Below are 57,671 nucleotides of genomic sequence, written 5' to 3'. Positions count from 1 at the left end.
GGTCTGCAGTCCTACCGCGGCGACATGATCAACTCGCTCGTCGCCGACGAGAGCGTTCGTGGCCACGATCCGTCGCGACTGGTGCGCGCCTACGCCAATGCAAGCGCAGCGATGAATCTGGTCCGTGCACTGACCGGTGCCGGCATGGCGGATCTGCACAAGGTGCACGACTGGAACCGCGAGTTCGTCGCCCAGTCGCCCGCCGGTGCCCGTTACGAGGCGCTCGCGGGGGAGATCGATCGCGGACTGCGCTTCATGGATGCCTGCGGAGTCTCGGACCCCAACCTGCACACCGCGCAGATATTCGCCAGCCACGAAGCACTCGTCCTCGACTACGAGCGTGCGATGCTGCGGCTGGACAACACCGACGATCACCCCAAGCTGTACGACCTGTCCGCGCACTTCCTGTGGATCGGCGACCGCACCCGCCAGCTCGACGGGGCGCACATCGCGCTGGCCGAGCTGATCTCCAACCCGATCGGCCTCAAGATCGGGCCCACGACCACGCCCGAGATGGCCGTCGAGTACGTCGAGCGGCTCGACCCGACCAACAAGCCGGGACGTCTGACCCTGATCTCACGCATGGGCAACGGCAAGGTGCGCGACATCCTGCCCGCCATCATCGAGAAGGTGCAGGCCACCGGCCACCAGGTCATCTGGCAGTGCGATCCGATGCACGGCAACACCCACGAGGCCTCGACCGGCTACAAGACGCGGCACTTCGACCGCATCGTGGACGAGGTGCAGGGCTTCTTCGAGGTGCACAACGGCCTCGGAACGCATCCGGGCGGAATTCACGTCGAACTGACCGGCGACGACGTCACCGAGTGCCTCGGCGGCGCTCAGGACATCTCCGATCTCGACCTCGCCGGTCGCTACGAGACCGCCTGCGACCCGCGTCTGAACACACAGCAGAGCATCGAACTGGCATTCCTCGTCGCCGAGATGCTCCGCGACTGATCAGGGCAGCGAGACGACCATGACCTCGGAGCCCGGTTCCACCCGAGAACCGGCTCCGGGGCTCTGGGTGATGACAAGAGACCCGTCGGTGTCCACCACCTGACGGACGTCGATGGGCAGACCCAACGCCTCGAGCGTGCTCCGGGCCGAGCCGACCGACCGACCCAGTAGCGAGGGCACGGTGACGGCGTTGGACACCTCGAGCACCGCGGTGGACCCGGATCGCACCGTCGCACCGGCTTCCGGCGTGGTTGCGATCGCCTTGCCGCCATCGGTGTCCTCGTCGAACGTCTCCTGTACCTCGCCGACGGTGATGCCCACCGATTCCAGCGTCGTTCGGGCCTGGTCGACGCTCTGCCCGCGTACGTCGGGCACCTCGACCGGCGGCGCTCCCTTGCTGCGCAACACCGTGACCGCGGTTCCGGTGGACAGCACGGTGCCGGGCGCTGGGTCCAGTGCTGCGACCCCGCCGATCGGAGCGGACGTGCTGAAGGCCTCGCCGCCGTCGACGGGTGTGAACGTTCGGTCTCTCAGTTGCTGTTCCATGTCTGCGACGGATGCGTCCGCGTCGATGGAGGGAACGGTGGGGCGACCCAGAGACACCAGCAGATACACCGTGTCGCCCTTGGCGATTCGTGATCCGCCGGTGGGATCGGTGCCGATGAGAAGGTCGGTGTCCACCGAGTCGGAATAGGTACCGCGCACCGCGGCCTCGAGTCCGGCGGCCTCGACGGCGCTGGTGGCACCGGTGGTGTCGAGCCCGTCGACCAACGGGACGGCGGTGTAACGACCGGACCCCATCCACCATCCGCCCAAGCCGACGAGTACCGCAAGCAGTGCGACGACGAGCAACCAGACGACGATCGCCCGGCGCGAGCGTCGGCGATCGGCGTCGAAGTCGGGGAACTCGTACTGCCGTCTGCCGGTCGGGGGAGGCCCGGCGGGCGGCCCATCGGAGTTGTCCGAGCCGTGGTCGACGTCTCGGGATGTGGGCGAGGTGACGACACGAGTGTGCTGCACCCCGTGTTGTGGGGGCGGCGGGGAATCCTGGGCCACTGGGGTGTGTGCGGTCGGCGGGCGGTTGCCTGCGACCGTCGTCGGTGCTCCGGCCGCTGCCGAGCTGAGGTGTTCGGCCGAGCGCTTGGGTGCGGGCACTCGGTACTCGGGTAGCGCGAGCGCCGACGCGGCGGCGCGGACTGCACGGGCCATGTCGTCGGCGTTGCGGTATCGGTGTTCGGGGGCGCGGACGGTGGCGCGCTGGACCACCTCGTCGAACTGTGGGGGAACGCCGGCGATGAGGGTGGAGGGGAGCGGTACGTCGTTGTCGATCCGCTGGTAGGCGATGGACAGCGAGGTGTCTCCGGTGAACGGTGTGCGTCCGGTCAGCAGCTCGAACAACACGACGCCGACGCCGTAGACGTCGCTGCTCGCGGACGCGGAGCCGGTGGTGACCTGCTCGGGAGACAGGTACGCGGCGGTGCCCAGAATCACACTGCTCGACGTCACGGTGGAGGCCGCGATAGCTCGGACGAGTCCGAAGTCGGCGATCTTCACGTCGCCGTCGTCGCTGATCAGGATGTTCTCGGGCTTGATGTCGCGGTGCACCAGACCGGCTCGGTGGGCGACTGCGAGCGCATCGAGAACCGGCCGGATGACGGCCGCTGCGGCGTGCGGCGGCATCGGTCCCCGCTCGCGCAGCAGCTCACGCAGAGTTCCGCCCTCGACGAGTTCCATGACCAGGAAGGCGTGTTCGCCGTCGCGGCCGTGATCGTGGACGGCGACGAGGCCGGGGTGGCTGAGTCTGGCCACGGCCCGAGCCTCGAACTCGAAGCGCTGGACGAACTGCGGGTCCTCGGCGAACTTCGGGTCCATGATCTTCACTGCGACGGGGCGGTCGAGCCTGGTGTCGAGTCCGCGGTAGACCGTCGACATACCGCCGCGCGCGATCGGTGCGTCTATTCGGTATCGACGATCGAGCATCGAACCCGGTATCACCGAACCTCCCCTCGTCGTCCACTCGTGTTCCGGCTTTCGGTGCCGGATGCTGAATTCGATCGTATCGGTGCCGGGGATGCCGACCGACGATCATGGCTCGTGTCCACGGTCCTGCCGAGCCGGACGTGACGTTTTTGAAGTCTGGACGCCGGACCCGTTAACGTTACCTGCGTGAGTGCCATTCCCTATGCCGACGACGTGCTCGATCCGTCGGTGTCTTTGCTGCAGTTCGCCGATGTCGCGAAGATCCTCGACGTTCCCAAGACCCGCGTCGAACAGCTCATCCGCGACCGCCAGTTGCTCGCTCTCAAGCGTTCGCGCGTGCCCGGTGTGCCGGAGCAGTTCCTCGACACGACCAAGGGCACCATCGTCAAGGGTCTGCCCGGTCTGCTGGCCGTGCTGCACGACGGCGGGTACGAGGACGAGGAAATCCTGCGGTGGCTGTTCACCGAGGACGAGAGCCTGCCCGGTGCGCCCGTCGCCGCTCTGCACGGTGACCTGATGCGCGAAGTGATCAGGCGCGCACAGGCGATGGCCTTCTAGCGAACCGTCGCGCGCTTGAAGCCGGTGACGGCGAACTGCGGAAGCGCGACGCGCGCTCGGGTCCACTGCGGCACCGTCGCACGTTGGGAGAGCACGCGGTAGCCCTGCGACTCGACCTCGGTGAGTATGCGGCCGTACAGGATCGACGCGGTGCGCATCGACGGTCGCACGCGCGGATCCAGCATCTCGATACCCGCGTCGGACGTCCGATAGATCGAGCGGGTGACGGCGATCAGGTGCGCGAGCGCTCTGGTGACCCTGGCGTCGACATTCCCGGTGGTGCGGCACCACCGCAGGAGTTCTTCGTCGACGCCGAACGCCGCCAGTTCGTCGGTGGGTAGGTAGATGCGGTCGCGATCGAGGTCCTCGCCCATGTCGCGGATGAAGTTGGTCAGCTGGAATGCCTCGCCCAACGCTGCGGCGGGGGGCTCGGCCTCCGCCCGCTCGACGACGGTTCCCAGGATCGGCAACATCTGCAGCCCGATGACCGCAGCGGAGCCGTACATGTATTCGCGCAACTGCTCCATCGTGCGGTAACGCGAGACGAACATCGGACTACCCGGAATGTCCATGCGCATCGAGTGCATGAACGCGAAGAAGTAGTCGTGTGGAATGTCGTAGCGCTTCACGGTGTCGCACAGTGCGCTCAATACCTGATCGGACACGCTGTCGGACAACGGCTTTCCGGCCAAGGCGTCGCGCACCCGGGATTCGATCACGTCGAGTTCGACGATGCGACGGGCATTGAGTTCGTCGGAGCCGACGGCGATGTCGGTGCCCTCGAGGTCGACGATGTCGTCGACCATCCTGGCGAACCCGTAGAGCGCGTGGACACCCGCGCGCTTGTCGGTAGGAAGCAGCCGAGTGGCGAGGAAGTACGTTTTGCCGTGTTGGGCGTTGAGTTCGCGACAGACTCGATACGCCTCGTGCAGCGTCGGATCTATACCGTCCAGTTCTCTCATCAGCGGGCCCTCATGACGTGGATTCGTCTCCGGTCGGTTCCGTAGCGGGTGTCTTGGGAGCGTTCGGCACGGCTCGGTGTTCCCTGGACCGGTCCGATCGTAAACGCAGCGGATCCACCCGCGTCAGGGCAAGTGCGGCCACGACTGCCGCGAAGACCGCCAGCGCGACGTGTCCGAATGTATAGAGGCCGATCGAACCGTCGGGTTGAAAGACGAGCATGAGCCACGTCGACAGACCCGTCAGGATCATCAGCGTCGTGCGCGAGAGCGCAAATCCGGCAGCGATCGCGAGCGGCCACGAGTAGTACCAGGGCAGGGCCGCGGGGGAGAGGACGACGGTGGCGACCAGAGCGATGAGGATGCCCTTGACGGCATCGCGTTCGGACCTGCGGCCCAACCACCAGGCCGCGGCGAGAATGACCACCAGCGCGATGGCGCACAGCAGGCGGGTGACATCGAGAACCGGTCCGAGGCGCAGGTCGAGGAACCACGATGTGCTCACGGTCACCAGGTGCGCCAGAATCGTAGGAAGCGAGAGCCAGTTGATGATCTTGGCCGAACCGGAAAGCGCGGTCAGCCAACCGATTCCTACCCCGGCGATGACCGATGCGACAGCGAAGACGGCGACGAAGACGGCGGCTCCGATTCCCGCGGTCTTGGTGAACGCCAGGATCGGCGACATCGGTGTTCGGTTCTCCGCCCGCGCCTTCTCGCGCAGATGGAGCATCCAGATCCACACCAGGAAGGGCAGAGCCAGGCCTGCGGTGGCCTTGATCGCAACCGCGATCGCCACCAGTGCGATGCCGCCTACGTGGTGACGTTCGAGGGTCAGCACGATGCCCGCAGTCATCAGACCCACCATGAGCAACTCGTTGTGCACGCCGCCGATCAGGTGAATCAACACCAGGGGGTTGAGGACGGCGAGCCAGACCGCGGTGGTTGCGCGACCGCCGAGGTGCTTCGCGAGCCGTGGGACCGCCCACATCATCAGCGCCAGACCGGGCAGCATGGTCAGGCGCAGCAACATCGTTCCGGCAATGACGTTGTCGTCGGTCAGGCTGGTGATGCCGCGAGCGAGCAACAGGAACAGCGGGCCGTACGGCGCTGTCGTGGTGGTCCACACGTTACTGACGTTGTCGAGCAGAACCCCCGGATTGGCAACGGGCCCAACTGCGTACGGATCGAATCCGTCTCGGAGCAGCGCGCCCTGCGCCAGGTAGGAGTAGGCATCGCGGCTGAACATCGGCACCGACAGCAGCAGCGGCGCGGTCCATGCCGGAACGATCCAGCGCAGTTCTCCGACGGTGGTGCGACCGTGCAGAGTCGCTCGCCCCAACCGGACCCATGCGGTGATCATGAGCAGTACGCCGACCCAGACGATGATGGTCGAGAGCACGAACCCGTGACCGAATCGCAGCCACGACAGGTGCATGTCCTCGAGGAGCGGATCGCGTCGCCGCACGCTGCCCGCACCGAAACCGCCGAACACGATGCAGACGGCCCCGACGACACCGAGGATTGCCGCTTTGCCTTCGGGGCTGCGCAGGAAGTTTCCTGTTGCGGTCAGTCTCGACTGTCTCCGCGGAGGCGAGGATGCACTGCCGCCGTCCGACGATCGATCCTCGGAGGTGGAGTGCGACGAGATCGAAGACATTGCCGCCTGCTCCTCCTCTGCAACGAGTTGTGGTTCGAGATGTACGCGCCGGCCGATGCGTTCTCGCCGGTCACCGAACGATCATGGTCGCAGCAATGGGCGCGACCGGCAAACGGTCGCGCTCAGCTTAGTTGGTCGACGCAGTGAATCGAGCGAACCTACCGCCCGCGGCGTCCCGTAACCCGCTCGGCGGCGAGTTTTCCCGACACCAGAACCGTGGGAACGCCCACACCCGGCGTCGTGCCCGAGCCGGCGAGAACCACGTTGTCGAGCCCGGCGACCATGTTCTTGCGTCGGAACGGCCCGGTCTGCCGAAATACGTGCGCCGACGAGAACGGCGAACCCGAGAGCATGCCCTTCTGCGCCCATGTCTCGGGAGTGTCGATGTGGTCGAGCGTGAAACCGTCGAGGAGGCCCTTGTACCCCCGGCCTTCCATGGTCGTCAGGATCTCGCGGAGGTACGGCTGCGCCAACTCGCCCCATTTCAGCGGCGCGCTGTCGAGGTTGGGGCACGGTGCGAGGATCGACACCGGCTCGCAGCGGACACCGTCGCGCTCCACCTCGAGATTCGGATCGCTCACCGACGGCCGGGTGACGAGCAGGGACGGATCGGCCATCAAGGATCCCTTGCCCGATCGTGCGGTGATCCGACGGAAGGTCTCGGCCCATTCGTCGCCGAAGTCGATGGTGTGGTGCGCGCGGGCGGGCCAGGTGGCCGTCTGCTCGACGGGGACGGTTCCGTGCGCGACGACCGCCGACGGCGATACCACGCCGTACCCGTTCCGTCGGCCCTTCTTCGACACCGAGGCCCGATCCAGGAGCCGATCGACCACGGGCAGGTCGGCGGTGAGGACGAGTGCGTCGCAGGCGATTCGCTTGCCTGCAGCGGTCACCACCGAGTCGGCCCGGCCCCGGTCGACGGTGATGTCGACGATCTCGGTACCGAGTTCGAGCGTTCCGCCCGCGGTGACGAACGCGTCGGCCATGGCCCGTGCGATGGCCGCCATGCCGCCTTCGGGAAAGAACACCCCGAGTGAGGTGTCCATGTGCGCGATGGCCCCGTAGACCGCCAGAGCTTTCTGCGGTGCCATGCCCGCATAGAGCGCCTGGAAAGTGAACACGCGTCGTAGACGGGTGTCCTTCAGAAACTTGTCGACTCGTGGGCCGAGGCGGCCGAAGCCGCCCAGCTTCGTCAGCGTCGCCGTGTCGGAGATCGCGGCTTTCGATCCCACGAGATCGAGCGGCGAATCGAAGTTCGAGTCGATGAACCGGTCGAACTCGGCGTCGAAGATATCGGCGAGCCAACGCCGCAGATCGCGGTACCCCCGCGCCTCGGCGGGCCCGCAGGTGCGTTCGACCTCGGCTGCCATCGCCTCGGGATCGGCGTAGACGTCGATCGACGTGCCGTCGGCGTACCGCGTGTGGTACGACGGCGACAGTGGGGACAGCCGAATCGGCGGCGTCGTCGACTCGAAGTCGGCCCCGACGGCAGCCAAAGCCTCGAGCACCAGATTCGGCATCGTCAACACGCTCGCGCCGTTGTCGATGTCGTACAGGTGCGATCCGTCGCTGTCCGATACCGGGTATACCCCGACGCGGCCGCCCACGGTCTCGTCCCGCTCGACGATCGTGACTTTCTTTCCTGCGCCCAGCAGATGCAGGCCGGCTGCCAGGCCGGCCAATCCGGAGCCCACCACGACGACGATGTCGGTGGGGCCTGAGACCGTGCGAATGGATGACATGGCGCTCTCTTTCAGTACTGCCGCTGGATCGCGGCGGTTGCCATGGCGCGCAGATGCGCGGCCGCTACCGGTTCGATCGAACTGTTGTCGAGGGCCGCGACGGCCCGGGTGCCGAGCTCGTCTATCTGCTTCTCGACCGCCTCCACGGCGCCGAGTTCGACGAGAATCGAACGAATGTCGGCGACTTCGTCCGAGTCGAGTTCGGTACCGAGGCTGGCTCTGATCGTGGCCGCACGGTCGGGCCGAGTCTCGTCGGCCTTCTGCAGCGCCAGCGCGATGAGCACGGTGCGCTTGCCCTCGGTGATGTCGTCCCCGGACGGTTTACCGGTCACCTCGGGATCGCCGAACACCCCGAGCAGGTCGTCGCGTAGCTGGAACGCGATACCGATATCTGCACCGAAGCTGCGGTAGGCAGCGATGAGGTTCTCGTCGGCGTCCGCGAGAGCTGCCCCGAGGTGCAGTGGTCGCTCCACGGTGTACGCGGCCGTCTTGTAGCGGTTGACGCGCATCGCCGCTGCCACACTCTCGTCCGTGCCTGCTTCGGCCTCGATATCGAGAAGCTGGCCGCCGAGCACCTCTGTGCGCATCGCCGACCACACCGGCTGAACTCGCCGAGCCGCGTCCGCGTCGACGCCCGACTCGCGCAGCAGATCGTCGGCCCAGCACAGGGCCAGATCGCCGACCAGTATCGCGGCCGATTCACCGAAGTGGTCCGAGGAGCCGGACCAGCCGGCATCGCGGTGTCGCCGAGCGAAATCGACATGCACGGTCGGGAACCCGCGACGAGTGCTGGACGAGTCGATGATGTCGTCGTGGATCAGGGCGCAGGCCTGGATCAGTTCGAGGGCCGAACATGCCCGCAGTACCGCGTCCGCGCGTGGACCGGTGCTGTCGCCGCCGGCACCGAGCCACGCGGTCCACGCGAATGCAGGCCGCATGCGTTTTCCGCCGCGCAGCACGAACGCCTCGAGATCGGCCACCGCAGCGGGGTAACCACCGCCGACAGCGTCGACGACGGGTCGGCGAGTGGCGAAGAACTCGGCGAGCGTCGCGTCGACGGCCGTGCGCAGTCCTTTCGGATCCGTCGCGGCGGCGTGTGTGTCGACGATGGGCGAGGACAAGTCTCCGGACAGGACGATCCTCCAAGGGTTGCTGTGGGTTACGTCGGTATCGATCCCCACAGTAATGGGCCTCGAAACCCGGCACCGATGTCCGGCGTGAGATCGACGTCGGGGAGGCCCGACGGGGCTGCGGCGGCGGCCACCTATGATCTTCGGGTGAGCGAAGAATCCGTCAGGGGGCGGTCGAGTCGAGGATTCGTGACGAGAACGCCGTCCATCGTCGATCGACTGCGAACGGAACCCGACGCCAGGATCCCGTTCTCGGTGGAGTTCTCGCCGCCGCGCGATGCCGACGCCGAGGCCAGATTGTGGCGAGCGGTTCGCGAGTTCGAACAACTCCAGCCCGCATTCGTGTCGATGACCTACGGCGCAGGTGGTTCCACTCGCGATCGGACGGTGCGAGTCACCGGTCAGATAGCCGAGGAGACCACTCTGCTTCCTGTGGCGCATCTCACCGCGGTGTCGCACAGTATCGACGAGCTGCGGTCGATGGTCGGGTCCTATGCGGACCGTGGCATCACCAACATCCTCGTCCTGCGCGGAGACCCGCCGGGAGACCCGCTCGGCGACTGGGAGAAGCATCCCGACGGAGTCGAGTACGCGGAGGAACTCGTCCGGATGGTGCGCGATCTCGGCGACTTCCACGTCGGGGTCGCGTCGTTCCCCGAAGGACACCACCGCGCCGACGACCTGGAGCAGGACACCCGGTGCCTGGTCGGCAAGCTACGGGCGGGTGCGGAGTACTCCATCACACAGATGTTCTTCGATGTGGACGACTATCTGCGACTGCGCGACCGAGTGTGCGCGTACGACGCCGAGCAGGGTGCCAAGCCGATCATTCCCGAGATCATGCCCATCACCTCGCTTCGGTCGGTTCGCCGGATGCTCGAGCTCTCGGGGACGACGCTGCCGACGTACCTGGACGAGAAGTTCACCCGCGCTGCCGGATCCGGCCCGGAGGAGGACCGCGCCGCCGTTCGTGAGGTGGGCATCGAACTCGCCACGAACATCGGTGAGCGCCTGATCGCCGAGGGTGCGCCCGGACTGCACTTCATCACGCTGAACTTCGCACGCGCGACGCGTGAGGTGTTGAGCAACCTGGGGCTCGCGGCCGCACGAGTCTGAGACGGGTCAGGGTTGCCGTGCGGGCATCGGGCGCGACTTCCACGTGAGGGAGCCGCGACGCCTGCGCACGTGGGACTCCGCGACGAGTCCGACGAACGCCAGGATCGAGACCGGATGCACCGCAGCGTCGAGTGCGTCGCGGAACCCGAATCGCGATCCCACCTCGCGACGCCGCGCGGCCATCCGAGACACAGCGCCCGCGAGGTAGCCGGCCGAACCGAGTCGACGCGTCGAACCCGAGGCCGTGATCGCCGCGATCGGCGGCAGCACGTACACGACGGACAGCGCCAGAGCCGCCGCAGTCGAACCCACCGGTCCACCGAACTCGTTCCACAACCACCTGCTGTAGCCGGACCGCAACTCCGCACCCGAGCGATACATCCGACACCGCACGAATTCCGCGCCCGACGCCACGGCCGTCGAGAATCCTCGCCGCCGAAGAGCACGTGCCAGGTCCAGGTCCTCGGTTGCGCTGGCCGCGACGCAACCGTGGCCTCCGATGGAGCGATACGCGGCGGCGTCGAACGCCATGAACTGGCCGCAGGCGACCGCCATCGACGGGGCGAGCGTGGCGTTGCCCAGTAGCACGGGAAGTGTGGACATCCACGACCATGAGAGCAACGGCTGGACGAGTCGCTCGGCCGCACTCTCTGCGAGCTGCTCGGGCCATGGGCACAGCAGGGCAGCACCGCGCCGCCGTAGCAGCCTGGTGGAGGCGGCGACGGCCTCCGGCTCCAGTCGAACATCGGCGTCGACGAACACGATCATCGACGCCAGCGGGTGGTCCTCGGCAGCCAGTCGCGCGAGCTCGGCGCACGCTGCAGCCTTGCCGGTCCAGCCGTTCGGGGGAGCCGCCGTCGAGGTCACGATGCGAACCCGTGGATCACCGTTCGCGGCCGCGCGAGCAGCGGATGCCGTTCCGTCGGTCGAGTCGTCGTCGAGGACGATGATCCGCAGATCGGTGCACGATCGCTGACGCCTGAGGTCGCCTATCAGCGCAGGCAGAGTCTCGACTTCGTTGCGGGCGGGAATGCAGACGACGACGCGTTCGGTGACACGGTGATGCGGAGCGCGCAGACTCGGCATCGACCACGAGTTGAGCAGCGACAGCGCAGCCGACGCCGTGGCGAGCACGGTTGCGGTCGCCGTGGTTCGCGCGAGCAGACGTTCTTTCACACAGACGTTCTGTCGGTCGAGTTCCCGGATTCGGTGCGCCGCGTTGCGCGGTTGCGGAGCGGCGGGTTGCGAGACACCCACGCCATGGCACCCACGATGGCTGCAACGCCGACGGTGACTCCGCCCACGATACCGGCCCAACCGGCGAAGCTCCGAGTGTTGGGGTCGGGGTAGTTGACCTCGGCACGCAGCGACGTGACCTCACCTGCCGGCAACTTCCACGAGATCGAATTGTCGCTCTCGCGGGTGCCGTTGGTGGTGCCGATTCGAGCAGGAAACGCAATGGTGAACTGCACGTCCGAACCCTGCACCGGCACTGAGGACAGATCGGCGTTGCCTGCCAGGGTGACTGTGTCACCGGAACGCTGCAGCGTCAGCTCGAACGATCCGGCCGCGTTCTGGAATATCGAGCCGAGCGTCTGCACATCGCCGAACGAGAGATCGTCGAACATGGCCTGTGATCCGACATACCCGTCCTGGTTGTACGGCTCGACGCGCACCTTGTCCTCGAGCGAGGAGGGAACCACCAGCTCCGGTCCGGTGTCGGAGTCCGACGTCGGCACGCCGGCCGCCACGATCTGACCTGCCACCCGGTCGTTCGCGGACACACCCATCGTGACCTGCACCCGCAGGCAACCGGCCAGCATCGGCGCGACGAGCAGCGCCAAGGCGACCACCGAGAGAACTCGGCGGCGGTGGGTTCGATGAGAGGTTCGCGATGTCGACTGCACAGCGACATCGTGCCAGGGCATCGAGCCGATGTCAGTCGGCAGGGGTTGTCAGCGAGGCGTGTCGGTACCGGAGCGATCGACGGCTGCGTTCGATCGGGGCGCACGCCATCTGTCACGACGGGCCATCCAGATCAGCGGAATGCCGACGACGCCCATGACGACGAACCCGTACACCGCGGAGAATCGAAGTTCCGGACCGTCCAGGAACACTGCGTGCGCGAGTGCCGACCCCAGCCAGGTCCACAGGAACAGCCCGATGGGCACCGTGTCGTCGGACGACCGAGGGCGGCCGAGGACACGATCGAACAATTCGATGACCGCAGCCATCAACGTGGCCACCACCAGCCAGCCGAGGTAGTTGGTCAGCGGAATCGACGGCACTCCTGGCAGCCCCACGGAACCGGCGGTCCAGGTCCACTGTCCATCGGTGACCATCTGTGGATCGAGGTAGAGGTCCCAGCCGACCATCCCCACGGCCACCGCCACGATCCGTAGCGTCGTGGCGCGCGCGTGCGTCGTGTCGAGACGGCGAACGACGAAGGTCACTGCGCACCAGATCGGGTAGAACCCGGCGGTCCAGGCCAGCGGAACGACGACGGGAACATCGAACAGACTCGGGCCGAGGCGATTCTGCGCGTAGTAGTACTCGCCGAACGGGATCCCGGTAGCCGTGCCGACGAGTTCGGACGCGAATCCCGTTCCTGCGGTCACGACGACGAGCAGGGCGGCCCACAGAGCACCCCGATGAAGTGCGGCGTGCGCGATGGAGGCGAGGGCAAGACACGCGACCACTGCCACGGTCACGGCGTCGCGCGTCGACCCGGACACCAGCGGGTAGACGATCTGAGCTCCGACCGCAACGACTGCGAAGACGACTGGAACTGTCCTCATTCCTGCCTCCTCCCGAAGAATGCACGACGGCGTCCTGCGCGCGCGTCGGCGATCGCGATCCTCGCCGCGGACCGACCGCTGGCCGCTGTGACACCGCCGCCCGGATGAGTCGATGCGCCGGTGAGATACAGCCCGTCGGCACCGGGGACCCGATGACCGGCCAGTTGAGGGTGTGGGCGCCACATCATCATCTGGTCCAGCGACATGTCCAGGTGCATGATGTTGCCTCCGATCAGACCGAGCTCACGCTCGATGTCCGGCGGCGACTGAACATACCGATCCAACACCGATCCGGCGAAACCAGGTGCGTAGCGGTCCATCTCGGCCACGATTCGGTCTGCTTCGTATTCGGCCAACGAACGCTCGCCCGGCACGTCCGATCGCCATCGTCGGCCGTCGGCGAGTGTGTGGGGATGCCATTGCGACCACAGGGAGATCTGGTGCTGGCCGGGCGGCGCGATGGTGGGGTCCAGGGCGCTGAACGACATGCCGAGGACAGCAGGTGTGGGCGGTAAATCACCGGCAAGGGCGTGACCGTGGGCCAGACGCAGTTGTGCGCGGTCGCGGACGAGCAGGGCGAGACCGTGGGTACCGTCCTCGATGCAGTCGGCGCTCGGATACTCCGGCAGCGCGTCCGTGGCCAACCGAACCGCTGTACCGATCCCCGGACCCACTCGTATCGTGCTGCGCCATCGAGCGATCTGTGCCGAGTCGTGTCCACCTGCTGCGAGCAGGTCGAGGGTGGTCACGATGTGGCAGCCGGCCACGACGATGCGACTGTCGATCTCCCGTCCCGACGCAGTCCTGGTGGTCCAGCCGTGCGGGCGACGCACGAGGGTCGTGACGGCGTCTCCGAGTGTCAGTGCAGCACCGTCGCGCTGCAGGCGAGCGATCATCGCCTCGGTGAGCGCGCCGCTTCCGCCGACGGCGCGGCCGGGCGGAAGGGTGTGCATGAGAGCAGCGAAGCCGACCATCGGTGCAGTACCCGGCTCGGACATCGGCGGACCCGACTGCGCGCCGAACCACGCGAGCGCGGCCTTGAGTCGCTCGCTCGAGAACATCTCGTCCAGCAGGGAATCGCCGGTGGCGAGAAACTCACGCGAGAGCATGCTGCCGCCGTCGGGCGCGCCGAGGCCCCAGAAGGATCGGAGCAGTTTCGCGCCGGTGGGTGGCCCACCGAACGCACGCATGGTGCGTTCGCTGCGGGGACCCCAGACGGAGACGAAGGTGCGGTAGGCGCGCGCGTCGGCTGCGCCGCAGGCAGCGGCGATCGAGTCGCAGGTTCGGTCGAGGTCGCGGTGGAAGACGATGCCGCGTTCGTCGGAGCCCACGGCTCCCGGCGCGAACGCCCAGGGATCGCAGTCGAGGTAGCGCAGTCCGAACTCGGCGAGTCCGAGCTCCTCGACGATGCCGGTGTGACGAATCATGATGTGCGCCGACGAACCGCGGTCGACACGGTGGCCGGGAAAGCGTTCCACCGTCGACACCGCGCCACCCGCGACGGAGTCGCGCTCGAGAACCTCGACCGACATGCCGGCATCGGTCAGGTAACAGGCAGAGGTCAGGGCATTGTGGCCGGAACCCACCACCACAGCATCGATCACATCTTCAGGCTACTGGCCCGTCGAGCGGCAACCGGCGGCCCAGGACTGCGAAGGGGCGTCGGTCCCCGGCGAAAGTGAAGTCCCGCAGCACGTCCTGGAAGCCGAGCCGCCGGTACAGCCGCCAGGCCCGGTTGTCCTCCTGCGCGACTTCCGGTGTGGACAACATCACGTTGGCGGCGGAGACGCCGTCGAGCAGTCGAGTGCACAGTCGGCCACCGAGGCCGTGTCCCTGAGCGCTCGGACGGACGTGCAACTCGGTGAGCTCGAAGTAGTCCTCGAGGGTGGCCTCGACGCTGCGGGGAGAGTGCCCCGTGCGCCGCAATCCGTCGCGTACCTGCTGATGCCACCACTGATGCGCCGCGCCGTGGTAGCCGTATGCGACGGCGACCAGCGAGTCCGGCTGCATCGGGTCGGCGTTCGGAAGCAGTGCACCTACTGCACGCCAACCCGGCCGATGCAGATGTTCGCTCCACATGGGGGCCCTGCTCTGCTCGGTTCCACGTGGATAGCCCATGGCCTCGACGTAGATGGACAGTGCCTCGAACAGCCGCTGGCGGAATTCCGGGGGCGTCAGATCGACCAGGTACGGCGTTGTCTGCGCGTCGGTGGCGACTGTTCTCAACCTTTCTTCGGAAACTTGTCGGTGGGCACAGCTATATTGAATGTGTCGAACGGGTGTTCGACGATCGGGGCCGAGTGCGCCGGTGGCTTCGGCTCGATCGTCGAGTCGGATTCTCCGGAGTTCGACTGTAAGGCTTCGCCACGGTTCCGGCCGCGTCAGGTACGCGTCGGAGATTCGAACTGGAGGTGTTCGAGTATGACGATCACGAAGGCATTCGATGCCGAAGTGCGGTCGCCGGTGTCGCGTCAGGCGCGAGTCCTGCTCGGTCGAGCCGATGCACTGCTGTCCGAGTCCATCGGGGAGAGCGACGCCGGAGATCGGTTTCTGGGGAGCTATGCCGCGGCGCTGAAGGGTGCGGCAGCTGTGCTGGCGTCGCTGCCCAACTCGATCGGAGCGCGTCCGCGCTCGCGCAGCGCATGGGTGCTGATGGCAAAGGCGGCACCGGATCTCGCCGTCTGGGCCGATTATTTCGCGTCCTTCTCTGCCACCCGCGCTGCTGTGGAGGCCGGTGCGTCGAGCACGATCGCCGAGCTCGATGCCGACGATTTCTATCGACATGTCAGTCGTTTTCTGAACTCGGTCGAGGATCGACTCGGCGGGCAGCCGCGATTCGCGTCCGTCGACCCGATGACGGCACCCTTGTCTGCATAGCTGAAGAAGCAGGTCTTCGGTCGACAAATGCCACGTCATACGGTGTTCACGCGAAGTTTTCGGGACGTGCGTCTCGAAAACTTCGTTGTTTCTCAGGAACACATCGACCGACTAGGTGGTAAGCGGCCGATTCAGCTCGTATCATCGACAACAGGTAGCCGCCAAGGTCAGCTTCCCGTCGTTTCGCAACCGAAATGACCTTCAATATCTGTGCAGGGGGAGGTACCGTGCCACTCTCCGAGCACGAGCAGCGCATGCTCGATCAGATCGAGAGCGCTCTCTACGCCGAGGATCCCAAATTCGCCTCTCATGTGAGGGGCGGTCGCGTTCGCGCGGCGTCGAGCAGGAGGCGCTTTCAGGCTGCCGCACTGTTCGCTGTGGGACTCGTGTTGCTCGTCGCCGGTGTTGCATTGTCGACGAACAGTCTGGCTTTTCTCGTCGTCAGCCTCATCGGCTTTTTGTTCATGTTCGGTGCCGGGGCACTGTTCCTGTTCGGCGGCTCCAACAAGGGAGCCGCAGCGTCGCAGGACGATGGCAGCTCGGTCAACGATGCTGCCGAAACGTCCGGGCGTAGTTCCGGGCAGAAGTCGAAGGGTGGCCGCAAAGGCGGCAGCTTCAGCTCTCGGATGGAAGATCGGTTCCGCAAGAGGTTCGAGCAGGACTGAGTCGACCAGGTTCCAGGCAACCGGCCTGTACCGGCTCGTCTGCGCAGCTTCCCGCGCTCACTAAGAACAGCACCTCACCTTCGGGTGAGGTGCTGTTGTCGTTTCTGCCCTCCCATGGACTCCGTGGATCCGGCCCACTGCTGAACCGCCCGCGCTACTCGAAGTCGCGTGGAGCGCTGTTCGGGTAGCTCTGCCCGCCGGTGGCGCGGGCTGCCCTGCCTCCCCATCGCTCCCCACTGTCGGCCACCCTCCCCACTTCTCCCCACCGGTGTGCCCTTTTCTGGTGCTGATTCGTCTTCGCTCACCACTGTCAGTGCTGAATGCCTGGTCGAACCGTCATTGTGCTGAAATTGTGCGCCATCACTCTCGTGCATCACACTCCTCTTCGGCCGGCGCATCACTGTCGCCACCATCGATCTTGTGTACATCGACCTGCGGATTTACGTGTGTTCCCAAAGTTTTCCGGCGGTGAATGGTTCGAAGTGGGGGAGAGTGGGGTAAAGTGGTCCGCAGCGGAGAGTCGAGGCTGGAGGTGGCGAGTGTTTCTCGGTACCTACACGCCGAAGCTCGACGACAAAGGTCGACTCACGTTGCCGGCCAAGTTTCGGGACGCGCTTGCAGGAGGTGTCATGGTGAGCAAGGGGCAGGATTTCAGCCTTGCTGTCTACACCGCGGCAGACTTCGCCGAGCGCTCACGGAAGTTGACGGCAGCTTCGCGTGCCAACCCCAAAGCCCGTGCCTACGTTCGCCAGTTCTTTTCGGGAACCGACGAACAGCGACCGGACGGACAGGGTCGGATCACCATCAGTGCCGAGCATCGCCGTTACGCGGGGCTCGAACGCAACTGTGTGGTGATCGGTTCGATGGATTTCATCGAGATCTGGAACGACGAAGCGTGGGCCCGCTACTCCGCTGAGAACGAGCAGGATTTCTCCGACGCTTTCGACGAGTCCCTCGGAGGGATCTTGTAGCCCGCCCAGGTCGCCTGCGAGTGCAGCGAGGCCTCTGCCCGATCAGAACCCTGACGTTCTTCCCCAACGCCAGGTTTCGCAGATCAGGACCCTGACGTTCTTCCCCAACGCCAGGTTCCCTATCGGACAGGGACCTCGATGCATTCGCATCGGCTTCCGTGGGCGACCCGCACGGCCCGGACCCGGGCGAGAAGTACGTACGCACGACCGGGAGGAACCATGACGGAGGGCGCCGGACCGGACGAGAGCGAATCGTCCGCAGACCGAACCCACCGTCGATCGGCAGGCCCGGTTCATGTTCCGGTTCGTCTCGAGCGAGCCGACGAACTGCTCGGACCCGCACTCGATTCCGCCGACGGTCGACGCGTCATGATCGATGCCACCCTCGGACTCGGTGGTCATGCCGAGCACTTTCTTCGGACCTATCCGCACCTGCACCTCATCGGACTCGACCGGGATCCCGACGCCCTGACGCTCGCGGGCACCCGGTTGGCTCCCTTCCGCGACCGAATCACGTTGGTGCACACCACCTACGACGGAATCGCAGAAGCGCTCGACGAGGCGGGCCTGCCGCCGGTCGACTCCGTTCACGCCATTCTCTTCGATCTCGGCGTGTCGTCCATGCAGTTGGACGAGTCCGATCGCGGATTCGCGTACTCCGTCGATGCCCCACTGGACATGCGAATGAATCCGACGGTGGGAATCACTGCCGCCGATGTCCTCAACACGTACTCGCACGGTGAGATAGCCCGGGTACTCAGCACCTACGGCGAGGAACGATTCGCAGGCAAGATCGCCTCCGCTGTGCTGCGTCGACGTGAGCACACACCCTTCACCACGAGCGGCCCGCTCGTCGAATTGCTCTATGCCGCAATACCGGCTGCGACGCGACGTACCGGTGGACACCCTGCCAAGCGCACCTTTCAGGCCCTGCGCATCGAGGTCAACGGTGAACTGGACTCCCTGAAGGCAGCAGTACCTGCCGGGCTCGACGCCTTGGCGGTCGGCGGTCGAGTGGTCTTCATGTCGTATCAATCGCTCGAAGACCGAGTTGTCAAGCAAGAGTTGGCACCTCGGATCAAGTCACGCAGTCCCGAGGGGCTGCCGGTCGAGCTTCCCGGAATGGGTCCGGAGTTCCGACTCCTGACCAGAGGTGCCGAGCGTGCCTCGGATGCAGAAATCGACGTCAACCCACGTTCGGCTCCGGTGAGATTGCGCGCCGCCGAACGGATTGCAAGGAGAGCGGAATGACGGTTCCAGGCACAACCGTTGGAACACAACGCAATCGGGTTCCGGTGCCGCGGCACGAACGTACCAGCAAGGGCAGTGGACGGTCCGGTGCCGCACTACGCGCGTACGAGCGCAGGCAACAGCGCGTATCGGTCCACACCTCGGATTCTGCGCGTGGGTCCGGAACCGGTGCGCGGCCGACGCTGAACGGAAGCGCTATCGCTGCGCGAATTCCGTTCGTCGCGTTGATCATCGGTCTGCTCGCCATCGGTCTCGGTCTGACCTTGCTGCTGACCACTCGGTCGGCGGGCGACTCCTACGATCTCAGTGCCGCCAAGGCCGTCAACACCGAACTGGCTCAGCAGCGGGCGTCGCTGCAGAAGGATGTCGAATTGGCGGAATCCGCCCCCGAGTTGGCGCGCAAGGCCGCCGAGCTCGGAATGGTCCCGGCGAAGAACCCCGCGCGTCTGATCGTCGCGCCGGACGGCGGCGTCCAGGTCGTCGGTACCCCGGCTCCGGCCGACGGTACGCCGGTGGCACCGCTGGATCCGGTCTCGTCCGCAGCCGCAGGCGAGGGCACCGTCGCGAATCCGAGCACGCAGTCATCGCAGCAGCAGACGCCGAGAAGCGCATCGCAGCCCAACCGGCCGTCGGGGACGATCGACACCCGCGCCGCCACGCCGAACTCGAGCAATGGAGCTGGAAACACCGCGCTTGCTGAACAATTGGTTCCCATGAGCATCCCCTCGCTCGAAACACCTGCGGTAGAGGCGCCCGAGTCCACCGGCGAAGCATCGGGTGACGGGCAGTGACCAGGCCTACGCCTGCTCCACGCCGTCGGCCACCGAGCCGAAAGCGTCTCGACTCGTCCACCTTTCGGTTCCGTCACGGCACCGGCCGCGTTCTGATGTACCTGGCGCTCGCCGTTGCGGCGGCCCAGTTGCTGTGGATTCAGGGATTCGATGCACCGAGGTTGTCGGCCGAGTCGGCGTCCCAACGCACCACCACTCTCGTCGATCCGGCGATGCGTGGATCCATCCTGGACCGGAACGGCAATCCGATCGCCTTCACGATGGAGGCCAAAGCGCTGACGTTCCAACCGGTTCGGGTTCGCAAGGAACTCGACGAGGCCCGGGCGAAGGACCCGACCGAGCCGGAGACGGAGCAGTACCTCGAGGACATCGCCGCACGCATCCACAGCGACCTCGGCGATGTGATCAGCGAGAAGGATCTGCTCGCGAAGCTGAAGAGCAACGACGAGTTCACCTACCTCGCCCGCGGGGTGGACGCCACCGTGGCGTCGAAGATCAGCAAGGATTTCAAGCAGGTCGGACTCGAGCGTCAGGACATCCGTGAGTACCCGGGCGGATCGCTGGCCGGGAACATCGTCGGTGCCACCGGATGGGACGGACACGGCCTGCTCGGTCTGGAGGATTCGCTCGACGCGACCCTGGCCGGAACCGACGGTTCGCAGACCTACGACCGCGGTTCCGACGGTGCCGTCATTCCCGGTAGTTGGCGAGACAAGCAGCCGGCCGTCAACGGTTCCAACGTCGAACTGACCATCGATGCAGATCTGCAGTACTACGTGCAGCAGCAAGTGCAGTTGGCGAAGGATCTGTCGGGAGCGAAGAACGCCTCGGCGTACGTGCAGGATTCGCACACCGGCGAGGTGCTCGCCATGTCGAACGACAACACCTTCAACCCCGGTATCGGCGTCGGTAACAACGAGCGCACCAAGGAAATGGGCAATCTGCCCGTCACCACACCGTTCGAGCCCGGTTCGGTGAACAAGATCATCACCGCGGCCGCAGCCATCGAGTACGGACTCACCACACCCGACGAGGTGCTGCAGGTGCCGGGCAGCATCTTCATGTCCGGCGTGTCGGTCAAGGATGCGTGGGATCACGGCGTCGCGCCGTACACGTCGACCGGCGTGTTCGGTAAGTCGTCCAACGTCGGCACCCTCATGCTGGCGCAGCGCGTCGGTGAGGATCGCTACGCCGACATGCTCACCAGGTTCGGTCTCGGTCAACGCAGCGACGTCGGTCTGCCCGGCGAGAGCGCGGGAAACGTGCCGAGCCGCGATCAGTGGTCGGGCGGTACGTTCGCCAACCTTCCCATCGGTCAGGGACTGTCCATGACGCTGCTGCAGATGACCGGGATGTACCAGGCCATCGCCAACAACGGGGTCCGGATCCCGCCGCGAATCGTCGAAGCGACGGTGGACGCCAACGGTCAGCGAACCGAGACCCAGCAGCCCGACGGGGTGTACGTGGTCAGTCCCGATACCGCGAAGACCGTCCGGAACATGTTCCGATCCGTCACTCAGGACGACACGGGGAACCAGCGCGGTACCGGAGTTGCCGCGGGGGTCGAGGGTTACCAGATCAGTGGCAAGACAGGTACGGCTCAGCAGGTCGACCCCGAATGCAAGTGCTACTCGAACTCGAACTACTGGATCACGTTCGCCGGTATCGCGCCCGCGGACGATCCCCGCTACGTGATCGGGATCATGCTCGACGCTCCGACTCGCAGCGCCGACGGTTCGGGCGGCCAGTCGGCAGCGCCGCTGTTCCACAACATCGCCAGCTGGATGCTTCAACGGGACAGCGTGCCGATGTCTGCCGACCCCGGACCCAAGCTGGTTCTGCAGGCGGACTGAGACCGGCGACCCGCCGGTCGAGAGTCGGGGTGGCGGCACCACCATCCCGGACGCCGGTAATCTGACACATCGGCTCGGACGCGTTCGTTCGGCTGTCGCCGCGGCGTGATCGAGCCGCGGCAGGCGCGCGGCCGGCAGTAGAGAGGAAGGGAGCAGGAGTGACTGTGTCATCGGATTCACACCCGGCTCCGGGTTCACGTCCGGCGCATCCACCACACACCGAAGTTCGGGAGGTGGCGTCCGCGGTCGGTGCAACGATCGGCGAGGGCGACCCCGCCGGTGTGAGTGTGACCGGTATCGATCTGAGAGCACAGTCCGTTGTTCCCGGCGATCTCTTCGCAGCGCTGCCCGGATCTTCTCGACACGGTGCCGAGTTCGTCGCCGACGCGGTCGAGCGTGGTGCGGTGGCGGTGCTCACCGATCCGGCCGGACTGGAGATCGTGCGGGGAGCGCTCGCAGGCACGGATCGACAGGTTCCGGTACTCGTTCACGATCATCCGCGCCAGGTACTGGGGGCGGTCTCCGCGCTGGTGTACGGCAACCCGTCGACGAAGATGACCGTCATCGGTATCACCGGTACGTCGGGAAAGACGACGACGTCCTATCTACTCGAAGCCGGCCTGACCGCGGCCGGTCGTCGGTGCGGTCTGATCGGCACCATCGAGACACGTGTTCTGGGCCGGCATGTACCGAGCGCGCTCACCACGCCCGAGGCTCCGCAACTCCATGCTCTCTTCGCGGTCATGGTCGAGGAGGGCGTCGACACGGTGGTCATGGAAGTGTCCTCGCACGCATTGTCGCTCGGCCGGGTCGACGGCACCCGCTTCGCGATCGGTGCATTCACCAATCTTTCGCAGGATCACCTCGACTTTCACAATTCTCTCGAGGACTACTTCTCGGCCAAGAGTCGATTGTTCGCGGCCGACTCGGCGGTTCGTGCCGACACCGCCGTGGTCTGTGTCGACGACGCGTGGGGCGTTCGGATGGCAGAGATCGCTCGATCGGCCGGGTCGACCGTGGTGACCGCGTCGACCGGTGCCGATTCGCAGTGGACGGTGTCGGACTGGGCCAAGCACGACGACGGCACGCAGTCGTTCACCGTCGCCGATCCGCAGGGTGCGTCGCTGCCGGTCTCGGTCCGGTTGCCGGGGCGCTACAACGTCGCCAACACCGTCCTCGCGTTGGCGACCTGCGCGACGGCCGGGGCCGATGTGCGCAGCGCCGTGGCCGGGGTCGCGACGGTCGACGTACCCGGTCGCGTGCAGCGGATCGATCGTGGGCAGAACTTCCTGGCGGTGGTCGACTACGCGCACAAGCCTGCTGCCGTCGAGGCCGTGCTGGCGACGCTGCGCGAATCCTCGCGCGGACGGATCGCGGTGGTGCTCGGAGCAGGTGGCGACCGCGACACCGCAAAGCGTCCGCTGATGGGTGCCGCCGGAACGCGCGGTGCCGAGCTGCTGGTGGTGACCGACGACAACCCGCGCAGCGAGGACCCGGCCGCCATTCGGCAGGCCGTCGAGGACGGTGCGCTGTCGGTGCCCGAAGAGGCCCGCGGTGAAATAAGGAACGTGGCAGGCCGCGCAGCGGCGATCGAACAGGCCGTGGCGTGGGCACGCGAAGGGGATGTTGTGTTGATCGCAGGTAAAGGGCACGAGACCGGCCAAGAGATAGCAGGCGTGAAGCATCCGTTCGACGACCGAGTGGTCCTGGCCTCGGCCATCGATGCGCGTCGGGTCGGCACGAGCGCGGGCGTACGGTGATCCCACTCTCGATCGACCGCATCGCCGAGATCGTCGGAGGCACGGTGCACGACGTGCCGGATCCGACGGTCGTTGTGCCGGGGCCGGTGGAGTTCGACTCCCGCAAGGTGACCCCCGGCAGTGTCTTCCTCGCCCTTCCCGGCGCGAAGGTGGACGGTCACGACCACGCCGCCGACGCGGTGGCCGCAGGTGCGGCACTGGTGCTGGCCGCGCGTCCGGTGGGCGTACCGGCCGTGGTCGTCCGTCCGGTTCCGCACGACAGTCGCGCGATGGCGCTCGAGAACGACCCGGACGGCTCCGGTTCGGCGGTGTTGACTGCACTCGGCGCTCTGGCCCGGGCCTCGGTGCTCGAGTTGACCGCCGAGCACGGCCTGACCGTCGTCGGCGTGACGGGATCCTCGGGGAAGACCTCCACCAAGGATCTGATCTCTGCGGTTCTCGAGCCCCTGGGCTCGGTGGTGGCACCGCCCGGATCGTTCAACAACGAACTGGGACATCCGTGGACGGCGCTGCGGGCCGATGCCGAGACCGATTTCCTGTGTCTGGAGTTGTCCGCCCGGGGAATCGGCCACATCGCCGAACTCGCCACGCTCGCACCGCCCCGGATCGGGGTGGTGCTCAACGTCGGAACCGCGCACCTGGGCGAGTTCGGCTCGCGCGCAGCCATCGCACTGGCGAAAGGCGAACTGGTCGAAGCTCTGCCGAGGGCTGCCGACGGGGGAGTGGCGATTCTCAACATCGATGACCGTCTCGTCGCCGAGATGGCCACGCGCACAACGGCATCCGTCGTCACGGTGGGGCGCAACGCAGATGCCGACATCAGAGCGACCGACGTGCAGGTCGACACCGACGCCCGGGCGTCGTTCACCCTCGAATGCGCAGCGGGTACGGCAGCGATCACCCTGGCGGTGCACGGTGAGCATCAGGTCGGCAACGCTCTTGCAGCAGCGGCCGTCGCACTCGAGTGCGGGGCAACGCTGGCGCAGGTCGCCGAGGCGCTCGGGGCAGCCGCGCCGACGTCGATCAGGCGGATGGATGTGCGCACCCGTGCCGACGGCGTCACTGTCGTCAACGATTCGTACAACGCCAACCCCGATTCGATGCGCGCTGCGCTCAAGGCACTGGTGTCGATGTCGCGTCGCGACGACGGACCGAAACGCCGCAGCTGGGCGGTGCTGGGGGAGATGGGCGAACTGGGTGCCGACTCGGTGGTCGAGCACGACGCGATCGGTCGCCTCGCGGTGCGCCTGGACGTCGACCGTCTGATCATCGTCGACAGCGGTCGTCCCACTCGGGCGCTGCACCAGGGTGCCGTCATGGAGGGTTCGTGGGGCGAGGAGTCGATGCTGGTCCCCGATCGTGAGTCGGCGATCGAGGTACTGCTCGACGAGGTGCGTCCCGGCGACATCGTGCTGGTGAAGGCCTCTCAGTCCGGTGCCATGTGGACCGTCGCAGACGCTCTGTTGGCCGATGCATCGAGCGCCGCTGCGGAGGGTGAGCAGTGAGGCAGATCCTGTTCGCCGGCGGCATCGCGCTCGCGGTCGCGATTCTGCTGACCCCGGTGCTGATCAAGGCGTTCTCGAAACAGGGTTTCGGCCAGGAGATTCGCGTCGAAGGCCCGGCGAGTCACCAGTCCAAGCGCGGCACTCCCACGATGGGCGGCGTCGCGATTCTGGTCGGTATCTGGGCCGGTTACTGGGGCTCGCATCTGATCGGCATCGGGTACGACGCCGACGGTCCGTCGGCCTCGGCCCTGCTGGTTCTCGGCCTGACCACGGTGCTCGGCCTGGTCGGCTTTCTCGACGACTTCATCAAGATCCGCAAGCAGCGCAACCTGGGTCTGAACGCGACCGGGAAGTACGTCGGTCAGATAACGGCTGCCGTGCTGTTCGCAATCCTGGTGTTGCAGTTTCGCAGCGACAGTGGTCTCACCCCGGGCAGCACCCAACTGTCGTACGTTCGCGACATCGCCACCTGGTCGATGTCCGCGGTCGTCTTCGTGTTCTTCGTCTGTCTGCTCGTTATCGCGTGGTCCAACTCGGTCAACCTCACCGACGGACTCGACGGCCTCGCCGCCGGGTCGATGACCCTGGTGCTCGGCGCATACACCGTCATCACCTTCTGGCAGTACCGCCAGGCGTGCGCAGGCCCCTCCGGGCCCGCCCCCGGTTGCTACGACGTTCGAGATCCCCTCGACCTGGCCCTGGTCTGTGCGTCCGCTGCCGGTGCGTGCATCGGCTTCCTATGGTGGAACGCCGCGCCGGCGAAGATCTTCATGGGTGACACCGGCTCTCTTGCCCTCGGCGGTCTGATCGCCGGTCTGTCGGTGGTGACGAAGACGGAGCTGATCATGGTGGTCATCGGTGCGCTGTTCGTCGCGGAGGCCGCGTCGGTCGTCATCCAGGTCGCGGTGTTCCGATCCAGTCGCCGACGCGTGTTCCGGATGGCCCCGTTCCATCATCACTTCGAGCTGGCCGGTTGGGCCGAGACAACGGTGATCATCCGATTCTGGCTGCTGGCCGCCATTGCGTCGGCCGTCGGACTCGCTCTGTTCTACAGCGAATATCTCGCTGCTGTCGGCGGATAGCGCATGGATGACTCCTCGACCGACCTGACCTGGTTACGCGGCAGTTCGGTGCTGGTGACCGGTGCCCGTGTCTCCGGACTCGCCGTCGTCCGACCGTTGCTCGATCTCGGTGCCGTCGTCACGGTTGCCGATTCGAGTCGTGCCGCGCTGGACGATGCGTCGAAACTGGGTGCGGCGGTGGTGCTGCAGGACGACCTGCTCGGCGATCCTGCGGCGCTCGCTGCGTTTTCGCTCGTCGTCACCAGCCCCGGTTTCCGGCCCGATTCGCCGGTGCTGGCGGCCGCCACGAACCGAGGCATTCCGGTGTGGGGCGATGTCGAGTTGTCCTGGCACGTGGACCGGGCGGAGCTGTACGGCCCCAGAACTCGCTGGCTGGTGGTCACCGGAACCAATGGAAAGACGACCACCACCTCGATGCTCGCCTCGATCCTCGACGCCGCCGGTATCGATTCGGTGGCCTGCGGCAACATCGGACTCCCCATCGCCGACGCGTTGCGCGGTACCCCGCATCCGCGCGTGCTCGCCGTCGAGTTGTCGTCGTTCCAGTTGTTCTGGGCCCCGTCGGTGCGTCCGGCGGCGGGGGTGGTGCTCAACATCGCCGAGGATCATCTGGATTGGCACGGCGGGATGGACGGATACGTCCAGGCCAAGGCTCGTGCGTTGACCGGCGATGTGGCGGTGGTCGGTCTCGACGACTCGCGGGCGGCGAGTTTGTCGATCGGGTCTCCGGCGTCGACCGTTGTCGGTTTCCGGTTGGGTGAGCCGGCCTCGGGTGAGCTGGGGGTTCGGGCAGGGACGCTCGTGGACGACGCCTTCGGCGAGAACGTCGATCTCCTCCCCGCCGACGAAGTCGAGCCGAGTGGACCGTCCGGCATTCTCGATGCGCTCGCGGCAGGCGCGCTGGCTCGGTCGATCGGCGTGGAGCCCGGCGCTGTTCGGGTGGGATTGCAGACGTACCGGGTCGGGCCGCATCGGGCGGCGGTGGTGCGCGAGGTCGGCGGGGTGACGTTCATCGACGATTCGAAGGCGACGAATCCGCATGCTGCTCGCTCGTCGATCGCTGCGCACGATCGTGTCGTGTGGATCGCGGGCGGGTTGCTCAAGGGTGCGGTGATCGACGATCTGGTGGTCGACATCGCCGATCGACTGGTTGCCGCGGTCGTCCTCGGGCGCGATGGGATGCAGATCGCAGAGGCTTTGGCGCGACACGCGCCCGATGTTCCGGTCGTCAGGCTCCCTTCGGGAGACGATGCTGGTGTGACTCATGGTGCTGAAGATGCTGATGCGGTGATGCGGGCCGTCGTGGCCCACGCGGCCGAACTTGCCGCGTCGGGGGACACCGTCCTGCTGGCCCCGGCCGCCGCGTCACTGGACATGTTCGCCGACTACGGTCACCGCGGCCGCAGCTTCGCCGAATCCGTCCAGCTTCTCGACGCCACCGACATCGGATCGCAGCGATCGTGACCGCGGCAGTACAGGCACCGCGCCCACCTCGTCGTACCACCGCTCCACGCACCCGAATCGGCCTGTGGTTCGGCCGGCCGCTCGCGTCCTTCCACCTCGTCGTCACGATCGCCGTCCTGCTCACGGTGTTGGGACTGGTGATGGTGCTATCGGCGTCGTCCGCCGAGTCCTTCGCAGCCGACGAATCCGGTTACGCGCTCTTCACCCAGCAGCTGATCGGTGTCGCGCTGGGAGTCGTCGCGTTCTACGTCGCTCTTCGGCTGCCGGTTCGGTACCTCAGGAAGCTGTCGTTCCCGCTGTTCCTGGTCTCGATCACCATGCTGATGCTGGTGCTGATTCCGGGCATCGGTGCCGAACGCCAGGGTGCACGCCGCTGGTTCGATTTCGGCGTCGTGTCCTTCCAGCCGTCCGAGCTGGCCAAGGTCGCACTGGTTCTGTGGGGTGCGCACCTGTTGGCTTCGCGTCGCAGCGAACACGGCAACATCAAGTCGTTGCTGGTGCCGCTCTTGCCTGCGGGTCTGCTGATGTGTCTGCTCGTCGTACTGCAGCCGAACCTGAGTACCGCCATCGCCCTCGGCATCATCCTGGTGGCGCTGCTGTGGTTCGCGGGCCTCAATGCCCGGCTGTTCGGTGCGGTGCTGATGACCGGTTTGGCACTGGCAACCGTCCTCGCGTTCACAGCCGGTTATCGATCCAATCGCGTCAAGGCTTGGCTCAACCCGGGTGAGGACACCCAGGGCCTGTCGTATCAGTCAACTCAGGCCAAGTATTCGCTCGCCGACGGCGGAATGTTCGGTCGTGGGCTCGGCCAGAGCCGCGCGAAGTGGAGTTACCTACCCAACGCCCACAACGACTTCATCTTCGCCATCATCGGCGAGGAACTCGGAATGATCGGCTGCCTCGCAGTCATCGGACTATTCGGCCTCTTCGTCTACACCGGGCTGCGGATCGCCATGCGTTCGGTCGATCCGTTCCTGCGCCTACTGACCGCGGGTGCCACGTGCTGGGTGTTCGGTCAGGCCATGATCAACATCGGCTACGTCGTCGGGCTGCTGCCGGTGACCGGTCTGCAGCTGCCGCTGGTGTCCTACGGCGGTACCTCCACCGCGATCACGCTGCTGATGTTCGGCATCATCGCAAGCGCCGCCCGACACGAACCGGAGGCGATCGCAGCCCTGCACGCGGGGCAGGAGGGCCGTATTGCGCGGGCGCTGAAACTGCCGCTGCCCGCCGTGTTCTCGCCCAAGCGAGCCGCGATGGCGCGGTCGAAGTCCACTCGCCCCACGTTGGCGGCGCAGGATCGCAAGCGGCTCGAGTCCCGTAAGGGCCAGGGCAAGGACGGCCGTGCAGCGAGGGCAGCCGAGCCGGGCCGTACTCGCACACGAGCCTCCAGTTCCAGGACGAACACGATGTCTCCGAAATCGACCGGCTATCGGGGCGAGTCGTCCCGCGGGAATCCCCGGCGCAGTGAGCCCGTCCGGCGAGAGCCCGCTGCGGGGTCGCGATCGGCCCAGCGTCCTCGGCCGGAACCACAACCCGGTCGCCCACCCGTTCGCTCGGGTGAGCGAGGATATCGACGGTGAAGCAGACATCTCGACCTATTTCCGTAGTGGTGGCCGGCGGCGGAACGGCCGGGCATATCGAGCCTGCGCTCGCTGTGGCCGACGCGCTGCGTGTCCTCGACCCCACCGTCACCGTCACCGCTCTCGGCAGCAGCCGCGGGTTGGAGACGACGCTCGTCCCGGCTCGCGGGTACGCACTGGAACTCATTCCGCCTGTTCCGCTGCCCCGTAAGCCCACCGTTGACCTGCTCAAGCTGCCGCTGCGCGTCGTGCGATCGGTGCGCCGCACCCGGGAGATCTTCGCGGCCGTGGAGGCCGACGTACTCGTCGGATTCGGCGGCTATGTCGCGTTGCCGGCCTATCTCGCTGCCCGCGGTCGACTGTTCGGCCGTGGCGGACGAATTCCTGTGGTCATCCACGAGGCCAACGCGCGAGCGGGCATCGCCAACAAGGTCGGTGCCCGGTCCGCCCAGCGGGTGCTCGCAGCCGTCGCCGGGTCGGGTATCGCCGCGCACGGAGCTGCCGACGCGGACGTGATCGGAATTCCCGTCCGTCCCACCATCACCGGACTCGACCGGGCTGCCGTCCGGGCGGAGGCCCGCGCCCACTTCGGCCTGCCGGAGAACGGCCCTGTTCTCCTGGTGTTCGGCGGCTCGCAGGGGGCCCGGTCACTCAACGACGCGGTGTCCGGAGCCTCGGCAGCCCTCGCCGGTGCCGGTATCTCGGTTCTACATGCGCACGGTCCGAAGAACTCGCTCGACGTCGAGCAGAGCAATCCGGACGCGCCGTATGTCGCGTTGCCGTACATCGACCGGATGGATCTCGCGTATGCGGCCGCGGACCTGGCGATATGCCGGTCCGGTGCCATGACCGTCGCCGAGGTCTCCGCAACCGGGCTGCCTGCGATCTACGTACCTCTCCCGCACGGGAACGGCGAGCAGGAGCTCAATGCCCGTCCCGTGGTCGACGCCGGAGGTGGCATCCTGGTATCCGATGCGACACTGACCGAGCAGTACGTGCGCGAGACGGTGGTGGCGCTGTTGGCCGATACCGACCGAATTGCCACCATGTCTCGTGCCGCGGCCGGTGCCGGGCACAAGGGCGCAGCAGCTGCCGTCGCGCAGATCGTGCTCGATACCGCGCACGCCGCGCGGCGCTGAGCTGGGCGGCGTCGAGCATGCGAAGAGAACGAGGGAGACGTCCGCGTGACAACTGAGGGTGCGATGTCGGATCTGCCGGCGGAGCTCGAACGAGTACACATGGTGGGCATCGGTGGTGCCGGAATGTCCGGCATCGCGAGGATCCTGCTGGCTCGCGGGGGACAGGTGTCGGGTTCGGATGCCAAGGAATCGCGCGGCGTGCTCGCACTGCGTGCACGCGGTGCGCAGGTCCGCATCGGTCACGACGCCAGCGCCCTGGACATGATCGACGGTGGACCCACCGTGGTGGTGACGACCCACGCCGCGATTCCCAAGACCAATCCCGAACTCGTCGAAGCGCGGGACCGTGGAATCCCGGTGGTGCTGCGTCCGGCAGTGCTGTCCTCGCTCATGCAGGGGTACCGCACGTTGTTGGTCTCCGGTACGCATGGAAAGACGTCGACCACATCGATGCTGGTCGTCGCCCTCCAGCATTGCGGGTTCGACCCGTCTTTCGCCGTCGGGGGAGAGCTCAACGAAGCCGGAACCAACGCCCATCACGGCAGCGGAGACGTGTTCGTGGCCGAGGCGGACGAGAGTGACGGCTCGCTGCTGCAGTACGCCGCCAACGTCATCATCGTGACCAACATCGAGGCCGATCACCTGGACCACTTCGGCACCACCGAGGCCTACGTGCAGGTGTTCGACGACTTCGCCGCGCTTCTCGGTCCAGGTGGTGTGCTCGTGGCGTGCATGGACGACCCCGGTTCGGCGGCGCTGGCCCGACGCGTGGTGGACAGGAACATGCCAGGAGTGACAGTGCTCGGCTACGGGTCCTCGGACGTCGACGCGGGGCCGGTCGAGATGGCCGTGCGTCTGTTGGCGTGGGAGCCCGAGGACATCGGTGGCGTCGCGCAGTTGCAGATCGCGGGTGAGGATGCGGCGCGCACGGTGCGGCTCGGCGTCCCCGGACGGCACACTGCCCTCAATGCGTTGGCGGCGTTCGTCGCGGCGCGTCAGGTCGGTGCCGGTATCGAGGAACTGCTGGCCGGGCTCACCGGTTTCGGCGGCGTCCACCGGCGTTTCCAGTTCACCGGCCGCGAGCACGGTGTCCGCGTGTTCGACGATTACGCCCACCACCCGACCGAGGTGCGCGCGGTGCTCACCGCAGCGCAGGCTCTCGTCGCCGGCCAGGACCACGGCCGGGTGGTCGTGGTGTTCCAGCCGCACCTGTACTCGCGCACAGCGACGTTCGCCGAGGAATTCGGTGCCGCGTTGTCCTTGGCCGACGAGATCGTGGTGCTCGACGTGTACGGCGCGCGCGAGGAACCACTGCCGGGTGTGACGGGTGCGTTGGTCGCCGCCTCGGTCACCAAGCCGGTCAACTACCAGCCGGATCTGTCGTTGGTGGCCAAGCAGGTGGCCCATCTCAGCGTCCCGGGCGACGTCGTCATCACCATGGGTGCGGGAGACGTGACGATGCTCGGCGGACCGATCCTGGATGCACTTCGCTCGAAGACCGATTTCGGTGCTGCGACCGGCCGCGGTGTACCGAAGGATCGGCCGTCGACGTGACTCGTCGCTCCGACCGAGTTCGTTCGTCGAGGTCGGGAAACGCTGCAGGAGAAGACGATTCACCCCCCGTACTCACCGACAAGCAGGCGCGCGCGCTGGCCAGAGAAGAAGAGCGCGCCCGGGTGAAGCGGTCGAGGCGCAAGGCGCTGCTCATCGCGGCGGCCGTGGTGGCTCTCGTGGTGGGATCGGCTGCGCTGGTGTATCTCACGCCGCTGTTGTCGGTCCGGACCATTTCGGTCGCGGGGCAGTCGTCGGTATCCGAGCAGGAGATTCTCGAGCGGCTCGACGTTCCCGCCGGGCTTCCGCTCGTCCGGGTCGATACTGCAGCGGCGGCGCAGCGGGTGGCGACGATCCCGGCCCTGGCGACCGTGCGTGTGCAACGGAAGTACCCGTCGACCGTGCAGGTGACGGTCGAGGAACGAGTTCCGGTGGCGTTCTTCGATTCTCCCGACGGCACCCATCTGCTCGATTCCACCGGGGTCGATTTCGCGATTGCACCGCCTCCGCCGGGGGTGGTGCGCCTGGTGACCGACAATCCGGTGTTCGGTGATCCGGTGACGAAAGACGCACTGGCGGTGCTCGATACGTTGCCACCGCTGCTGCGCGATCAGGCCGCAGAGCTGCGCGCGAGCACCTTGTCCGACATCTCGATTCTGCTGCTCGACGGTCGCACTGTCGTGTGGGGCAGCAAGGAGGACTCGGAACGCAAGGCTGCGGTGGCGATCGCGCTGCTGTCGCAACCCGGTCAGATCTTCGATGTCTCGAGTCCGGATCTGCCCACCACGAAATAAGTTTCGTCCGTGACGGGAATTTCGGCGCGGCGTCGGCGCGCCTAATGGCGATAGTCGTCGGCGATGAATAGCGTTTCGACCAGTTCAGTACTTGACATAACTCTAAGCCTGTGGTTTAGGTTGAGGGTTTCCATTTTTCACGCAACACTCCACGGAAGGCGAGAGCCCATGACGCCCCCGCACAACTACCTCGCCGTAATCAAGGTCGTCGGCATCGGCGGCGGCGGCGTGAACGCGGTCAACCGCATGATCGAACAGGGACTCAAGGGAGTCGAGTTCATCGCGGTCAACACCGACGCTCAGGCCTTGCTGATGAGTGACGCAGACGTCAAGCTCGACGTCGGCCGCGAACTGACCCGAGGACTCGGTGCCGGAGCCGACCCCGAGGTCGGTCGGCGTGCCGCGGACGATCACAAAGACGAGATCGAAGAGGTACTCAAGGGTGCCGACATGGTCTTCGTCACTGCGGGCGAGGGTGGCGGCACCGGTACCGGCGGTGCCCCCGTCGTCGCCAACATCGCGCGCAAGCTCGGTGCGTTGACCGTCGGTGTCGTCACCCGTCCGTTCTCGTTCGAGGGCAAGCGGCGCGGCGGCCAGGCCGACACCGGCATCCAGCAGCTCCGTGAGTCGTGCGACACGCTCATCGTCATTCCCAACGATCGACTGCTCCAGCTCGGCGACGCCGCCGTCAGCCTGATGGACGCATTCCGCAGCGCCGACGAGGTGTTGCTCAACGGCGTCCAGGGCATCACCGACCTGATCACCACCCCGGGTCTGATCAACGTCGACTTCGCCGACGTCAAGGGCGTCATGTCCGGCGCAGGCAGCGCATTGATGGGCATCGGTTCCTCCCGCGGTGAGGGACGCGCGATCAAGGCCGCCGAATCGGCGATCAATTCGCCGCTGCTCGAAGCCTCGATGGAAGGTGCACGCGGTGTGCTGCTGTCCATCGCCGGTGGATCCGACCTCGGTCTGTTCGAGATCAACGAGGCGGCGTCGCTGGTGCAGGAAGCCGCCCACATCGACGCCAACATCATCTTCGGAACCGTCATCGACGACTCGCTCGGCGACGAGGTGCGCGTCACAGTCATCGCCGCAGGCTTCGACGGCGGCACCCCGACGCGTCGCCCGGTCGAAGCGGCCGCCTCGACGCGCAGCCCGATCGGATCGGCTCGCTCGGGCGAGGTGTCGTCGCGGTCGAGCGAGGGGTCCGACGGTGCCGTGTTCCGCGACCCGGTCGGTGCACCGAGCGGCAGCAGCCTGCCGCCGTTGAACTCGTCGAGCTCGTCCAACCGTGAATCGTCCAGTCGCGAATCGGCAGCCGGCCAGGGCCGTGACTCGAGTGGACGCGAGTCGGTCGGATCGGGACGTCGCGTGCCGATCGCCGAGGACGAGGGCGAAGACGATGTCGATGTGCCGTCCTTCATGCGGCGGTGAACGAGGCCGCATCCGCCGGTCCGTTTCGTGTCCGACGCGTCTCGACGACGCGAGCGGGCGGAGTGTCGGCACCGCCGTTCGATACGTTCAACCTCGGTGATCACGTCGGTGACGACCCGGCAGCGGTAGAGGCGAACCGTCGACGCCTCGGCGATCGGTTGGGTATGGGACTCGACCGGCTCGTGTTCATGGAGCAGGTCCACGGACGCACCGTCACCGTGGTCGACGGTCCGGTCACCGAGCCGGTGTCGATGACCGACGCGTTGGTGACGACGCAGCGCGATCTGGGTCTGGTGGTGTTGACTGCCGACTGTGTGCCGATTCTGCTGTCCGACGAAGAAGCCGGAGTGATAGCCGCTGTGCATGCGGGCCGGGTCGGTGCCCGTATCGGCATCGTCCCGCGAGTGCTGGCTGCCATGGTCGAACTCGGCGCGGTTCCGGAGCGGATCGGTGCGTTTCTCGGTCCGGCCGCGAGTGGTCGCCAGTACGAGGTGCCCGCGCAGATGAGAGCGGACGTCGACAAGCACCTTCCCGGCAGCGCGACGACAACCGTCCGCCATACGCCGGGCCTGGACATTCCCGCCGGTATCCGCGCGCAACTGCTCACAGCGGGAGTGTCCGGGGTGGCGCAGGATCCGCGATGCACCATCGAGGACAGAACTCTGTTCAGTCATCGCCGCGAAGGGTCGACCGGCCGAATTGCCAGTGTCGTGTGGATGGACAGCACATCCCCGAACGATCGTCCCGAAGCGGCCCATCGGTGAACCGGCAGGGAAGGTTGTCATGAGTGAACCCACCGACGGTGCCTCGGGCACGGAGCGGGCGCGAGAGATCGAGACGGCGTTGACATCGGTGCGGGAGCGGTTGCACCGCGCCTGTGTCGACGCGGGCCGGTCGCCCGCCGAGGTGGCTCTGCTGCCGGTGACCAAGTTCTTTCCCGCCTCCGACGTGCGCATCCTGTACGCCCTCGGGTGCCGCGACTTCGGCGAGTCCCGGGAGCAGGACGCGTCGCCCAAGGTCGCCGAGACGGCCGAGGAGTTCGGCGGCGATCCACCCCGGTGGCACATGATCGGTCATCTGCAACGAAACAAGGCGAAGTCGGTCGCCGCGTGGGCGCACTCCATTCATTCCGTGGACAGTGCGCGGTTGGTGGCTGCACTGTCCAAAGCGACGACGAAGGCCTTGGACGAGGGACTTCGGTCGGCCGAGCTGGATGTGATCGTTCAGGTCAGTCTCGACGGAGATGTGCACCGCGGCGGCGTCGAACGCGGCGAACTGCACGAGCTTGCGGACGTCGTGTCGAACGCAACCGGTGTGCGTCTCGCAGGGTTGATGGCGGTGCCACCTCTCGAGGCCGATCCGGACGCCGCGTTCGCGGACCTCGAGGGTCTGCACAGGGAGCTTCTGGCGACTCATCCCGGAGCGCTCGAGCTGTCCGCGGGCATGACCGGAGACCTGGAAGCTGCTGTGCGGCACGGATCGACGTGCGTGCGTGTCGGTACCGCAATACTCGGGGCGCGGCCGATAGCCTCGCAATAGCAATCCACGGATCACATCAGTCACAACAGACACTTGCGAACCTGGGGATCGACAGTAGACACACCGCCACGGAAGGCAGAACGATGAGCACCCTGCACAAGTTCAAGGCGTACTTCGGCATGGTTCCGCTCGCCGACTACGAGGACGACTACCTCGACGAGCCGGACGCGCGGCGCAGCGCCCGTGGCGGTCGTGACAGCTACGACGACATCGACGACCGTGACTTCGTCAAGCCGTCGTTCGGTGGATCCAGGCATGCACAGGTCGAGGACGACTACGACGACTACGAGGCACCGCGTCCGGCGGCCACATTGGCCCCGATCGGTGGACGTGGACGCGGAGCCGCCCCGACCACGCGCGGCGCGGCAACCAGAGGAGCGTTGGCGATGGACACTCGCATGGATGTGCGTGCGGAGACCCGGCGCAGCCCGATCGTCGACGACGGCGGTCCCTTGTCGAAGATCACCACGCTGCGCCCGCGGGACTACAGCGAGGCCCGCACGATCGGCGAGCGCTTCCGAGACGGCACTCCGGTCATCATGGATCTGGTCGAGATGAGCAACGCCGACGCCAAGCGTCTGGTCGATTTTGCTGCCGGGCTGGCGTTCGCGCTTCGCGGTTCCTTCGACAAGGTGGCGACGAAGGTCTTCCTGCTGTCGCCCGCCGACGTCGACGTCTCGCCGCAGGAGCGCAGGCGTATCGCCGAGACCGGCTTCTACAGTCAGCAGTGAAAGATTCACTGTTCGGGGTGGTAGTTCAGGGCTGTGACCAGGGCGCTTTGCTCAGCCCGCCGAAGTCAGGCAGAGTATAGCCGTGATCGTGTTCACGGTGATCAACATCGTATTGTTTCTTTTTTGGCTCCTTCTCATCGGTCGAATCATCGTCGAGTTCATCAGGACTTTTGCGAGAGATTGGCAACCGACCGGGTTGGTCGTCATCCTGCTCGAGGCGATCTTCACGGTCACCGACCCGCCGGTCAAGTTCCTCCGCAAGATAATTCCGCCGCTCAACCTCGGTGGAGTTCGACTGGACCTGTCCATCATGGTCCTGCTGTTCGTCGTCTTCATCGCGTGGAACATAACCAGTGGTCTCGCGGCCTGAGATCGAAGATAGATGTTAGAACGCGGGACGCGCGCAAGCTGCGTGTCCCGTGTGACAGAATGGACGCCAGTTACAGTTTGATTGTTCTGCACTCGCGCGGAATGGCATATAACTGAATGCTTGCTCTACCGCCCCAAGACGCGTGAAGGGATCCTTCCATGCCGCTGACTCCAGCTGATGTGCACAATGTCGCGTTCAGCAAGCCGCCCATCGGTAAGCGCGGTTACAACGAAGACGAGGTCGACGCTTTTCTCGACCTCGTCGAGCAAGAGTTGTCGCGACTGATCGAAGAGAACGCCGACCTCCGCCAGCGGGTCGGTGAGCTCGATCAGGAGCTTGCGGATGCCAAGAGCGCCGGACGGCAGAGCCCGCAACCGGCTCAGACCGCCGCACCGAAAGCGGAGCCACAGCGCCCCGTGGATCCCCCCAAGCCGCAGCCGGTCGTGCAGCAGCCGGCCCCGGTCGCGCCCGTTGCAGCAGCTCCGCAGCAGTCCGGCGACTCCAACATGCAGGCCGCGAAGATTCTCGGTCTCGCACAGGAGATGGCCGACCGCCTCACCGGTGATGCCAAGTCGGAGTCCGAGCAGCTGCTCGGCAACGCTCGGACCAACGCCGAGCGCCTGGTGTCGGACGCACGTACGCGTTCGGAATCGATGATGTCCGAGGCTCGCCAGAAGTCCGAGTCGCTGTTGTCCGACGCGCAGACACGGTCCGAGACCCAGCTGCGTCAGGCCAAGGAGAAGGCCGATGCGCTGCAGGCCGACGCCGAGCGCAAGCACACCGAGATCATGGCGACGATCAACCAGCAGCGTTCCGTGCTGGAAGGTCGCATCGAGCAGCTCAAGACGTTCGAGCGCGAGTACCGTGTGCGGCTCAAGTCGTACCTCGAGTCTCAGCTCGAAGAGCTGGAGAACCGTTCCTCGGCTCTCCCGGTGGACAACGGTCAGGACAATTTCAACCAGGACACCCAGTCGTCCGGTTACAGCCAGTCGTACGCCAAGGGCAACTGACGCACTACCGTTCTCCGACGCTGCCGTGTGCGGCAGCGTCGGATCGGTTGTGGCGTCGAGTGGTGAGCGAGGAATCCCGTGTTGGTCCTGACTCTCGGCGCAGCAGCGATCGGTTTCGGCTTTCTTGTCATCGCCTTGATGACGGGGTCCGTCGTCTGGGCGTGGGCCTGCATCGTGGTGTGCATCGTGGGTGCAGGTCTGCTGTTGGTCGGAGCGCTCACGGGCCGACGGCCACCGCCCGAGCTCGACAGGTAGCATGACCATGTTCCATTCGATCGATTTTCACGCGTAGATCCGGCCATCACCGGGGAGCTTTCGGAAGAACGACGTTCGGTGCGACACCCTCGGGTGTTTCGGATCGACGTTCAGTAGAACCGAACGGGTGAGCCCGTCACAGCTCACGTGGAGTGGCTCACCCCGACGACACTGTCGTCGAGGGCTGAGCAAGCGGGGTGGTACCGCGGTATCGGGCGTGAGATTCGCCCGATGATCGTCCCCGTGCCAACTGACGTTGCGTCTCGTACGCGACCGGCACGGAGGAGAGAACCATGACAGAGTCGAGCGCCCGTCCGAACTCGGGGTCTTACCCGCTGGTGGACCTGGCCGAGGGCCGATCGGGCAGCGTTCCGTTTCCCGACCTCGAACGCATCGTTCTGCACGAGTGGGCCGAGGACGGCACTTTCCGTGCCAGCATCGACAATCGAGCCGATGCCGAGGAGTTCGTCTTCTACGACGGCCCACCCTTCGCCAACGGTCTGCCCCATTACGGACACCTGCTCACCGGGTACGTCAAGGACCTCGTCCCGCGATTCCAGACAATGCGCGGCAAGAAGGTCGAGCGACGCTTCGGGTGGGATTGTCACGGTCTGCCCGCCGAGTTGGAAGCGGAGAAGCAGCTCGGCATCAAGGACAAGTCCGAGATCGACGAGATGGGCCTGGCGAAGTTCAACGCCTACTGCAAGCAGTCGGTGCTGCAGTACACCGACGAGTGGCGTGATTACGTCACTCGGCAGGCGCGGTGGGTCGACTTCGACAACGACTACAAGACGCTCGACGTGGACTTCATGGAGTCGGTCATGTGGGCGTTCAAGACACTGCACGACAAGGGCCTGATCTATCAGGGCTACCGGGTGTTGCCCTACAGCTGGTACGAGCAGACGCCGTTGTCCAATCAGGAAACACGGCTCGACGACGCGTACAAGATGCGTCAGGATCCGGCGGTCACCGTCACGATGCCGTTGACGGCTCCCGGTTCGCCGCTGGACGGGGCCAACGCGCTGATCTGGACCACCACCCCGTGGACCCTGCCGTCGAACCTGGCGATCGCGGTGCACCCCGAGGTGCACTACGTGCAGGTACGCGGAACCGACGGTGAACGGTATGTGCTTGCGGCACTTCGACTCTCGCATTACGCGAAGGAACTGGGAGAGGACCCGGAGGTGCTCTCGGAGCACACCGGTGCCGAGTTGGTCGGACTCTCCTACGCACCGCCCTACGACTTCTTCCTCGGCCACGAGAACTCGCACCGGGTGCTTCAGGCCGACTACGTCACCACCGATTCGGGTACCGGAATCGTGCACCTCGCACCGGCTTTCGGTGAAGAGGACATGGACGTCGCCACGGCGAACGGAATCGAGGTCGTGCAGCCGCTCGATGCCGGCGGCAAATTCACGTCGCTGGTGCCGCCGTACGAGGGTCTGATGGTGTTCGACGCCAACCCGGTGATCATCAAGGACCTCAAGGCCTCCGGTCGGTTGCTGCGGCACGAGACCATCGAGCACTCGTACCCGCACAGCTGGCGCAGTGGTCAGCCGCTGATCTACATGGCAGTGCCGTCGTGGTTCGTCGCAGTCACCAAGTTCCGCGATCGAATGGTCGAGCTGAACCAGGAGATCACCTGGGTGCCCGAGCACATCAAGGACGGCCAGTTCGGCAAGTGGCTCGAAGGCGCACGCGACTGGAACATCAGCCGAAACCGATACTGGGGCAGCCCGATTCCGGCGTGGACGTCCGACGATCCGGCCTACCCGCGACTGGACGTCTACGGCAGCCTGGACGAGCTCGAGCGTGACTTCGGCGTGCGACCGACCGATCTGCATCGCCCCTACATCGACGATCTGACGCGACCCAACCCGGACGACCCGACCGGCAAGTCGACGATGCGGCGGGTGCCCGAGGTGCTGGACTGCTGGTTCGAATCCGGCTCGATGCCGTACGCGCAGGTGCATTTCCCGTTCGAGAACGAGGAGTGGTTCCAGACACACAACCCGGGCGACTTCATCGTCGAGTACAACGGGCAGACGCGCGGCTGGTTCTACACCCTGCACGTGCTGGCCACTGCGTTGTTCGATCGACCGGCCTTCAAAACTGTTGCCGCCCATGGCATCGTGCTCGGCGAAGACGGCCTGAAGATGAGCAAGTCCAAGGGTAACTACCCGGATGTCAAGGAGGTTTTCGACCGCGACGGCTCCGATGCCATGCGGTGGTTCCTGATGTCCTCGCCGATCCTGCGCGGCGGCAACCTCATCGTCACCGAGCAGGGCATCCGTGAGGGTGTCCGCCAGGCGTTGTTGCCGATCTGGAACGCGTGGAGCTTCCTGCAGCTCTACGCGTCGACGCCGGGGCAGTGGCGTACCGACTCGCCGCACGTGCTCGATCGCTACGTTCTGGCCAAGCTGTCGGCCACCCGGGATGCGATCACCGATGCGCTCGAGGGAAACGACATCGCCGGAGCGTGCGACGAGCTACGCACGTTCTGTGACGCACTCACCAATTGGTATGTCCGACGGTCTCGTTCGCGGTTCTGGAGCGAGGACGCCGACGCGATCGACACCCTGCACACCGTGCTGGAGGTGCTCACTCGCATCGCCGCTCCGCTGTTGCCGCTGATCAGTGAAGTGGTGTGGCGCGGATTGACCGGTGGCCGCTCGGTGCACCTGACCGACTGGCCCGAGGCAGGCGAACTGCCCTCGGATCCGGAACTGGTCGAGAGCATGGACGAGGTGCGCACCGTGTGCTCGACGGTTCTCGGTCTGCGGAAGGCGCAGAATCTGCGAGTGCGGCTGCCGCTGCCCGAGGTGACGGTCGCGGCCGCCGATGCGGAGCGACTGCGTCCGTTCGTCGACATCATCTCCGACGAGGTCAACGTCAAGAAGGTCGATCTGACCGACGACGTTGCGGTTCACGGAAAGTTCGAGCTCGTCGTCAATGCCCGGGCTGCGGGTCCTCGGATCGGTAAGGACGTCCAGACGGTCATCAAGGCCGTCAAGGCAGGGGATTGGTCCGAGGATGCCGACGGAGTCGTGAGCGCCGCCGGTATCGCGTTGCTGCCGGAGGAATTCACCCGCAGACTCGTTGCAGCCGAGCCCGAGTCGACGGCACCGCTGCCCGGAAACGCCGGCCTGGTGGTGCTCGATTCGGCCGTCACCGAGGAACTGGAGGCCGAGGGTTGGGCCAAGGACCGCATCCGCGAGTTGCAGGATGCCCGTCGCAGTCACGGATTCGACGTCTCGGACCGAATCGATATCGTCATCGAGGTCCCCGAGCATAGGCAGGGCTGGCTCGACACCCATCGTGATCTGATCGCCGGCGAGGTGCTCGCACTCTCGCTGGTCGACGGCCGCGTCGGCGACGACGGCAGCGATCTCGGTGAGGGAGTGCGGGCAGCGATCACCAAGTCGTCATGATCGGCGGCGACGTATCGGTGGACGCCGTCCGTGAGCTTCTCGCCGACGCTCACGGCGGTGTCGTGCCGATCGTCGCCGCAGGCCACCCGGTGCTGCGGTCCAGGGCTACCCCGTACGCCGGGCAGCTGGACGCCGAGACGTTCGGCGAGTTGATCGAGGTGATGCGCGCGACGATGCACGACGCGCCCGGTGTCGGTCTGGCTGCGCCGCAGATCGGCATCCCGCTCCGGATCGCGGTGATCGAGGATCGCTGCGACGTAGGAGCGGATGTCGCCCGAGTCCGGGAGCGGACGCGGCTTCCGTTCCGCGTGTTGGTCAATCCCCGGTACACCCCGGTCGGGTCGCGGACGGCCGGATTCTACGAGGGGTGCCTCAGTGTGCCCGGCTATCAGGCCGTCGTCACGCGCGCGGCCGAGGTCCGACTCCAGTGCGCCGATGAGACCGGCCGCGCTGTCGACGAGGTGGTTCGGGGTTGGCCGGCCAGGATCGTGGCGCACGAGACCGACCATCTCGATGGCACCCTGTACATCGACACCGCGCACACCAGATCGCTGACGACAAGTCGGATGTACGGCGAAATGTGGTCGGACCCGACCCCCGAACGCGCCGCGCAGGCGCTCGGATTCGCTACCGACGACCGTCGTTGACGACCGTGTCCGACATCGTCGACAACACCCTGCGCAGTCGTCGGTGGGTGCTGCACCTGGACATGGACGCGTTCTTCGCCTCCGCCGAACAACTCACCAGACCCACGTTGCGGGGCCGCCCGGTACTCGTGGGCGGGGCAGGCGGGCGGGGAGTGGTGGCCGGTTGCAGCTACCAGGCTCGCGCGTTCGGAGCGCGTTCGGCCATGCCGATGCATCAGGCCCGGCGACTCGTCGGCGCAGGTGCCGTGGTGTTGCCGCCGCGGTTCGTTCTGTACTCGGAACTCAGCCGTCGGGCCTTCGAGGCACTACGCGGCCCCATGCCGGTCCTCGAACAATTGTCGATCGACGAGGCGTTCGGCGAGCCGCTCGAACTCGCCGGAGCGACGGTACGTGAGGTCGAGCTGTTCTGCGCGGACCTACGCGCGCTGATACTCGCCGAGACCGGTCTGGTCGCCTCGATCGGTGCCGGATCGGGAAAACAGATCGCCAAGATCGCGTCGGGACTGGCCAAGCCCGATGGCATCACCGTCGTCGCTCCGGGCGTTCAGGCCGAGTTGATGGCGACACTGCCGGTCCGAAAACTGTGGGGGATCGGACCCGTGGCGGGGGAGCGGCTGCGGCGCCTGGGCATCGACACCATCGGCAAGTTCGTGGCCACCCCCGAGTCCGAGGTGGCGTCGATCCTCGGGGCCACGATGGGGCCGAGTCTGCATCAGCTGGCACGCGGAATCGACAATCGAGTGGTGGCCGAGCGGGCCGAGGCCAAGCAGGTCAGCGCCGAGACGACGTTCGCCCAAGATCTGATCTCCCTCGCTCAGCTGCGGCCGGCCATCGAGTCCATCGTCGAGTCGACGCACCGCAGACTGCTGAAGGACGGTCGGGGTGCGAGGACGGTGGTGCTGAAACTCCGCAAGTCCGACATGAGCATCATCACCAGGTCGGCAACGCTGCAGTATGCGACGGTGGACAAGCAGACCATCGTGGCCACGGCGCAGCGCCTTGCCGTCGATCCGGTCGACGTCGGTCCGATCCGTCTGGTCGGGGTCGGATTGGCCGGCCTGTCGGCGGTCAGACAGGGATCGCTCTTCCCCGAACTGGAACACGAACCGGTCCCGGGTGCGACAGACGCGACGGAGGAGTCGGCAGACTCGGTAGAAGCGGCCTCCGACCCTGTCCCGGACGGCCCGCGGTGGCAGCCGGGCATGGACGTTCGGCATCCCGACTACGGTCACGGTTGGGTGCAGGGCGCCGGACATGCGGTGGTGACCGTAAGGTTCGAGACCCGGACCACCGGGCCGGGAATCGCGCGTACCTTCGCCGAATCGGACGAGAACCTGGTGGTCGCCGATGTTCTGGACAGCCTGAAGTGAGTTGTGGCAGAGCTGAGGAAACTCTGTGAGGTTTCACAGGGAGGGCTTGCGGGTTGTGACTCGACCGATCCGAGCTGACATAGTGGACTCCGGTCCGAGACGACCCATCCCCGCAACGACCGACGAGTCACAGAACGATCGAGACGTGACTCAGAGTGAAAAGGACAAGCACTTGAAGCTTCGCAACACCCGTCGGGCAATGGTTGCCGGCATCGCCATCTCCGCAGCGCTCACCATGACCGCCTGCAGCTCCGGCGGCGACGAAGAGACGACCGAGACGACGACGGCGGTCACCACCTCGGTGGCCACCGCTCCCGAAACCGGTGCGTACCCACCGGCACCCACGGTCGAGGAGCTCAACACGCAGCTCATGCGTGGACTCGACCCCAACGTTCCGGTCGAGGAGAAGGCGGCTCTGATCCAGGGCGCGTCCGAGGACCCCGATCTGATCAACCAGGTCGCTGCCGCTGCTGTGGCCAACAACGCCCAGATCGAGATCACCAGCATTGACGACCTCGGCACCGGGGTTCTCAATGCCGGCATCACGATCACGCTCAACGGCCAGGCCAACCCCGGCACGTTCCAGTTCGTCCCCGAGGACGGTGTGTGGAAGCTCTCCAAGGAGAACGCCTGCGGCATCGTCTCGCTCGCGCAGCTGACCAGCCCGGCGTGCCCCGCACCCTGAGTCCTGCCGATCGTCTCTGACCCATCCGGAACTGCCGGTGACATCTCCCCTCGGGGATATGTCACCGGCAGTTCTTCGTCGGTGGATCGGTTCTGTTCAGGCGCTCGGTGCGGCCTGCCGGATGCGGTCAGCGGCGGCGTGGGCGACGGCGGTCACGGTGTCGGGTTCGAGTCCGCTCTGATCCGAGACGACGATCTGCACGACAGTCGAATCGACCACCGCCACCACCACGTCGGAGATCAACGTGAAGCCTTCGCTGCTGGTGGTCAGACGAATCGAGGCGGAGGCGTCACCGATCTGCGACTGCTCACGGCCCGTCAGCGCGTACTGCACGCTCACGCCGTCCGCGTCCGTGCCGCTGAACTCGGTGCACCCGGCCCAGGCCTGCTGCACCGAAGAGAACGCCTCCGCGGCCCCGCTGTCCGCGTAGCTTGCCGCGTCCTCGTCGATCGACGAGAAGTTCGGCCCCGAGAAGCGAGCCACGGCGGACGCCGCCGCGCCGCCGCGTTGATCCGAGATCGGTGCGAGAACCGCCGCACATGCCGCCGGGTCGGTACCGGACTTGTCGGGTGAGTCGTATTCGGGAGCCGGGTCGAGCCCCAGATCCTGGACCGGGTCGGGGATCGAGGAGAACCCGTCAGGCAGGTCGTCCAGCCCCAACATCGACGCACTCAGAACGCCGGAGTCGGTGATGGGGGTACCGAGCAGGGGATCGGGAGCGGCGACGACGGTGGGTGCGGGTGCCGGGGTCCCGGCCGGCTCGTCCGCGCTGCATCCGGCCGCGGCAACGCCGACGAGTGACAGTGCGGCCAGCACCCGCGTCGTGGAGCGCGCGGTCATCGCGAACTCCAGGTGATCGAATCTCCGACGGTCTGGCGTAACACGGTCGTGCTGTCCGGGTCGGTGTACATCTGCTCGCCTCCTGCGGTGATCGATCCGCCGACGGGAAGCGGCTGCGTCAGATCGATCTCGAGGGTGCCCGCGCCGGTGAAGGTGTAACTCGCGATGTTCAGCGTGCCGGCATCGTCGGGCAGATTCCATGTCGTCGATTCGGGTGTCTGCGCAATCGCGACGTCCAGGGTTGCCCGGTCGCCGTCGAGTGCCCGGAGTGTGACCGTGGCGCGTTGATTCAGCGTGATTCCGCTGAGCACCTGCTGATCGACGGTCCAGACGGCTCCCACTCCCACTTCGGCCTCGGGTAGGTCGATGGATCGGTACACCGCGGCGTTCAACGAGCGTTCGATCGCCGCGCGAGCGGTATCGAGTGCGGCCTCGGCAGGCGTGATGTGCAGTGCGGTGATCGCTCCCGAGTCGGTGGTCGCCAGCCGCGCCGCGGAGCCCTCGGAGGCCGAGAGCGCGTCGGTCAGTCCTTCGTCGGGTGATGTCGCTGCGCCGATGGTCAGCTCGACCGAGCGAGTGGCGCCGGTCGCGGCGTCGTCGTCCGTGACGGTGTCGGAGGTCGATGCGGACAGGGGAACCGTCAGTTCGGGACTGGAGAAATCCTGCGACGCATCGTTGTTGATCTGCTGCGAGACGGTGGAGGTGGTGGTGAGGTCGACGTTCTGCTCGTCCGAATCGGCGGTGTCGAAGGTCAGGATGCGGCGCGGCTCCGTGCCGGCGTCGACGACGGTCGTGGTCGTCGGCGTCACGGGGATCGTCACCTCGTTCGAGGACGTGGCCTGTTCGGGCGCGGGATCGGTGTCGGTGTCGGCGCTCGAACATCCCGCGACGAGAGCCACTGCAGAGCAGGCAGCGAGAAAACCGGAGCGGACGGTGCGGGAGCGGACGGTGCGGGAGCGATCGGTCGACTTCACGGGCACCAGGCTACTGACACCGCCCGCAGTGATCGGTCGGTGCGCGGCACGGATGCGGACCCGCCGCCGTCCATACGCCATGATGGACGGGTGAGTGAAGACCGCGCCGATGATCCGCCAGCCGAGACGAGTAGCGTTCCGGCACCGAACGAGACCGCGGACTCGCAGGTGACCGATAACGACAACGCCGAGAGTCGACTGCCGAAGCCGCTCAAGACCCGGCTGCTGATCGTGATCGCGGCCGTGATTCTGGTGTTCGATCTCGTGACCAAGATCGTGGTCGTGCATTACGTCAAGCCCGGCAACCCCATCGAGGTGTTCGGGGACGTCGTGACGTTGCGGCTGGTACGCAACCCCGGCGCGGCGTTCTCGATGGCCACCGGGATGACGTGGCTGCTCACCGTCGTCGCCGTGGCCGTGGTCATCGGAGTGATCAAGATCGGTCGGACGCTGCGCTCGCCGTGGTGGGCGCTGGGGTTGGGCCTGGTACTCGGCGGAGCCCTCGGCAACCTGATCGACCGCTTCTTCCGTGCGCCGGGGCCGTTCCAGGGACACGTTGTCGACTTCGTGTCGGTGGGCTGGTGGCCGGTGTTCAACGTGGCCGACTCGTCCATCGTCTGTGGTGCGATTCTGCTCGTGGTTCTGAGCCTGTTCGGGTTCGAGCCGAACGGTGAACGAGTGACCAAGTCGAGTTCCGACGCCGCCGGCGAGGCCGACAAGTGAGGGAATCGCGCTCGATGCCGGTGCCCGACGGTCTGGACGGGATGAGGGTCGACGCCGGTCTCGCTCGGCTGCTCGGACTCTCGCGTACCGTCGCCGCGACTCTGGCCGAGGAAGGCTCGGTTCTGGTCGATCACGGTGCCGTCGGCAAGTCGGATCGGCTGGCCGCAGGGTCATGGCTCGAAGTGACGCTGCCCGAGCCCGCCCGCGAGTTGACGATCGAGGCGGAGCCGGTCGAGGGGATGGAGATCCTCTACGCCGACGACGACATCGTGGCCGTGGACAAGCCCGTCGGTGTCGCCGCGCACGCCAGTGTGGGCTGGACCGGCCCGACGGTCATCGGCGGCCTCGCGGCCGCCGGATTCCGCATCTCCACCTCCGGCGCGCACGAGCGTCAGGGCATCGTGCACCGACTCGACGTCGGCACGTCCGGGGTCATGGTGGTCGCGACGTCGGAGCGGGCGTACACCGTGCTCAAGCGAGCGTTCAAGGCGCGGACCATCGACAAGCGATACCACGCACTGGTTCAGGGCCACCCGGATCCGAGCAGTGGAACCATCGATGCTCCCATCGGTCGACACGGCAGCAACGACTGGAAGTTCGCCGTCCGTGCCGACGGTAAGCCCAGCGTGACCCACTACGACACGGTCGAGGCGTTCCAGGCCGCGAGTCTGCTGGACGTGCACTTGGAAACCGGTCGCACGCACCAGATCCGGGTGCACTTCTCGGCCCTGCGGCATCCGTGCTGCGGTGATCTGACCTACGGCGCCGATCCGCGGCTGGCCGAACGGCTGGGCCTGGAGCGACAGTGGCTCCATGCGAGGTCACTCGGTTTCGCGCATCCGTCCGACGGCCGTTGGGTGGAGATCGAGAGCAAGTATCCGGCCGACCTCGAGCACGCACTCGAGGTGCTTCGGAAGGCGTGATGCGCACCAGGGGAGTCTCCGGTGTGCTCGTCGGCGTCGTTGCCGCCGCCCTCGTTGTCGGGGCGCTCGCCGTGATCGGGCACCTGAATCCGGTACGACAGCTGGGTGTGGGCACCGACCGGCTCGGCCCGGACAGCGGCGAGCAGGTGATCGACTACCTGGCCCGTGCCGAGGCGAGTCTGCGCGCCGACGATGCCGCACCTCGATGGGCCTCGGTGTCGTTCGACCGTGCACTCACCGCCGAGCAGGCCCATGCCATCGCCGGCGGGGTCCGAATCTCCCAGGTGCTGCTCCGTGTTCCGCTCGACCGCGTGCAGACTCCGATACTCACCGTCGGCGTGCCGGGCAGTGAACGTTCGGTACTGAATTCGACCGCGCGCGCAGCGAGCCTGGCGGGGGAATCGTTCGCGGCGGGGGACCGGCAGGCGCAGATCGCCGCGGTGTCGCAGCGACGTCTGCTCGACGGATGCGCGTGTGTGGTGACGCTGGTGGTGCGCGGAACCCTGCCGGAGTTGACCGAGCTGGCCGGCCGTCCCGATGTGCGCGCGGTACAAGCGCTTCCGCCGGACGCAGTGTCCGGCAAGTTCGCCGTCGAGCCGTTGCTGCCGGAGTACGTCGACGTCGTCGGGCCGCTGCCGGACGACGGTCCGGTCCCTGCCGAATGAGGCAACTTCAGTCTCGTTCGTCACACCCGTCACGTCCTCCCAGGACACACCGTCGGCCTGAAAAATCTGTCGGTTTCACCGCCTAGAGTGAGTACATTCGCGGCTCGTATTTCGATAGCGCACGACCTTCAGGAGAACCTTCGTGGCCGATTCGTTCGTTCATCTGCACAACCACACCGAATATTCGATGCTCGACGGTGCCGCCAAGATCGGGGCCATGTTCGCCGAGGCGGCGCGGTTGGAGATGACGGCAGTCGGGATGACCGACCACGGCAACATGTACGGGGCCAGCGAGTTCTACAACGAGGCCAAGAAGGCCGGCATCAAGCCGATCATCGGCATCGAGGCCTACATCGCGCCCGAGTCCCGGTTCAACAAGAAGCGTGTGCTGTGGGGCGATCGGAGCCAGAAGTCCGACGACGTCTCCGGTAGCGGTGCGTACACGCACATGACGATGGTCGCCGAGAATGCCACCGGCGTCCGGAACCTGTTCAAGTTGTCGTCGCTGGCGTCGATCGAGGGCCAGCTCGGCAAGTGGGCCCGCATGGACGAGGAAATCATCGCCTCGCACGCGGAAGGCATCATCGCCACCACCGGCTGCCCGTCCGGAGAGGTACAGACTCGCCTGCGACTCGGCCAGGATCGTGAGGCACTGGAGGCGGCCGCGAAGTGGCGCGAGATCTGGGGGCCGGACAACTTCTTCCTCGAGTTGATGGACCACGGCCTGTCCATCGAACGTCGCGTCCGAGAGGGCCTGCTGGACATCGGCAAGAAGCTGTCGATCCCGCCGCTGGCGACCAACGACTGCCACTACGTCACCAAGGACGCTGCCGAGAACCACGAGGCGCTGCTGTGCATTCAGACCGGTAAGACGCTCAGCGATCCCACCCGCTTCAAGTTCGACGGCGACGGCTACTACCTCAAGTCCGCCGCCGAGATGCGCGAGCTCTGGGACGATCAGGTGCCCGGTGCCTGCGACAGCACGCTACTCATCGCCGAGCGAGTGCAGCCCTACGACGAGGTGTGGGCGCACCGCGACCGGATGCCGATCTTCCCCGTGCCCGAGGGCCACACCCAGGGCACGTGGTTGCGCCACGAGGTCATGACCGGGCTCGAGCGGCGGTTCCCCGACGGCCCGGCCGAGGACTACCTCGCTCGGGCCGAGTACGAGATCAAGGTCATCCTCGAGATGGGCTTTCCGGCCTACTTCCTCGTCGTCGGCGACCTGATCAACCACGCCAAGGCCGTCGGCATCCGGGTCGGCCCCGGCCGAGGATCCGCCGCCGGATCGTTGGTCGCCTACGCCATGGGCATCACCAACATCGACCCGTTGCCGCACGGTCTGCTGTTCGAGCGATTCCTCAACCCCGAGCGTGTGTCGATGCCCGATATCGATATCGACTTCGACGATCGCCGCCGCGGTGAGATGGTTCGCTACGCCACCGAGAAGTGGGGCAGCGACCGTGTGGCCCAGGTGATCACGTTCGGCACGATCAAGACCAAGGCCGCCATCAAGGACTCGGCCCGTGTGCAGTTCGGCCAGCCCGGCTTCGGCATCGCCGATCAGATCACCAAGGCACTGCCGCCGCCCATCATGGCCAAGGACATCTCCGTGGCCGGCATCACCGATCCCGCCCACGAGCGATACAAGGAAGCCGTCGAGGTCAGAGCACTGATCGACTCCAACCCCGACGTCGCGACCATCTACAAGACGGCCAAGGGACTCGAAGGCCTGATCCGCAACGCCGGCGTACACGCCTGCGCGGTCATCATGTCCTCGGAGCCGCTCACCGACGCCATTCCGGTGTGGAAGCGCGCGCAGGACGGTGCCATCATCACCGGCTGGGACTACCCGTCGTGCGAGGCCATCGGTCTGCTCAAGATGGACTTCCTCGGTCTGCGCAACCTCACCGTCATCGGTGACGCCATCGACAACATCAAGGCGAACCGCGGCATCGACATCGACCTCGACGCGTTGCCGCTCGACGACCCCGCGACGTTCGAACTGCTCTCTCGCGGAGACACTCTCGGCGTTTTCCAGCTCGACGGCAGTGCCATGCGAGATCTGCTCCGCCGCATGCAGCCCACCGGCTTCGAGGACATCGTCGCCGTCCTGGCCCTCTACCGGCCCGGTCCGATGGGAATGAACTCGCACAACGATTACGCCGACCGCAAGAACGGTAGGCAAGAGGTCAAGCCGATTCACCCGGAGCTGGAGGAGCCGCTCAAGGTGATTCTCGGTGAGACGTACGGCCTGGTGGTGTACCAGGAGCAGATCATGCAGCTCGCGCAGAAGGTTGCCGGCTACACGCTCGGTCAGGCCGATCTCCTGCGTCGCGCCATGGGTAAGAAGAAGCTCTCCGAGCTCGAGAAGGCCTACGCCGGATTCCGACAGGGCATGTTGGACAACGACTTCTCCGAAGCGGCCATCAAGGCGCTGTGGGACACGGTGCTGCCCTTCGCTGGCTACGCGTTCAACAAGTCCCACTCGGCGGGCTACGGCCTGGTGTCGTACTGGACGGCGTACCTCAAGGCCAACTATCCGGCCGAGTACATGGCCGGCCTGCTCACCAGCGTCGGTGACGACAAGGACAAGGCTGCCATCTATCTGGCCGACTGTCGCAAGCTCGGCATCACGGTGCTGCCACCGGATGTCAACGAATCCGAACTCAACTTCGCGTCGGTGGGCAAGGACATCCGGTTCGGCCTCGGGGCCGTTCGCAACGTCGGAACCAACGTGGTCGCCTCGATCATCAGGGCACGATCGGAGAAGTCCAAGTACACCGACTTCTCGGACTACCTCGGCAAGATCGACGCGATCGCGTGCAGCAAGAAGGTCACCGAATCTCTCATCAAGGCAGGGGCTTTCGACTCGCTCGATCATCCGCGCAAGGGGCTGATGCTCATTCACGCCGATGCGATCGACGCGGTGATGGGTACCAAGAAGGCCGAGGCGATCGGTCAGTTCGACCTCTTCGGCGGTGAGGATGCCGATGAGTCCATCTCCGCGGTGTTCAACGTCCGGGTGCCGGACGAGGAGTGGGAATCCAAGCATCGGCTCGCTCTCGAGCGCGAGATGCTCGGCCTGTACGTCTCCGGCCACCCGCTCCTGGGCGTCGAGCACATGTTGGCCGCGAAGTCCGACTGCAATATCCCGACGATCCTCGAAGGGGATATCAAGGACGGTACCCAGGTCACGGTCGGCGGAATTCTGGCCTCGGTGAACCGGCGGATCAACAAGAACGGCCTGACGTGGGCGTCGGCTCAGCTCGAGGATCTCGCCGGCGGCATCGAAGTGCTGTTCTTCCCGCAGGCCTACTCGGTGTTCGGTGCCGACGTCACCGAGGACTCGGTGGTCCTGGTCAAGGGGCGGGTCTCGGTGCGCGACGACAGGGTGTCGTTGATAGCGAACGACCTTGCGGTGCCTGATCTCTCGGCGATCGGCATCGACAAGCCGCTCGCGGTCAGTCTGCCGACGCGTCTGTGCACCGCCGACAAGGTCGGCGCGCTCAAGCGGGTGCTGATCAGCCACCCGGGAACCTCGGATGTCCATCTGCGTTTGGTCAGTGGCGACAAGATCACCACGATGAAGCTCGACGACAGCCTGCGCGTCACGCCGACTTCGGCGTTGATGGGAGACCTGAAGGCGCTACTGGGGCCCGGCTGTCTGACGGGCTGATGCGGCCCCGGTGGCACCGAGCTCGGTCAGGCGGAGTGTCCACCAGGTCGCCACGGTGGCCGCTGCGCCGGCGAGCACTGCTGCGTGCAGGGACCCGGCGAAGGCGAGGGTGCCGACGAACACCAGAACTCCCAGTGCGAGGGCTTCGAGTTTGTAGACGGGCCACGCGATGCCGGCCACGTCCGCCGTGCGAAGGGCAGGAGCAGGTCGACGGCTCACCTGGGTGTTCGTGTAGGTCATTGCGTCCTCCTCCGGTGCCGCTCAGCAGGTTCGGCTGTCCGCTGCGGGAAGTTCAGACTATACCCAGTAAAAGATTCGGTCCACCGAACTTGGGGTTCGGGCCTGGCAATGTCGCCCATCTCGTGGCGTCGCAACGCCGGGAGGTGTTGACTGAAAGTCATGCCATTGACAGGAGAATACGAACCGAGTTCATCCGACTGGGCCCGCAAGCAGGCCGAGCTGTACGAGAACTCCGGCGGAACCGAAGGCACGATGATGAACGGGATGCCGGTCGTACTGCTGACCACGAAGGGCAACAAGAGCGGAAAGCTGCGCAAGTCGCCGTTGATGAGGGTGGAACACGACGGCGAGTACGCCATCGTCGCCTCGTTGGGCGGGGCACCCAAGCATCCCGTCTGGTATCACAACGTCAAGGCCGAGCCGCTGGTAGAGCTACAGGACGGTCCTGACAAGCACGACTACATCGCCCGCGAAGTGAGCGGTGACGAGAAGGCCGTGTGGTGGGAACGTTCGGTTGCCGCGTACCCCGATTACGCCGATTATCAGAAGAAGACCGATCGCGAGATACCAGTTCTCGTGCTCTCGCGCGCCTGAATCACCCGTTGTCCAGCCGTGGGAGCGGGGCCTGCGGACCGATCCGGTGTTCGGTCGTAATGGTCCCGGATGGGGACCCGTTCCGCGCTGGTGGCAGCATGTGCTGGTGTCTTCATCCCCGGAACTCGCTTCCCAGCACCCATCGTCGCTGAGCGTCACCGCTGCCGACATCGATGCCGCTGCGGTGCGAATTTCCGCCGTGGTGGCGGCCACGCCCCTGCAGCTGTGTGAACGACTGTCTGCGGAGACGGGTGCGAAGGTGTACCTCAAACGCGAGGACCTGCAGATCGTACGGTCGTACAAGATTCGCGGCGCGTACAACCTGATGGATCAACTGACGGACGCCGAGCGCGCCGTGGGTGTCGTGACCGCGAGCGCAGGAAACCACGCGCAGGGTGTCGCCTTCGCGTGCCGCACGATGCACGTGCGGGGGCGGATCTACGTGCCGGCGAACACGCCCAAGCAGAAGCGTGACCGCATCCGAGTGCACGGCGGTGAGTTCGTCGATCTCATCGTCATCGGCGATACGTTCGACGCGGCGGCTGCCGCAGCCGCCGAGGATGTCGCTCGTACCGGTGCCACCATGGTGCCGCCGTTCGACGATCCACGCACCGTGGCGGGCCAGGGCACCATCGCCGCCGAGATAGTCGACCAACTCGGCGGCGCGCCCGACGTGGTCGTGATGCCCGTCGGCGGTGGCGGATGTATTGCCGGTATCTCGAGCTACCTACGCGAGCGCGCCCCGCAGACCTCGCTGGTGGGTGCGGAACCGACCGGAGCGGCATCGATGACCGCTGCGCTGATCGCCGGTGGTCCGGTGACGCTCTCCGACATCGATCCATTCGTCGACGGAGCCGCCGTCCGCCGCATCGGTGACGTTCCGTACGCCGCGCTGCAATCGCTCGGGGCGAGTGTCGTCTCTCACGCGTCGTTGCCGTTGCTCACTGCGCCGGTGTTCGACAGTTCCGGTCCCGGGGAGTTCCTCATCATGCAGATCGACGAAGGTGCGATCTGCACGGCGATGTTGGCGCTCTACCAGAACGAGGGTGTCATCGCGGAGCCCGCAGGCGCACTGGCGGTCGCCGCCCTCGAGCATCTCGACGTCGAACCCGGCAGCACCGTGGTGTGCCTGATCTCGGGTGGCAACAACGATGTTTCTCGCTACGGCGAGATCGTCGAGCGTTCGTTGGTTCACCTGGGGCTCAAGCACTACTTCCTGGTCGACTTTCCGCAGGAACCCGGAGCGTTGCGCCGATTCCTCGACGAGGTGCTCGGCCCCGAGGACGACATCACGTTGTTCGAGTACGTCAAGCGCAACAACCGCGAGACCGGTGCTGCCCTGGTCGGTGTCGAACTCGGGTCGGCGAGCGGGCTCGATCCCTTGCTCGAACGGATGCGTGATTCGCACCTGCACGTCGAGCAGCTCGAACCCGACTCTCCGGTGTACCGCTACCTGACCTGAGTCACCGGCGCGAACCTACCTGCCGAGCAAACGGTCGACGACTCGTTTGTGCAGCTCGGGGTCGACGGCGGGCAGGTCGAGGACGGCTCCGAGGTAGATCCCGTCGCCGACGAGTCGGACGATCTCGGCCTGGACCGGATCGTCGATCTCCGTCCGCAAGCCTTCGTCCCACTGCTGCATCATGTCGACTACGGCGTCCTGCACCTCACCGGAGTTGCCGTCCACGCTGCGCAGTGCCGCCAGCGTGGAGCGGTACAGCGCGAGCTCCTTCTCCGAGATGGAGTCGGGCGGCTGCAGATACCACTCGGCAACCGACGTGCCGCCCTCGGCAGCATCGGCGCGCTGCTGATCGGCCTGAACGGCGAGCCGTCGAACCATGGCGGCGACCAGGGCGTCCTTGGTCTTGAAGTGATAGAGGAGTCCGCCCTTGGAGACTCCTGCGGCGGCGGCGACGCTGTCGAGGGTCACCTTGGTCATGCCGTGATCGAGCAGCATCGTTTCGAGTGCGTCCAGTATTCGGTCGCGGGTATCCGATGACATGAAAGTCACTTTACCGGCTGGACGGTTCGCGGTACTCTCGTTTACTGTACCGGCTGGACGGTCGGTACCAGGAGGTGTTCGGATTGGCCTTCGGGCAACCGAGCACGGGAACGTAGGAGATTTCAGTGAGTGACGTGCGCACCGGTTCGGTGCACGAGGTCGACGGTGCCCACGAGCATCGGGCCACCCCACGAGACTGGCTCGGGCTGGTGGTGCTGGCGTTCGCCGTGCTGTTGATCGCTGTCGACGGCACGGTACTCGACCTGGCCCTGCCGTTCATCAGCTCGGATCTGGCACCGACCAGTAACCAGCTGCTGTGGATCATCGATGTCTACTCGTTCGTCCTGGCCGGCTTGCTCATCACCATGGGCACGCTCGGCGACCGGATCGGACGCCGCCGCCTGCTGCTGATCGGAGCTGCAGGCTTCGGGATCGCCTCGCTCGTCGCTGCCGTCTCGACCAGCGCCGAGATGCTGATCGCGGCCAGGGTGCTCCAGGGCATCTCCGGCGCAACGCTGATGCCCGCGACCTTGGGCCTCATTCGCACCATCTTCCTGAACCCACGCCAGCGCGTCGCCGCAATCGGCGTATGGGGCGCAATGGCCGGTGGCGGTGCCGCGGCAGGGCCGCTCGTGGGCGGCTGGCTGCTCGAACACTTCTGGTGGGGGTCGGTGTTCCTCATCAACATCCCCGTGATGATCGCTCTGATCGCACTCGGTCCGCTGGTGATCCCCGAGTCCAAGGATCCGAACCCCGGCCGCTTCGACCTGACGAGCTCAGCGCTGTCGATGCTCGCCATCGTGCCGATTGTGTTCGCGGTGAAGGAGACCGCGGCATACGGATTCGACGTGGTCTACCTGCTGTCCGCCGTGATCGGCGTCATCGCCGGGTTCGTGTTCGTCCGGCGTCAGAGGACTCTGGCGGCCCCGATGATCGACCTGAGTCTGTTCGCCAACCGGGCGTTCTCCACGGGCGTGGCCACCAACTTCCTGTCGGTCTTCGCTCTCGCCGGGGTGTTGTTCTTCGGTTCGCAGTACTTACAGCTCGTGCTCGGTTACAGTCCGCTCGAGGCGGGACTGTTGCTACTGCCCGGCACGGCCGCCAGTATCGTCACCGCACTGCTCGTTGCGGTCCTGGTCCGGTACTTCAGCGCAGGAACGGTTCTAGGTACTGCGATGTTCGTCGCCGCCGCGGGCGCAGGGCTGCTGGTCGGACTGGCCACGGACAGTGGACCGGCCTTGTTCATCGCTGGATTCGTCCTCGTGGGAGCAGGCGTCGGTGTGGCGCTTACGCTGACCTCCGAGTTGGTCGTCAGCGCTGTCGAACCCGAACGGGCGGGAGCGGCCTCGGCCGTGTCGGAAACCGCCTACGAGCTGGGTATCGCGCTGGGTGTTGCCATCCTCGGCACCGTGGTCATGGCCTTCTTCCGTCGCGGTATCGACGTCACGCAGCTGACCCCCGAGCTGGGAGCCAGGGCAGGCGAGACACTTGGCGGCGCGGATGCGGTGGCTCGAGAGGTGCCCGACTCGGTGGCGACGGTTCTGTTGGATTCCGCGCATGCTGCGTTCGTGTCGGGCATGCATGTCGCGGCCGTCGCCACCGCGGTGGTGTTGGCCATCACCGCCGTGTTCGTCCTGGTCAATCTACGCAGGCGTCAGGACTCCAGCACCACTACGGAGTGACCGGGAACCGTGGTGGCAGAGCCGGTTTCGTTCGAGGTCGTCGGCTCCCACTCGAGCAGTGCGGAGCCGCCGACCGGTACCGTCACCGCGGATTCGGACAGGTTGCACACCACGCTGATGCGGCCTCGGCGAACGACGATCCACTTCGCGTCCTCGTCGTACTCCACCTTCACGTGGTCGAGCCACGGATCGGTCAGTTCGGTCCGGTCGCGGCGCAGCCGTAACAGATCGCGGTAGACCGCCAACAGTCGCGCATGATCGCCGTCGCCCAGCTCCGACCAGTTCAGCTTCGACCGCGTGAACGTCTCGGGATCCTGCGGATCCGGGATATCGCTCTTGTCCCAACCGTGCTCGGCGAACTCCGCTTTGCGTCCCTCTGCGGTGGCCTTGCCCAGCTCGGGCTCGGGGTGCGAGGTGAAGAACTGGAACGGCGTCGACGCTCCCCATTCTTCGCCCATGAACAGCATCGGAGTGTAGGGCGAGGTCAGCACCAGCGCGGCCTTGATCGCGAGCTGGCCGGGGGAGAGATAGAAGCCCGGACGGTCGCCGATCGCGCGGTTTCCCACCTGGTCGTGCGTGGTCGTGTAGGTCACCAGAGAACTGGCCGGGATGCGCCTGGTGTCCAGTGGGCGACCGTGGATGCGACCGCGGAAACTCGAGTACGTTCCGGCGTGGAAGAACCCCTGCCTCAGCGTGTTCGCCAGCCCCCGCAGCGAACCGAAATCGCCGTAGTAACCCTGGCGCTCGCCGGAGACCGCGGCATGAATCGCGTGGTGGATGTCGTCGTCCCACTGCGCGTCGAGTCCGTAGCCGCCGCCCGATCGTGCGGTGATCAGCATCGGATCGTTGAGGTCGCTCTCGGCGATCAGGGTCAGCGGCCGACCCAGATGAGCCGAGAGGCTTCGGGTTTCGATCGACAACTGTTCGAGTAGATGCACCGCGGTGTGGTCGACGATCGCGTGCACTGCATCCAGACGTAACGCGTCGATGTGGAATTCGGAGAACCAGCGCAGCGCGTTGTCGAGGGCGTAGCGCCGCACCTCGCCCGAGTCTGCATCTGCATAGTTGATTGCTTGGCCCCAGCTGTTGGCACCCTCGGTCATGTAGGGGCCGAAGCGGTCGAGGTAGTTGCCGGAGGGACCGAGGTGGTTGTAGACCACGTCCAGAACGACGCCGATGCCGCGGCCGTGGCAGGCATCGACCAAGCGCTGCAAGCCTTCCGGGCCGCCGTACGCCTCGTGCACGGTGTACCAGAGCACACCGTCGTAGCCCCAGTTGTGCACGCCGTTGAATCCGTTGACCGGCATGATCTCGATGAACGTCACACCGAGATCGACGAGGTGATCGAGCTTGGTGATGGCCGCATCGAACGTGCCCTCGTCGGTGAATGTGCCGATGTGGAGCTCGTAGATCGACGAGCCCGGCAATTGTCGGCCGGTCCACGCCGCGTCGGTCCACAGCGTGGAATCGACGTCGAACACCTGGGACAGCTCGTGCACGCCGTCGGGCTGCCGCGGCGATCGCGGATCCGGCAGCGCCTTGTCTGCGTCGTCGAGCAGGAAGCCGTATCGACTGGTCGGGGTGCAGTCCACGTCGGCATGCCACCAGCCGCTGGAGGAGCGCTGCATCGGATGCACCGTGTCGTCGAGCTGGAGGCGGACCGTCTCCGGGGTCGGTGCCCAGACTTC

At 66.1% G+C, this 57,671-nt stretch carries 49 protein-coding genes and 1 pseudogene (2 of these 50 cut by a window edge); 35 read left to right on the top strand and 15 right to left on the bottom strand.

All coding sequences use genetic code 11. The features are described 5' to 3' along the window. Nucleotides 1–960: the 3' portion of a class II 3-deoxy-7-phosphoheptulonate synthase gene (locus MTX35_RS11205; protein WP_094679112.1), read on the top strand. 426 nt of this gene lie to the left of the window's left edge; 960 of the gene's 1,386 nt are visible here — the last part of the coding sequence; its start codon lies off the left edge, out of view; it ends in the stop codon at nucleotides 958–960. Here the strand turns inward: MTX35_RS11205 and pknB are convergent, their stop codons facing one another. Next, nucleotides 961–2,940, bottom strand: coding sequence for a Stk1 family PASTA domain-containing Ser/Thr kinase (gene pknB, locus MTX35_RS11200; protein WP_243595105.1), 1,980 nt, complete (start codon nucleotides 2,938–2,940; stop codon nucleotides 961–963). It lies immediately after the preceding gene. 186 nt (nucleotides 2,941–3,126) lie between these two features. On the opposite strand from pknB, the gene MTX35_RS11195 reads away from it, so the two are divergent. Next, nucleotides 3,127–3,498 (top strand): Rv2175c family DNA-binding protein, encoded by a 372-nt coding sequence (locus MTX35_RS11195; RefSeq protein ID WP_243595012.1) that lies wholly within the window; start codon nucleotides 3,127–3,129, stop codon nucleotides 3,496–3,498. Here the strand turns inward: MTX35_RS11195 and MTX35_RS11190 are convergent. The 4 genes from MTX35_RS11190 to MTX35_RS11175 all read right to left on the bottom strand — a co-directional run bounded on the left by MTX35_RS11190 (nucleotide 3,495) and on the right by MTX35_RS11175 (nucleotide 8,977). After that, nucleotides 3,495–4,460, bottom strand: a complete 966-nt coding sequence (locus MTX35_RS11190) for a phytoene/squalene synthase family protein (protein ID WP_243595011.1) — start codon at nucleotides 4,458–4,460, stop codon at nucleotides 3,495–3,497. The genes MTX35_RS11195 and MTX35_RS11190 overlap by 4 nt on opposite strands. A gap of 10 nt (nucleotides 4,461–4,470) precedes the next feature. Beyond that, nucleotides 4,471–6,114, bottom strand: a complete 1,644-nt coding sequence (locus MTX35_RS11185) for an alpha-(1->6)-mannopyranosyltransferase A (RefSeq protein WP_243595010.1) — start codon at nucleotides 6,112–6,114, stop codon at nucleotides 4,471–4,473. Nucleotides 6,115–6,272: 158 nt separating this feature from the next. Then, nucleotides 6,273–7,856: a phytoene desaturase family protein gene (crtI, locus tag MTX35_RS11180; RefSeq protein WP_243595009.1), complete on the bottom strand. Its 1,584-nt coding sequence runs from the start codon at nucleotides 7,854–7,856 to the stop codon at nucleotides 6,273–6,275. Nucleotides 7,857–7,867: 11 nt separating this feature from the next. Next, a complete protein-coding gene (locus MTX35_RS11175; RefSeq protein WP_374230276.1) occupies nucleotides 7,868–8,977 on the bottom strand; it encodes a polyprenyl synthetase family protein in 1,110 nt (369 codons plus the stop codon). A gap of 198 nt (nucleotides 8,978–9,175) precedes the next feature. On the opposite strand from MTX35_RS11175, the gene metF reads away from it, so the two are divergent. Further along, on the top strand, nucleotides 9,176–10,102 hold the full coding sequence (metF, locus tag MTX35_RS11170) for a methylenetetrahydrofolate reductase [NAD(P)H] (protein ID WP_243595103.1): 927 nt from the start codon (nucleotides 9,176–9,178) through the stop codon (nucleotides 10,100–10,102). A gap of 6 nt (nucleotides 10,103–10,108) precedes the next feature. Here the strand turns inward: metF and MTX35_RS11165 are convergent, their stop codons facing one another. The 5 genes from MTX35_RS11165 to MTX35_RS11145 are packed head-to-tail and all read right to left on the bottom strand — an operon-like array spanning nucleotide 10,109 to nucleotide 15,126. After that, nucleotides 10,109–11,278, bottom strand: a complete 1,170-nt coding sequence (locus tag MTX35_RS11165) for a glycosyltransferase family 2 protein (RefSeq protein ID WP_243595008.1) — start codon at nucleotides 11,276–11,278, stop codon at nucleotides 10,109–10,111. Further along, the gene (locus tag MTX35_RS11160; protein ID WP_243595007.1) at nucleotides 11,275–12,030 is read right to left on the bottom strand and encodes a DUF3153 domain-containing protein; all 756 of its coding nucleotides are present in this window, start codon (nucleotides 12,028–12,030) and stop codon (nucleotides 11,275–11,277) included. Before MTX35_RS11160 ends, MTX35_RS11165 begins: the two co-directional genes overlap by 4 nt. Before the next feature lie 27 nt (nucleotides 12,031–12,057). Continuing rightward, the gene (locus MTX35_RS11155; RefSeq protein ID WP_243595006.1) at nucleotides 12,058–12,900 is read right to left on the bottom strand and encodes a carotenoid biosynthesis protein; all 843 of its coding nucleotides are present in this window, start codon (nucleotides 12,898–12,900) and stop codon (nucleotides 12,058–12,060) included. Continuing rightward, nucleotides 12,897–14,504, bottom strand: a complete 1,608-nt coding sequence (locus tag MTX35_RS11150; protein ID WP_243595005.1) for an NAD(P)/FAD-dependent oxidoreductase — start codon at nucleotides 14,502–14,504, stop codon at nucleotides 12,897–12,899. The genes MTX35_RS11155 and MTX35_RS11150 overlap by 4 nt, the downstream gene beginning before the upstream one ends. A gap of 4 nt (nucleotides 14,505–14,508) precedes the next feature. Beyond that, nucleotides 14,509–15,126, bottom strand: a complete 618-nt coding sequence (locus MTX35_RS11145; protein ID WP_243595004.1) for an N-acetyltransferase — start codon at nucleotides 15,124–15,126, stop codon at nucleotides 14,509–14,511. Between the two features lie 195 nt (nucleotides 15,127–15,321). Here MTX35_RS11145 and MTX35_RS11140 point away from each other — a divergent pair, with 195 nt between their 5' ends. The 25 genes from MTX35_RS11140 to MTX35_RS11020 all read left to right on the top strand — a co-directional run bounded on the left by MTX35_RS11140 (nucleotide 15,322) and on the right by MTX35_RS11020 (nucleotide 43,661). Then, nucleotides 15,322–15,777, top strand: a complete 456-nt coding sequence (locus MTX35_RS11140; protein ID WP_243595003.1) for an SAV_6107 family HEPN domain-containing protein — start codon at nucleotides 15,322–15,324, stop codon at nucleotides 15,775–15,777. A 227-nt stretch (nucleotides 15,778–16,004) separates the two neighbouring features. After that, nucleotides 16,005–16,442: a DUF3040 domain-containing protein gene (locus MTX35_RS11135; protein ID WP_243595002.1), complete on the top strand. Its 438-nt coding sequence runs from the start codon at nucleotides 16,005–16,007 to the stop codon at nucleotides 16,440–16,442. 539 nt (nucleotides 16,443–16,981) lie between these two features. Beyond that, nucleotides 16,982–17,413: a division/cell wall cluster transcriptional repressor MraZ gene (mraZ, locus tag MTX35_RS11130; protein ID WP_094679124.1), complete on the top strand. Its 432-nt coding sequence runs from the start codon at nucleotides 16,982–16,984 to the stop codon at nucleotides 17,411–17,413. Between the two features lie 219 nt (nucleotides 17,414–17,632). Beyond that, a complete protein-coding gene (gene rsmH, locus MTX35_RS11125; RefSeq protein WP_243595001.1) occupies nucleotides 17,633–18,664 on the top strand; it encodes a 16S rRNA (cytosine(1402)-N(4))-methyltransferase RsmH in 1,032 nt (343 codons plus the stop codon). Beyond that, nucleotides 18,661–19,455, top strand: a complete 795-nt coding sequence (locus tag MTX35_RS11120) for a hypothetical protein (protein WP_279395843.1) — start codon at nucleotides 18,661–18,663, stop codon at nucleotides 19,453–19,455. The genes rsmH and MTX35_RS11120 overlap by 4 nt, the downstream gene beginning before the upstream one ends. Further along, nucleotides 19,452–21,308, top strand: a complete 1,857-nt coding sequence (locus tag MTX35_RS11115; RefSeq protein ID WP_243595000.1) for a penicillin-binding protein 2 — start codon at nucleotides 19,452–19,454, stop codon at nucleotides 21,306–21,308. The genes MTX35_RS11120 and MTX35_RS11115 overlap by 4 nt, the downstream gene beginning before the upstream one ends. Before the next feature lie 158 nt (nucleotides 21,309–21,466). After that, the gene (locus tag MTX35_RS11110; RefSeq protein WP_243594999.1) at nucleotides 21,467–23,068 is read left to right on the top strand and encodes a UDP-N-acetylmuramoyl-L-alanyl-D-glutamate--2,6-diaminopimelate ligase; all 1,602 of its coding nucleotides are present in this window, start codon (nucleotides 21,467–21,469) and stop codon (nucleotides 23,066–23,068) included. Next, nucleotides 23,065–24,573 carry a UDP-N-acetylmuramoyl-tripeptide--D-alanyl-D-alanine ligase gene (gene murF / locus MTX35_RS11105; RefSeq protein WP_243594998.1) on the top strand — a complete coding sequence of 503 codons (1,509 nt, stop codon included), beginning with the start codon at nucleotides 23,065–23,067 and terminating at the stop codon, nucleotides 24,571–24,573. Before MTX35_RS11110 ends, murF begins: the two co-directional genes overlap by 4 nt. Continuing rightward, a complete protein-coding gene (mraY, locus tag MTX35_RS11100) occupies nucleotides 24,570–25,655 on the top strand; it encodes a phospho-N-acetylmuramoyl-pentapeptide-transferase (protein ID WP_243594997.1) in 1,086 nt (361 codons plus the stop codon). Before murF ends, mraY begins: the two co-directional genes overlap by 4 nt. A 3-nt stretch (nucleotides 25,656–25,658) precedes the next feature. Beyond that, complete coding sequence (murD, locus tag MTX35_RS11095; RefSeq protein ID WP_243594996.1) at nucleotides 25,659–27,119, top strand: UDP-N-acetylmuramoyl-L-alanine--D-glutamate ligase; 1,461 nt, start codon at nucleotides 25,659–25,661, stop codon at nucleotides 27,117–27,119. Next, complete coding sequence (gene ftsW / locus MTX35_RS11090) at nucleotides 27,116–28,702, top strand: putative lipid II flippase FtsW (protein ID WP_243594995.1); 1,587 nt, start codon at nucleotides 27,116–27,118, stop codon at nucleotides 28,700–28,702. The genes murD and ftsW overlap by 4 nt, the downstream gene beginning before the upstream one ends. Next, nucleotides 28,699–29,841 carry an undecaprenyldiphospho-muramoylpentapeptide beta-N-acetylglucosaminyltransferase gene (gene murG / locus MTX35_RS11085; protein WP_243594994.1) on the top strand — a complete coding sequence of 381 codons (1,143 nt, stop codon included), beginning with the start codon at nucleotides 28,699–28,701 and terminating at the stop codon, nucleotides 29,839–29,841. Before ftsW ends, murG begins: the two co-directional genes overlap by 4 nt. A 63-nt stretch (nucleotides 29,842–29,904) precedes the next feature. Next, nucleotides 29,905–31,395: a UDP-N-acetylmuramate--L-alanine ligase gene (murC, locus tag MTX35_RS11080; RefSeq protein ID WP_243595101.1), complete on the top strand. Its 1,491-nt coding sequence runs from the start codon at nucleotides 29,905–29,907 to the stop codon at nucleotides 31,393–31,395. Beyond that, nucleotides 31,392–32,186: an FtsQ-type POTRA domain-containing protein gene (locus MTX35_RS11075; protein WP_243594993.1), complete on the top strand. Its 795-nt coding sequence runs from the start codon at nucleotides 31,392–31,394 to the stop codon at nucleotides 32,184–32,186. The genes murC and MTX35_RS11075 overlap by 4 nt, the downstream gene beginning before the upstream one ends. Nucleotides 32,187–32,354: 168 nt before the next feature. After that, nucleotides 32,355–33,623: a cell division protein FtsZ gene (gene ftsZ / locus MTX35_RS11070; RefSeq protein ID WP_243594992.1), complete on the top strand. Its 1,269-nt coding sequence runs from the start codon at nucleotides 32,355–32,357 to the stop codon at nucleotides 33,621–33,623. Further along, complete coding sequence (gene pgeF / locus MTX35_RS11065) at nucleotides 33,620–34,387, top strand: peptidoglycan editing factor PgeF (RefSeq protein WP_243594991.1); 768 nt, start codon at nucleotides 33,620–33,622, stop codon at nucleotides 34,385–34,387. The genes ftsZ and pgeF overlap by 4 nt, the downstream gene beginning before the upstream one ends. A 19-nt stretch (nucleotides 34,388–34,406) precedes the next feature. After that, entirely contained in the window at nucleotides 34,407–35,162 is a 756-nt protein-coding gene (locus MTX35_RS11060; RefSeq protein WP_243594990.1) for a YggS family pyridoxal phosphate-dependent enzyme, read from the top strand. Nucleotides 35,163–35,245: 83 nt separating this feature from the next. Next, nucleotides 35,246–35,893: a cell division protein SepF gene (locus MTX35_RS11055; RefSeq protein ID WP_243594989.1), complete on the top strand. Its 648-nt coding sequence runs from the start codon at nucleotides 35,246–35,248 to the stop codon at nucleotides 35,891–35,893. An 82-nt stretch (nucleotides 35,894–35,975) separates the two neighbouring features. Beyond that, entirely contained in the window at nucleotides 35,976–36,263 is a 288-nt protein-coding gene (locus MTX35_RS11050) for a YggT family protein (protein WP_243594988.1), read from the top strand. A 158-nt stretch (nucleotides 36,264–36,421) separates the two neighbouring features. Beyond that, complete coding sequence (locus tag MTX35_RS11045) at nucleotides 36,422–37,273, top strand: DivIVA domain-containing protein (protein WP_243594987.1); 852 nt, start codon at nucleotides 36,422–36,424, stop codon at nucleotides 37,271–37,273. 78 nt (nucleotides 37,274–37,351) lie between these two features. After that, nucleotides 37,352–37,528: a hypothetical protein gene (locus MTX35_RS11040; RefSeq protein ID WP_243594986.1), complete on the top strand. Its 177-nt coding sequence runs from the start codon at nucleotides 37,352–37,354 to the stop codon at nucleotides 37,526–37,528. Between the two features lie 293 nt (nucleotides 37,529–37,821). Continuing rightward, nucleotides 37,822–40,959 carry an isoleucine--tRNA ligase gene (ileS, locus tag MTX35_RS11035; RefSeq protein ID WP_243594985.1) on the top strand — a complete coding sequence of 1,046 codons (3,138 nt, stop codon included), beginning with the start codon at nucleotides 37,822–37,824 and terminating at the stop codon, nucleotides 40,957–40,959. Beyond that, nucleotides 40,956–41,606: a peptide deformylase gene (locus tag MTX35_RS11030; protein WP_243594984.1), complete on the top strand. Its 651-nt coding sequence runs from the start codon at nucleotides 40,956–40,958 to the stop codon at nucleotides 41,604–41,606. The genes ileS and MTX35_RS11030 overlap by 4 nt, the downstream gene beginning before the upstream one ends. Nucleotides 41,607–41,668: 62 nt before the next feature. Beyond that, nucleotides 41,669–42,976 (top strand): DNA polymerase IV, encoded by a 1,308-nt coding sequence (locus MTX35_RS11025; RefSeq protein ID WP_243595100.1) that lies wholly within the window; start codon nucleotides 41,669–41,671, stop codon nucleotides 42,974–42,976. Between the two features lie 199 nt (nucleotides 42,977–43,175). Next, nucleotides 43,176–43,661 carry a hypothetical protein gene (locus tag MTX35_RS11020; RefSeq protein ID WP_279395857.1) on the top strand — a complete coding sequence of 162 codons (486 nt, stop codon included), beginning with the start codon at nucleotides 43,176–43,178 and terminating at the stop codon, nucleotides 43,659–43,661. Between the two features lie 96 nt (nucleotides 43,662–43,757). On the opposite strand, the gene MTX35_RS11015 is transcribed toward MTX35_RS11020, so the two are convergent. Both MTX35_RS11015 and MTX35_RS11010 read right to left on the bottom strand, forming a co-directional pair. After that, entirely contained in the window at nucleotides 43,758–44,501 is a 744-nt protein-coding gene (locus tag MTX35_RS11015; RefSeq protein ID WP_243594982.1) for a hypothetical protein, read from the bottom strand. Then, nucleotides 44,498–45,475 (bottom strand): hypothetical protein, encoded by a 978-nt coding sequence (locus MTX35_RS11010; protein WP_243594981.1) that lies wholly within the window; start codon nucleotides 45,473–45,475, stop codon nucleotides 44,498–44,500. The genes MTX35_RS11015 and MTX35_RS11010 overlap by 4 nt, the downstream gene beginning before the upstream one ends. 90 nt (nucleotides 45,476–45,565) lie before the next feature. Here MTX35_RS11010 and lspA point away from each other — a divergent pair, with 90 nt between their 5' ends. The 4 genes from lspA (at nucleotide 45,566) to dnaE (ending at nucleotide 51,465) form a co-directional block, all read left to right on the top strand. Further along, nucleotides 45,566–46,198, top strand: a complete 633-nt coding sequence (gene lspA / locus MTX35_RS11005) for a signal peptidase II (protein WP_374230275.1) — start codon at nucleotides 45,566–45,568, stop codon at nucleotides 46,196–46,198. Continuing rightward, a complete protein-coding gene (locus tag MTX35_RS11000) occupies nucleotides 46,195–47,121 on the top strand; it encodes an RluA family pseudouridine synthase (protein WP_032394372.1) in 927 nt (308 codons plus the stop codon). Before lspA ends, MTX35_RS11000 begins: the two co-directional genes overlap by 4 nt. After that, on the top strand, nucleotides 47,121–47,786 hold the full coding sequence (locus MTX35_RS10995) for a hypothetical protein (RefSeq protein WP_243594980.1): 666 nt from the start codon (nucleotides 47,121–47,123) through the stop codon (nucleotides 47,784–47,786). Before MTX35_RS11000 ends, MTX35_RS10995 begins: the two co-directional genes overlap by 1 nt. A gap of 142 nt (nucleotides 47,787–47,928) precedes the next feature. Then, entirely contained in the window at nucleotides 47,929–51,465 is a 3,537-nt protein-coding gene (gene dnaE, locus MTX35_RS10990) for a DNA polymerase III subunit alpha (protein ID WP_243594979.1), read from the top strand. On the opposite strand, the gene MTX35_RS10985 is transcribed toward dnaE, so the two are convergent. Next, complete coding sequence (locus MTX35_RS10985) at nucleotides 51,436–51,705, bottom strand: hypothetical protein (protein ID WP_243594978.1); 270 nt, start codon at nucleotides 51,703–51,705, stop codon at nucleotides 51,436–51,438. The genes dnaE and MTX35_RS10985 overlap by 30 nt on opposite strands. Before the next feature lie 159 nt (nucleotides 51,706–51,864). On the opposite strand from MTX35_RS10985, the gene MTX35_RS10980 reads away from it, so the two are divergent. Next, complete coding sequence (locus tag MTX35_RS10980; RefSeq protein ID WP_243594977.1) at nucleotides 51,865–52,299, top strand: nitroreductase family deazaflavin-dependent oxidoreductase; 435 nt, start codon at nucleotides 51,865–51,867, stop codon at nucleotides 52,297–52,299. Between the two features lie 106 nt (nucleotides 52,300–52,405). Continuing rightward, nucleotides 52,406–53,761 (top strand): threonine ammonia-lyase IlvA, encoded by a 1,356-nt coding sequence (gene ilvA / locus MTX35_RS10975; RefSeq protein ID WP_243594976.1) that lies wholly within the window; start codon nucleotides 52,406–52,408, stop codon nucleotides 53,759–53,761. A 15-nt stretch (nucleotides 53,762–53,776) separates the two neighbouring features. Here the strand turns inward: ilvA and MTX35_RS10970 are convergent, their stop codons facing one another. Next, nucleotides 53,777–54,301, bottom strand: coding sequence for a TetR/AcrR family transcriptional regulator (locus tag MTX35_RS10970; protein WP_243594975.1), 525 nt, complete (start codon nucleotides 54,299–54,301; stop codon nucleotides 53,777–53,779). A 119-nt stretch (nucleotides 54,302–54,420) separates the two neighbouring features. On the opposite strand from MTX35_RS10970, the gene MTX35_RS10965 reads away from it, so the two are divergent. Further along, entirely contained in the window at nucleotides 54,421–55,983 is a 1,563-nt protein-coding gene (locus tag MTX35_RS10965) for an MFS transporter (protein WP_243595098.1), read from the top strand. Here the strand turns inward: MTX35_RS10965 and treZ are convergent. After that, nucleotides 55,956–57,671: pseudogene (treZ, locus tag MTX35_RS10960) on the bottom strand (malto-oligosyltrehalose trehalohydrolase) (its annotated part continues 3 nt past the right edge of the window); the annotation flags it as partial. The gene MTX35_RS10965 and the pseudogene treZ sit on opposite strands and share 28 nt — an antisense overlap.

The organism is Rhodococcus sp. ARC_M12 (assembly GCF_022810385.1).
Lineage (GTDB): Bacteria > Actinomycetota > Actinomycetes > Mycobacteriales > Mycobacteriaceae > Rhodococcoides > Rhodococcoides navarretei.
The sequence above is the reverse complement of the archived record's forward strand: the minus strand, read 5'-3'. Positions and strand labels throughout refer to the sequence as shown.

Coding starts and splice junctions, on each gene's coding strand:
- MTX35_RS10980 (WP_243594977.1), top strand. CDS start 51,865: ATGCCATTGACAGGAGAATACGAACCGAGTTCATCCGACTGGGCCCGC.
- MTX35_RS11155 (WP_243595006.1), bottom strand. CDS start 12,900: ATGAGGACAGTTCCAGTCGTCTTCGCAGTCGTTGCGGTCGGAGCTCAG.
- MTX35_RS10970 (WP_243594975.1), bottom strand. CDS start 54,301: ATGTCATCGGATACCCGCGACCGAATACTGGACGCACTCGAAACGATG.
- ftsZ (WP_243594992.1), top strand. CDS start 32,355: ATGACGCCCCCGCACAACTACCTCGCCGTAATCAAGGTCGTCGGCATC.
- MTX35_RS11190 (WP_243595011.1), bottom strand. CDS start 4,460: ATGAGAGAACTGGACGGTATAGATCCGACGCTGCACGAGGCGTATCGA.
- MTX35_RS11025 (WP_243595100.1), top strand. CDS start 41,669: ATGGACGCGTTCTTCGCCTCCGCCGAACAACTCACCAGACCCACGTTG.
- pknB (WP_243595105.1), bottom strand. CDS start 2,940: ATGCTCGATCGTCGATACCGAATAGACGCACCGATCGCGCGCGGCGGT.
- MTX35_RS10985 (WP_243594978.1), bottom strand. CDS start 51,705: ATGACCTACACGAACACCCAGGTGAGCCGTCGACCTGCTCCTGCCCTT.
- MTX35_RS11020 (WP_279395857.1), top strand. CDS start 43,176: ATGGTTGCCGGCATCGCCATCTCCGCAGCGCTCACCATGACCGCCTGC.
- MTX35_RS11045 (WP_243594987.1), top strand. CDS start 36,422: ATGCCGCTGACTCCAGCTGATGTGCACAATGTCGCGTTCAGCAAGCCG.
- MTX35_RS11120 (WP_279395843.1), top strand. CDS start 18,661: ATGACGGTTCCAGGCACAACCGTTGGAACACAACGCAATCGGGTTCCG.
- murD (WP_243594996.1), top strand. CDS start 25,659: ATGGATGACTCCTCGACCGACCTGACCTGGTTACGCGGCAGTTCGGTG.
- murC (WP_243595101.1), top strand. CDS start 29,905: ATGTCGGATCTGCCGGCGGAGCTCGAACGAGTACACATGGTGGGCATC.
- MTX35_RS11060 (WP_243594990.1), top strand. CDS start 34,407: ATGAGTGAACCCACCGACGGTGCCTCGGGCACGGAGCGGGCGCGAGAG.
- ileS (WP_243594985.1), top strand. CDS start 37,822: ATGACAGAGTCGAGCGCCCGTCCGAACTCGGGGTCTTACCCGCTGGTG.
- MTX35_RS11055 (WP_243594989.1), top strand. CDS start 35,246: ATGAGCACCCTGCACAAGTTCAAGGCGTACTTCGGCATGGTTCCGCTC.
- MTX35_RS11185 (WP_243595010.1), bottom strand. CDS start 6,114: ATGTCTTCGATCTCGTCGCACTCCACCTCCGAGGATCGATCGTCGGAC.
- MTX35_RS11030 (WP_243594984.1), top strand. CDS start 40,956: ATGATCGGCGGCGACGTATCGGTGGACGCCGTCCGTGAGCTTCTCGCC.
- MTX35_RS11160 (WP_243595007.1), bottom strand. CDS start 12,030: ATGCCCTGGCACGATGTCGCTGTGCAGTCGACATCGCGAACCTCTCAT.
- rsmH (WP_243595001.1), top strand. CDS start 17,633: ATGACGGAGGGCGCCGGACCGGACGAGAGCGAATCGTCCGCAGACCGA.
- MTX35_RS11015 (WP_243594982.1), bottom strand. CDS start 44,501: ATGACCGCGCGCTCCACGACGCGGGTGCTGGCCGCACTGTCACTCGTC.
- crtI (WP_243595009.1), bottom strand. CDS start 7,856: ATGTCATCCATTCGCACGGTCTCAGGCCCCACCGACATCGTCGTCGTG.
- MTX35_RS11140 (WP_243595003.1), top strand. CDS start 15,322: ATGACGATCACGAAGGCATTCGATGCCGAAGTGCGGTCGCCGGTGTCG.
- MTX35_RS10995 (WP_243594980.1), top strand. CDS start 47,121: ATGCGCACCAGGGGAGTCTCCGGTGTGCTCGTCGGCGTCGTTGCCGCC.